Origin of the sequence: Rhodococcus erythropolis NBRC 15567, assembly GCF_001552595.1 — a bacterium.
In the GTDB taxonomy this organism is placed as follows: Bacteria; Actinomycetota; Actinomycetes; order Mycobacteriales; family Mycobacteriaceae; genus Rhodococcus_F; species Rhodococcus_F erythropolis.
This window is the reverse complement of the sequence record NZ_BCRM01000039.1, coordinates 1-43,627: the sequence shown is the minus strand read 5'-3', so window position 1 is coordinate 43,627 and position 43,627 is coordinate 1. Positions and strand designations below refer to the sequence as shown.

The window sequence follows — 43,627 nt, the reverse complement described above, 5'->3', positions numbered from 1 at the left end:
GGAGTCGTCGCCTTGCAGTCGGGTGGTGATGGTTTCGGCGGCTGCTGCGGGGTGTCCTTCGATCGGATCGGTTTGCGCGATGTCGAACACGGACAGGATCGGGAACCGTGCTGCGCGGCGGGTGGTTTCCTCGCCGGTCTCGGTGTCGGTTTCGGTGATCTTCTTGGTCGAGTAGCCGAAAATCTTGATCGACTTTTCGCCCTTGCGGACCTGTCGTCCGAGTTCTTGCCACTTGCGGAATCCGGCGACCTGGCTAGCGTCGGGGGCCTGCGAGAAAATCAACATGACGTTGTTGAAGCTGTACGCGTGGAACGCTGCTGCGGCGGTCAGGTAGGCGGCCCATGCGTCGGTGTCGGTGAGCTGGGCGACCTTCGCGGTGATGCTCTCGTGCAGTGCGGCGGCCTGCTCGCGTCGTGCCGCGCTCTTGTCTGCCGTGGTCTTCGCACCCATAACTTTCAACCTCCGCTGATCCGGTGGCGCCCCCTGCTCGGTGGCCGCCAATTTTTTTGCCCTGCTGGCAAAGGAGAATCGCGTCGGCATGAGGGGGCCGGAGTGCCACCCCTGGGCCGGGAAAATTTCTCTGCGAGCGTGCGAGTGCGGGTTGAGAAAATTTCTCGGAGCCCTCGGGTCGGCATCGCCGCCAGGGGTTGCGTGTAGGTCACCGCCGACGAGAATCGGAAGGCCAGAAGGACAAACAGATCAACGCTTTTCGCTGGTGCGGAGCGCAGCGGAGCTCATTTCGGGGGACACCGGTAGGTGGTCGGCCGCCGGGCAGGCGCCAACACACCGCCGGCGACGGGCCAGGCGTTCGCACCTCCCGCTCGGGTGGCTGGCGGGGTGATTGTGCGGGAGCGACGGAGGCCGGCCACGTGTGGTGTCGCGGTAGCTCTGCTCTCGAGATGAGTTCATTGAAGAGAAACCGTCTATTTAAACCCGCCCTTATTCTAAGAGGGTATATATTTTTGGCCTTTGTTAGTTAATATGCAGTGCCGCCCCCAGCTCGGAGTACCGGCGCATTATTATCGGGGCTGTACGGGCAGCTGAGCGCCGATTCTTGTCGAGTGCATCAAATCGGTCTCGCGACCCCGGAAAGCTCGCAAATTGTCGCTGCGACCTGGTAGGATGTAATCCGTTGCTTCGAAATCTCGGGGCGACAAAGAATCCCGAAAGAATGGACGGCGGCTAGTTTTGTGCGCAAATCCTGAACCGAAGGGAACAATCGTGAACTAACAGAAAGGCTCTATCATGGTTAATGAAAGTACGGTAAATGAAGAAGATGGATCTAGTCGAGAGAATGCGTCTGGACAAAGGACTCGACCTCGTTGGTGGTCGGATGAGTCTTTGGCAACGCGGGTGTGGCGCGGCGATCGGTCCATGCGGGTGATCGGCAAGGCAGCGGATGCCGTTTGGGGTCTGATCAGCGTGGTTTTCCTGCTGATTCGCGTCGTGGGCTGGCTGGGGTATGGGGTTCCTTTTGGGGATCCTGCTGCGCTGGAGGTTGTGAAGTCGGCGGTGTGGATCCCTGGATTCAGGGGTTTGGTGCGTCGGGTGTTGATTGTGGCGTTGGCGTTGCCGCTGATTTTGGTGGGCTGGTTGGTTCGTTGGGTGCGATGAGCGTGAAGGCGCTGTTCGTAGGCCCTTAATCGCAAATGGAGATGAGGATGGTCCGACCCTGAGTCGGGCCATTTCTCGGTCCGGGGGTTGTCCGTCGGGGTCGAGGCGTGGTCGCGTTTCGGCTGGTTCGGACGTGCGTTTCGGATCTTCGTCGGCGGCGGTTGGTGGTTGAACGCTGTTAATTTGGGTGTGTCCGCAGGTTGATGCGAGGTGGGGGAAAAGTTGATGGATGGTTGGAGTCCGGATTTTCGGCCGCGGGCGTGGGAGCGGGACAAGAAGCAGTTCGCGGCATGGACGGGCGGTGCTGCGGTTCGTTCTCCGTGGAAGCGTCGCAGGTTCAGGATATGGCGCGAAGAGCAGCTGTCTAGCAAGTTGCGTTTGGCTCACAAGGCTGAGCAGAAGCGCCGGGCGGATCTGATGGCGAATCCGAGTCCTGAGCTTGTTGCGGCGTATGCGGAGTTGCGGGCTGCGGAGGCGGCGTCCGGTGCGCGGATCGGTTGCGCGCGTGGTGGCGATATGACTGACCCGGAAACGGTTCGGGTTCTTGCTCGTTTGGTGAACGAGCGCGCCGAAAAGTTTCAGTAGGAGCAATTCACGGCCACATTTATTGTGGTCAATCTGCTTTTGTCCGGAAGTTTTCAGTCTCTGCCGAGGTCGTGTTCGCGTTTCGGTGTCTGGGTCCGCGAGGTTTCCGGCCCGCTCGTCCCTGATTCTCGTGAACCTGTCGGTGGCTGTGACGGGTAGTCGAGTAGGCGTCCGCGCATGAGGTCGCTGAGTTCGTTCGGGTTGTACGGTTCGCGGTTTCCGCTGCGGAGATGGTCGATCATCGCCTTGTGATGCTCGGCCACCTCGAGGTGAATGACGTTGCCTTGGGTTTTGGCGAGCGTGGGTGGTTCGGTGCCGTTGCGGTGTACGCCGGGGGCGAGGACGTCGCGGAGCGGTGTGTGGGTTGCTTCCATGGCGACGTAGCGGGCTGCTTGCACTGCGGAGGCGTGGACTTTCTGCCAGTCGATGGTCCAACCGGAGGATTTGAGGAGTTCGTCGAAGAAGACTCGTTGTGTGCGGGAATTGCCGTCCCGAAACGGGTGCAGGACGGTGGTTTCGCCCCAGTGATAGGCGAGGCGGTCGACGGCGCGGTCTTTCGGGAGTCCTTGGGGGAAGTTGTCTTTGGCGATTCCGCGGAAGATGAACGCTGCCTGGTTTTCGATGTGTTCGGGTCGGCAGTGTGGGAGGTTCATGCCGACGGCGCCGGTGTCGCGGGTGCGGAGGGTGCCTGCCCAGTCGTAGACGTCTTGCAAGATGAATTGGTGGATCTTTTTCAGGTGGTCGAAGTCGAAATTACCTGCGATGGGCTGTAATTCGAGCTGCAGGATGCGCTGATACGCCGCTTCGGTTTCGTCCTCGAGGAGTGCTTGCGGGTCGGTGTGCCCGAGTTTGTTGATCCGGACCCCGGTTTCGGGGTCGACGTACGGGTCTTTCAACTGCGGGCAGCTCGGCGACGGCGGTTTTCGGCGAGGACGAGTGCGACTGCTTCGTCGCCGGTGATTTCTCCGCGTAGTTGCCGGCGGCCGACTTCGATGCCGTATTCGCTGGGTTCCATGCCGGCCATGCGGTGGCCGGCAGTGGCGGCGGCGATGGCTCGGTCGATCTGGGCTTCGGTCATGTGCGACTGTGCGTTGCGTGCAGTGGTCACCGGTGCTCCTTCGTCGACTCGGTCGAGCGTGGCGGTGCGCAGGGGAGCTGCACACCGTTGTCTATTCTACCTGATCATTGCCTGTTTCCTGCGGTCAACAGCCGTTGTGGGGCGGTGTTCAGAACAGAGTGTTTTGGGTTTGCGCGGCGGCGTCGTCGGTGCGTTTCTCGTAGGCGGCTGCGAGGGTTTGCGCTGTGGTGGGGCTGCATCCCATTTCGGTACCGATTTCGTCCCAGTCGGCTCCGTGGTGGTGCAGCTGCCAGGCGTCGTGTTCGTCATCGTTCATGTTCTGGGTTCCTGTCTGCTCGAGGGCGACCTTCGGAGTTTGGCCGCTTTCAGGAAGCTGTAGGTCGAAAGGGCGAGTAATCCGACTCCGGCGATGAGGGTTCGGCTGGTTCCGATGGTGAAGTCCAGGGCTGCGACTGCGAGGGCGAGGACACCGAAGATGCTGTGTTTCACCACCCCCGGCCTGCTGATTCGCTGATTTGGCTTGTCTGGAGTGTTCATGCTCGGCCTTCGCGGATGGCGGCGAGGCGTTGGGAGGCTGCGCGGCGTTCGCGGCCGATGCTGAGCAGGTGCTCGAACAGTTGGTCTTCGGGGAGTTCTTCGGCGGCTTGGGCGAGGGATCGTGCTGCTTCGCGGAATCCGCGCCGGTAGGCCTGGGTGAGGACTGCTGCGATGTTGTGCTCGAGTTCAGCGGACGGGACGCCGATGGTGGTGATGTCGGTGAGCGCTTTGGTGAGCTGTTTCCCGAGGTGCCCGCTGGTGCGGCCTTCCTGCTGCAAGGTAGTGAAGACGTGGGCACTGTTGTGAGGTTTGCCGGCAGTGACTAACTCCTCGATGGCGGTGAACAGTGCCGCGTTCACGGGCCGGTAGAAGTCTGCGCTGGTCAAGGCTGCGACGGCACGTTTCGCGCTCTCGGCCGGCGCCCAGAGCAGCGAGCACAGGAGTTGAGCCTCGACGTCGAGGGCGGTGCTGTACTCGTCGATCTCACTGTCGTTGTCGGTGAGGTCGTCGAAGTCGGGGGCGGTGGCCAGTGAGAGTGTCACGTCGGGGTCCTTGCTGTCGCCGGTGGGCATGGGAGGTCAGGGTCGCTGTGAGGTGAGTTGCCGGTGGCTGCGCAGGATCACGGCGGCCGCGCGGAGGTTGCGGGCAGCCTCGGCGAGATGAGTTGCGATGTCCTGGTCATGGGCGGAAACATCTCCGGCGGTGTCCGTGCCGGGGGCGGTGTAGAGGGTGTGCAGTTCTTCGCGTGCATCGCTGATTCCGGCGAGGGAGTCGTCGAGGGCGGCGAGCATGGTGCGGAGTTTGCGGTCGACGGATTCGCTGTCGCGGCGGAGCTCGGCGTCGAGTGCGCGGTCGACGAAGTCTGCATCGGGAGTGAAGGTGAATGCTGCTGCGGTCATGGTGTCCTCGTTTCGCTGGTGAAAGGGCGTGGTCAGGCGGCCGTGGTGAGCTTCTTGATTTCGTCTGGGCGGAATCCGCTCCAGTGGTTTTCTCCTGCGACGACGACGGGGGCTTGCAGGTATCCCAGGCTCATGACGTAATCGCGGGCCTGTGCGTCTTCGGTGATGTCGATGACGGCGTATTCGATTCCCGCTTTGTCGAGTGCGCGGTACGTGGCATTGCATTGCACACATGCGGGCTTGGTATATACGGTGATCGCCATTGTCATTCCCCCTCTTCGATGATTCTTTATTGATTTCAGTCTATCGAACAATGCAATATAAACCAATACTTTCGCGGGTATTTCTTCGATTAGTTTCCGCTTTAGTTAATGACATCTTCAATCATTTTCCGCATTCTTTCGCTAATACCAAACCCTGATGTACACAGCTACCTGCATGCGCCCTACCTGCACTTTCTCCCCATCCCCCGGTATGTGCCGATATTCTGGTCTCGTCGGGAGTGGGTCAAGGTGAGCGTAGGAAAAAATATCTTAGCGCCTTTGTTCGAGCGTGCGAGTGGCGCGTGTGGATATTATTTCTGGAGCGGCCTTGATGCGCGAGTGTCGGGATAGAAGAATGTTCACACCGGGGCGGGTCGATTTCTTTTCCTTGCGCTTTTATCGTGGGTCGTGGCTGGCGGCCGGGTGATTTCTCGAGTGTCTGTGGTGGTGTCCGCCCTTCCGCCCTTCCGGTCCGCCAGTGGCTCTGACCGCCGGCCGGAGGTGGAAGGTGCGGGGCGGAAGGGCGGACGATCCCCAACCCTTTCGGGCCGGGGATCGCCGCTTCATCGGGTCAGTCGATCGCGACCTCGTCGAATGTGAGCTGTCCGGTGATGATTTCCTCAACGGCGGCGAGGGTGTAGCCCTGTCCCATCAGGAAACTGAGGTACTGGTCGGCATTCTTGGGCTTGGATCGCCATGCGTCTTTGACCATGCGGGACTCTTGCGCGGCGATCACCAACGCGAGAAGCAGCACCTGAGCGCGAGCCTCGGACACCTTCGCCACTTGCTCGGCCAACTCTCGGCCGGGGTAGTAGCCCTTGAATCCGAGCAGTTCACCGAGTGATTCCGCTGCCTTGTATTCCGAGATCAGTCCGGGATCGCGGGCGAGGGTGGCCGCGACGTAGGCCGCTGCCGTTTTCGGCGGGGTCTTGCGGGCGAGCAAGGTCGTGCGCAGAAACTCGCGGCGGACGGTGGTCGCGGCCTCGGCCTGCTTGTTCAACTCGCGGACTCGTCGCCGTTCCTGCTTGTCCTTCGCTTCCTGCTCGCGCACTGCCCGAGCTGCCTCGGCGGGGTCGTTTCCGCTGGCACCTGCGGCGGCGGGAACGGCGTCGATGATCGGTCGCGGCTCGAGTCCAGCGCCTTCCTGGTCGATGCACCAGTAGTCCGGTAGGTACTCGGGCCGGTAGTCGACGGTGTTGGCGTGCCGTAGCCCTTCCTCGGGTACGGCGGAATCGTCGTCCTCGGTGTCCCAATCGACATCGTCGTAATCGACGCGCTCGCCGGTGGCTTTGTCGAAAAACGCATCGTTCAATCCCAGAAACACTGCCCAGAACTGCGGGGCTGCGTCGACCAGCTCTTGGGTGACCTCGTCGCCGTCTGTGGTGACCAGCTCGGCCGGGGACACCTCGTCACGGAAACTGCGCCGATCGAAGGGAAAGATCGTAAATCCCTTCTCCGCGAACGGAGCTGCGGCGAGGGCGTATGCCTCCCGTTCTTCGCGCAACCCGCGTAGTCGCTCCGCTACGTGGTCGAAGTCGTAAGACCTGGTGGTAAGGAGCTTTTCGACGGCTTCGGCGTCTCCGGCTTCCTCGAACTCGGCCACTACTGCGGCGTGTGCGAGGTCGAGCTGTCCGGCGTCGAGGGCTGCGCGGGCTGCCTCGGCTTTCCCTACCGCTGCCTGGGCTTTCACGTCTTTCTTGTCCATCGCGAGGGTCTTGGACACCTTCGTGATGGATGCGCCGAATTCGAGCATCTGCGCAACTCCTCGGGTGTGCTGCGCTGCGGTCAGCCCTTCGCGGTGCCGGTTGGCGGTGATCTGCTTGCCGATCCGGTCGACGGCGCGGGCCTTGTCACTGCCTGCGGTGTCGGGGTAGATCACGACGGGAATGCTGGTCAGTCCGGTTTCGCGGGCGGCGAGGGTGCGGCGCTGGCCGTCGCGGACGACGATCGTTCCGTCTGCGGTTCGTACGGCGCTGATCGCTTCGAGTACTCCGTTTTCGCGGATGGATTCGACGAAGTCGGGGGTCTGCGCCAGATCGACGCTGTCGCGGACGTTCTCGCCGATGTCGAGGGTGTCGGGGTGCAGCTGCGCGACCTCGAGTGCTGCGGCGGGGGCGGTGTGTGTTGCGGTCACGGTGTTGCCTCTCGTAGACTTCGGGACACGACACCGGGCAGGTAACAGCTGCCCGGTGTTGTGTTGTTTCCGTAGGGTTTTCGATCTCAAGCGGTGGCCGGTTCCAAGATCACTTGATCGGCCGTGGGGTGACGGTCTCGGCAGCTATCGGCCTCGATGTGTGCGTCCATCAGGGCGGAGGCGTGGCCGTGGTAGTCGAGCGCGATGAGCAGCTCCACGAACACGTCGATTTCCGGACAGCAGTTGTGCTCGACGACGCTGCCGAGATACTCGGCTGTCTCGAACAACTTCGCCCAGGCATCTGCTTTCTCGCAGATGTTGTGCAGGTCGTAGCCGTACATCGTTTTCTCCTTCGGTCGGGCGGTTGTGGTCGGTCATGCTGCGCGTCCTTGCGTGTGACGGATGGGCGGGTGGTTAGTTGGTGGGGGTGGCGGCGGCGTCGATGTCCTCCTCGGTGTGTCCGGCGTCGCGGGCTGCGGCGCGGGCGGCTGCGAAGGCGTCGACCAGGGCGGTGACGTCGATGAACCCTTCGCGGCTGCGGTCGAACATCGCTGCATCAAGGGCTGCGGTCGCCTCGACAACGGCGACGAGCGCGGGTGCGAGGGTGTCGGTTTCGGTGCTCACGTGGTTTTCCTTTGTTTTGGGGTGGGCGGGTTGGCTGTCGTCTACTCGGCGTTGACGCACTGTGCGGCGTCGTTGTGCATGCGAGGGCAGGAGTAGTCCCCGCACCCGCAAGTCAGTCCGGCGTAGTGGTTGGTTGCTGCGTTGTAGTCGTCGCTCATCGGTGACCTTTCGTTCGTGGCTGGGGACGAATCCCGTGCCCCGCCAATTTTTTTCGCCTTCTGGCATAGGAGAGTTGGACCGGCATTAGGGGGCCGGAGTGCAACTGGTGAGCGGAAGAGTTTTTCTGCGAGCCTGCGAGTGCGGGTTGAAAAAGTCTTTCGAGCCGAAGGCCGAAGCGAAGCGGAGTCAGCGGTTGCGCGCAGGTCACCGCCGGTCAAAATCGGAAGGCCAGAAGGAGAAACAAATAGAACGCTTTTCCAGACGGAGCGAAGCGGAGTTCTCTTCGGGGGACACCGAAGGTGGCCAGGCCGCCGGGCAGGCGGATGCAGTTTGGCGGCTCAGTGCCATCTCCGGCGAATGCGGCAAGATACGTGCATGACCAATCAGAGTGGGGAAGCCCCTATCCAAATCAGCGGCAATCCCACTGACTTGATTCAACTGATGGAGTGGTTTCGACACGACAACGCATTGCGCGGGCGGATCCAGCTTCAGGCACCGCCCGCACAAGACGGACAAATGGGTGGCCTCGCCGATGTCTTGTTGGTGGCCGTTGGCTCTGGGGGCATCGGCACCGCCCTCGTCGCTTCCCTCAAAGCTTGGTTCGCTAACCGGAACTCAGATGTCAACCTCAAAGTCACGCTTCCCACCGGCGCCGAGATTTCGGTTGAGGGTAAACGCGTGAAGCAGGACAAGATTTTCTCCAATATGCAAACGATGATCGACTCCCTGGACACGACAGCATGAGCCGCCGGCCGGACCTTGACCGGTCTCGTGCGGTCCTGATCGGTGTCAGCCAATACGGGGCGGATGAAGAACCCACTGCTAGCTCCGAGACCTTGTCATCCCTCAACTCGGTTTCTGCCAACCTCACGGATGTGCAGCACCTGCTGACGGAACCGGATCTGGGCACCTTCGCTGTTGAACACTGCCAACTCGTCGAGAATCCGAAAGGGCCCCGCGAGATTGGTCGCGTTCTCGAAGCAGCCGGCCGCGAAGCCGAGGACGTCTTGTTGGTGTACTACAGCGGCCACGGTCTCGTTAACAGCCGCGGGCGGTTGTATCTGGGGCTACCTGGAACGAACCCTAGTCAGCTGCCCTGGACAGCGTTGTCATTCGAACTAGTACGCGAAGCTCTCCAGGACAGCCAGGCAGCGGTACGAATACTGGTCCTGGACTGCTGTTTTTCAGGTCGAGCCTTCGAGTCTATGAGTGGTGACACCGGACTCCAGCCCGCTTTACTTGATGTCGAAGGCACCTACACGCTTGCCTCCTCTGCTGCCAATCAACCGTCCTTTGCGCCGCGGGGAGAGCCGAACACTGCGTTTACAGGGGCACTCCTTGCCGCAGCCCGCCAGTCACCCGGCCAAACCCTCGAGGAGCTATACGGCGCAACGCGCAGACGTTTGAAAGCGCAGGGTCGACCGGAACCTCACCGCCGAAGTGTTGATGCAGCTGGCGACATAGTGCTCTTCGGTACCCCACGGCCCCCTGCTCCGGTATCCGTGATCGGGCCGCCTGAGCGCACTTTTGAGTTCGATGAAGCACGAAGGGTTGTACCCTCCGCCACCTCGAACCCGCTTGGGCCGGGATTCTGGAACGTCACAATCCACAACGGCAGCGCCACCCCAATCACTGAGCTGGACGTACAGGTATATCCCGTTGGGGACGCCGGGATCCGAACCGAGGACGAATGCGTCCCAGCAAAGGGCCAACCTGCTTTGGTGCGAGCATTCAACGAGCGCCCTCGTGCAGAGCTTCGAAAGAGGCTCGGATCACTCAATAGCGCAATGGTCGAAAATGCCGCTTTGAGCAAGGCAATTTCTGTTGCGCTGCAACACGTTGCGAGAATGCCTGATTCTTTTCCGGTATCTCTTCCTGCCGGCGAGAACTCGACAGTTCTCTATTTTGCGCCTGAGGCGTGGGCAGTTCGAGCGGACCTCATATTCACTGACGCGGCCGGAAACAGGTGGTCGAAATCCGATATTGAGCATCCACAGCCAGCCGGAGAGGGCCAACCGATTCAAACCTGATCTACAGCTTCGGTGATCGCGTCGGCGGTCACCAGCAAGTCGATCTCAACGACGTTGGTTCCGCCGGCATCGGTGACTCGCACGGTTACCCCGGCCAACCATTGACCATCGTGCATCCTCGCCCAAAATTTCAAAATACCGTCGAGGTATCCGGACATGTAGAGCGCGGACGTTTTCACCCGCATGCTCACATGATCGGCGCGTGAGGCTCCCCCACGTCCGAGCGGGAGCGCACGGCCGATGTCGACTTTCACTGCCCGCGGCGGGTCGAATGTCCTGATCACGGGGTGATCGGGCCATCGTTCGGACCAATGGTCGGTGTTGATCACTGCGCTGCCCTCAAAGGCGGCGTCGATGCGATGACGGTGTCGTCGACGGTTGCCCAGCGGAGTTGTCCGCTCTCGTCGCGGATCTCCATACGTCCGGTGCGTTGCTGGAATCCTTTGCCGGCGGCCGCGACATCGAGCTGAACGCCTGTCACTCGCCCTCTCCCCGCTGATAATCCTGAGTATCCGGAAACTCGGGACGAGATGCGCAGATCCGGACCGTCCCATTGCCCCTCGGCGACTATGAGCAGCGAACCCTTACTCCGCGCACGGGCGGTCACTGCCCGCCCGCGTGAGGGCGTCACAGCGCCACCGGACAGACCCAGGACAACGGCGTCGAAACCCTCCAGCAGAATTGCGGCGCAGTCGATTCCGGCGTCCTTTGGCTGAGGGACGAGGGCGATCTTCGCTAAATCTCCGCCTTGCTCGTGGAAGGCGAGGAGTCCGAGTCCGGGCATTCCGATCACGGCGACGTGGCCGCCGGCGGCGGTGATGGTGGCGAGTAGTCCGATCAGGACTGACGCTGCGCCGTCGACGCTGACGACGGTTCCTCGTGCAAGCCCCCCGCGTGGGAGTAGATCGCCGATCGGAGTAGGGACGGGAAGCATCCGGAGGGCGGATTGCGCGGTGGCCACGATGGGGGTCGGCTCGCGCTCGTCGACGGGGCGGAGCATGACGGATGGGGTGGCTGGTTCGGTGCCGTCGGATCGTGCGGGTATCGACGCCATTTTGCGGCGGAGTTGTTCGAGCCTTTCCGCTTTGCTGAGGACTTCTGCACCGGGCGTGACCTGGTCGGACAGTTCAGTCATGACGACCTGCCCTCCTGCCGGTTCACTACCTTCACTTACGATAGTCGAACAGACGTTCGATGTCATATGTCCCCACTCGGGTGACGGTCGCCGAATGTGTCGGCTCCGCGGCGTACCGTTTTGTTTGGTGATTTCGTCAGGGAAACGCTGAGACTCCACCCGCTGGCGGATGGGTTTCCTGTCGAAAGGTTGAAGGGCATGGCGCTGAGCAGACTTGCGCAAGAATTTGCGGACGAGATCAAGCAACACGATTGGTCAGATGCGCCGTACAGACGCGATCGGGCAGGGCACGACCGATCAACCGATACGAACCGCAGCACAGGCGCCCTCACTGACCGCGGCCCCGATTATGTGCGGTGGAATGCTGTCGTGGTGACGGCTCAGGTTTTGATGTATTCGGATCCGAATCTCGACCTGGTGGAGTTCGCGATCGCTTGTGGGCTCCCTGCGGATATGACCGGCACAAGTGAGGACGCGGACGGATTCCTCACTCAGGGCATTCGGAGGGACACTTCTGGTCAGGTCACCCGGCCTGGAACGTACGAGTGAGGGTTTGATGAGTGAGATTGAAGAGCCGGACGCGATTCAGGGGTGGAGCCCGGCGCCGGACGAGGGCCAGGCCGGCACGGTGCTGACTTCGGATGGTCGGTGGGCGTATCGGTACAAGGACGGTGCGGATCTGATCCTGATGAAGATGCCGGAGCGTCCTGCCCCGGCGTAGGAGTGCAGCAGTGAGGCCCGCACCGAATCCGGTGCGGGCCTTGCCTGTTGGTTAGCCCAACTGTGTATTCATCTTGTTCGCAAGCCATTCCGCGTCTGACTGGACCATCGGTCCGCGTAGGCAGTAGCGGCCGCGGCCGTCTTGGACGTAGTGCGTGAAGCACTCGTTCTCGTATCCGCCGTGTTCTTCGGTGCGGGGTATTACGACAAAGCGTGTGGGAGTGGCTGTTTCGGTCATGGTGATGCCTTCCTGCGAGTCGGTAGAGTCGCTCCCCTGTCACCATGTCGAGGGTGGGCGGTCAACCCCGTAGAGCGGAGCGTGGGTTGACGGGTCGGGTCCCCGGCATGGTGTTCTGGGGCGACTTGTACGACGACTTTCTTGACCACTCGGGGCCGCGGAGCGGCAACGGCGCCGGAGGTGTCGTTCGGTTCTTGGTGTGTGGCCGGCGGTGGTTGTGTGCGGCGGTGGGCACCTCCCGCTCGGTGCGCTGGCGGGGTGATTGTGCGGGAGCGACGGGACTCGACACGGGTGGTGTCGCGGTAGCTCTGATTTTTGGTCGGTGAATGAGTATCAGGTCGCCACGTGTGACCGATCTGGACGGGTTGCGTTCAGGTCAGGACTTCGGCTTGCGCTTCGGTCTGGGTCAGTGCGGCGACCTGATGCTCGTCGCGAGTTCGAGGATAGTTCAGGTGTCCGACAGTGTCGGGTAACTCGGCAGGCCTCGGATGGTTACGATTTGGGACGCTCAGCGAGCACTTTCGGTACCGAGCTGAGGCTTGTGATTGCCGCGCCGGCGGCGGGATCAATAGCACGGGCCAGTGCTAACGCTTCGTCGTGGCGGGCCGCGTGGTTGGCGTTCAGAGTTTGTTCGTGGTGACCTACTCGATTGCGGAGGCGGCGGAGGTTTTCCGCGGTGTTTCCTACGTAGTATCCGACATCGATTTTGCGATCATTTGTGTTGCCCCGGGCTCCTGGGGGCCATTCGGTGTCGATGTGGGGAAAGGCGTTGATAGTCGCGTTCAGCCATAGGTTTTCTCGCCCTGACCGGCCAGTTTTCTTGACTTTTCGGTGTGTGAGTTGATTGGACTTCGTCAGCAATAGGGATGTCAGGTTCCCGAAGGTCAGTTGTGCGACCAGGTCGTCGTGTGTGACGGAGGCACCGGACCTGGGGTGTGTTGGAGCTCTTTGTGCTGCCGCGCGACTGGCGCAGCTCTTGGCGTCTTCTGCCATTTTGGTCTTGAATGAGTCCAGTGGTCTGGCTGCATTGGTGAGCCATTCTCGGCTGCCGCCGCCCGGAAAGGTGTTGGATACGTTCCAGTCGGCGAGGGCGTTGTCGAGGGAATGCCTCAGCATCATTTCGACGTAGCCAAGCACTTCGTACCAGGCCGCGTGCAATTCCCCTTGCCATGCGTACAGTGCGGCAACATTTGCGTCTGTTGGGTCTCCGCATTCGGCTCTGTACACAGCCAATCTGGGGTTGCTCAGGTGCGGGAGGATTCGTGCTGGCATGGAATTAACCTACATAGCGGCCTTCGTCCAGGATTCGCAGTATGCGGCGCCGGGGCTGGCGCCGGACGGAATCATATTTGCGGGTCTTGGACAAGGCGCAATTCCAAGTGATATTGTCATGGAGCACAGCGTCAGACAGGATCTGTTCGCTAATAGACACCGACGAAACCCTCTGCCAATTCAGCAGAGGGTTTCGTCATTTCTGGGTGTCGTGGCCCCTGAAGGGTGTCGGCCGGAATTCGCAGGACCCTCGGGGTTGCCCGCAATCACATTCGGCGCTTTCCCCTTAGTGGTCCGCCCGTCGAGGTGCTCCACTGGTTAGTCCGGCTGCGAACCGTCATACCCTGCCTGGCCCTCCAGGACTGCGATCTCCGAGGCCAGCTGCGTCTTTGCTTCCTCGGCAGCTTTTTGGTCGGCCTTCCGCTGCTCCAAGTACTTCTTGCCCGCAACTGCACCGCTGGCCACGAGCACGGCACTCACGCTGACGAATGCGGCACCCGTGCCGAAGCCTTTCGCGAAGATGGCAGGCTCGGCCTTCGATACAGCCTCTTTCTGAATTATCTTGATGAAACTCTGAACGCCGCCCACTTGCTTGGCTGCGGTCGCGAAGTCCTGATAAGGACCCAGGTTGCCCATCTCTTGCCCTTCGTCGGTGGTGTCATTCTGGTAGCGCCGGCCCATCTTCCCCTAGTTCGGCTGGCCGAGTAGCGCGATCCAGATGAGTTCTCGGGAAACCGCTTGAGCGGCTTCCTGCGGGTTCGGGTGTGCGTTCTGACCATCGTCATCTCGGACGACGCAAACGCTCACCCAGCACGTGTCACGTCACTTGCCTCTGCGCCAGTCGATCATTTCGTTGATGTGTGCATCAATGGCGCGCACTACGTGGTGTACCTGGTCCTCTACGTCTTCGAGCGCGGTCTCCGTTGTAGCGAACTTCTCGAAGGCCTTGACATAGTCAGCGCTATGGCCGAGCTTGCGGGCCGATCCCTTCCACTGCCGCACAGTGCGATAACTGATCTTTTTCGCGAGCGTTTGCCCCGCGAGAATCTCATCGAGCGCACGGGCTCTTAACTCCTCGTCGATGACGACTCCGCAGTTGCTACCCCGCGTTTGGACATAGCTGAGGTCTAGATCCAGTTCTTCGAGCCGATCTATCAGATGTTCCGAGAGCGTCTTTGCCAGCTTCTCTGCCGTATCGATCGGTGAGAGAGCCAGTAGTCTGTCAGCGTATCGCCCCAGTTCGGAGGGGTGGTGCTTCTGCTCGGGAAAGAGCGCGTCGAGCTCGGGGGTAGGCGCGCTCATCGCAATCGGCACGCCAGACGACGAACTTCGTTGCATCAGGTCGCAGACGACATACGTGTAGATTTTCGCTGCTGCCTCGACGGTCGCCGGCCGTACCTTGTCGTCATGGTAGATCTCGTTGCGGTACAGGTGCATCCGCCTGAGAACAGCGGCGTGAGACGGGCTGAACACATCGTTGAGTTGAAGATAGGCAACCTTGGGGGCGAACTCACTCTCGATCTTCTTCAGGTCTCCGTCTGACACCAGCTTTCGCTCGAGCTCGGCCTTCACGTCTACAAGTTTTCGAGGCGGTGCATCGTCGTCATCGAATGGCGTCGGCTGCTCTTCGGTCTCGCCTCGCTCCAAAGCGGCACACACCGCCTCGTAGTAGCCCTGGCCCAGGTGATTCAGAGAGAGTTTGCTGTCGCACTCACGCTTCAGTAGCAGTTCGGCGGTGTTGTCGAGAAGCATCAGGCTGATCCGCCAGCGAGACACGCCCCCCTGATGAAGTAGTCGGTTCGATTCCGAAACCTGCACCACGAGACGCTCAACGCTGTCCATATTCGTCCGATCGTCAGCCTGCCGAGATCGCAGTATGCCCAGTGGGATGCGGCGACGCCACCGCCTCGGGGACGAATCCGACTCGTGAACCGTACCCTACAGTCTCATATTCTGGTCGACTGGCGAAATCGGACTTGCGAGATGGACCTTTCGGTATTTGGCTCTGAGCGCCTTCCTGTGGTCTTAAGTGTGCGTTTTGACCCTCGTCATACCGGACGGTGAAGATCGGGCGTCTGGGTGCGACTGACGTGGCGAAATTTCGTACCGAAACGTCCAATTTGGGTGTCCGTTGGATTTGTCCGTTATGGCATAGGCTCTAGTGGACAATTCGTGTTCGGCAGTGGGGGTGGCGTGAAAATCGGGTATGCGCGGTGCAGTACGGTCCGGCAGGACACGGCGGTTCAGGTTGATCTTCTGGTGAAGGCCGGGGTGGATCGTGACATGGTCTATGTCGATCATGGTGTCAGTGGCCGGCAGGCTCGTCGGCCGGGTTTGGATAATGCGATCAACGCGGCTCGGGCCGGCGACGTGTTTTGTGTGACGAAGCTCGATCGGTTGTCTCGGTCGGCGAAGGATTTGCATGAGACGGTGGAGCGGATCGCGGAGAAGGGTGTGTCGCTGTCGATTGATGGTCAGGTGTACGACCCGGCTGATCCGATGGGGAAGATGTTCATTGGCATTCTTGCGTTGATGGCGGAGTTCGAGTCGGATCTGATTCGTTCGCGCACGCGTGATGCTGTTGCCGCCGCGACGGCTGCTGGGAAGATGAAAGGTAGGCCGCACAAGCTTTCGCCCGAGGAGCGTGCGTACCTACTGCAAATTTATGAGACGGGCCAGTTCAAGATCGAAACACTATGTAAGAACACGGGTTTGAAGCGTTCGTCGTTGTATACCAATATCCAGCTTGCGCGGATCGAGCGGGAAGCTAGCGGCCGGACCCCTCGGGTCGAGAACTGAGCTCGAAAGTGGGATCCGGCCGCTAAGTCAATGGTGCAGATGTTGTCGGTCTAGTTGTCCCTCAAGCAATTTCGACCAGTTGATATTGAGGTCGACACCCGTATTTTAGATCAGGCGGGCGTGAAGGCATTGCGCAACTGCGCTGTTACCACGCCTTCGAGACAGGTTGCGAGGTCGATGTCTTCTCGCAGGGTTGCTGATGCGTTGGCTGCTCCGACGGTGCCAGCGCACAGGTTCCATGCGAGTCGGTGCGCGGTGGGGGTGTCGGTGAGTTCTCCGTCGGTGATGGAGTTTTCGACGATGTCACTGATCGCGTCAACCCAGTGCGCGAAGGCTGCGCCGTTGACGACGGTGGGTTCGAGGGTGAGTTTCATTCCTGCGCAAAGGTTGGCGTTCTCGGCAACCAGGGCCATTGGGATGATCGCAAGGGCAGCCGCAATGGCAGGTACGAGTGGACTGTTACCGAAGCCCACCACAGGTCATACCCCGGATCTTCAACTGGTTGTCGGCACGTGTCTCTACAGTCAACTCGGGTAACAGTCCGGATCGAGTGTCAGGAGCAGGGCCGATGACGTTCGTCAACGATGCTCCATCCCCGCTGCCCGGCATGCCCGACAGCGCTCCCGCGCTGCGGGCGTTCCAGATGACGTTGATCGGGCAGCCCCAGCCTGTACGCATTCCGGAGCGTCTGTGGCGTTCTTGGCTCGACAATCCTGCCGTCGTTTCTCGTTTCGAGTCCAAGCGATTCCGACGCCGCCGGGAGCAGTGCTGGCCGTGGATCGGCGGTGTGTCTTCGACCGGGCATGGTTCCTTCCGGGCGGCGAGTCTGCCTGGGCCGTCCCGCCGCGGGACCGTGCCGGCGCATTTGTTCGCCTACCAACTCGAAGACGGTGTCATCTCGAGGTTGGGCTGGTCCAACACCGACGACGCGGTGCTGTGCCACCAATGCGACTTCGCCGGCTGCACCAACCCGGCACACATGCAGTTGGGAACCAATCGCAGCAACCGCAGCGAATACGAGCTCCGGCGACGCAACATCGCCAGCCCACTCGCCGACGTTCGAGGACCCGCGGGTCGCACTCGCGCCATTGCCACCGCGATCCGTACCGGGATCGAACAAAACGTAGGAGTCGACGTCATCGAAGAGCGCATCGCTGCGGCCGAGGCTGCAGGACGTCCGCTCTCGCTCTGGTAGCGAATATTGCCATTCGATACTGACGATGCACGTTCAATGTGGGTGTATTTCGTTGCGGTGCAGCGACTTTCATCCACAAAATGACATAATATAGGTTATCGGCGAACGTATGGGCGGCAATCTATTGACCGCAACACATCCGGCACATTCAACTTTGGCGATCGAACGCGAAGCGCCGGCGACGGCATTCGGTCGCTGCCCCGGAACCCGATCCGTTAGAACATCGGTACGTTCGCTCGTGGCGCGAGTTTTCCAATCTGTAACTTTCGATATCTGTGACCCGGCGGGACAGAAAGGTATACATATCTCATGTGCCCGGCTAACGACAAGGAGACCGATGAACATGCTGGACCTTTTCTCGTTCGTGATGCCTCGATGACTGCCTCCGGCGTCGCCGCGCCTACACACCGAGGTCTTCCCACCACATCCGGCAGGAAAAGCCCCGCTACCACCACTCGCACCACCACGACATACGGCTCGGATACGCGATGACCATTCTGCCTGCAGCGGCGGAGCCCCGATGAGCAGTCCTCGCCGCATCGCGCGGCTCTACTCTGCCGCGAACAGTCACGAGGTGCCGCCGGCACACCAACTGAACGCACGCGCCCGGCGCACCCGAACGGCCCCGCCCCCGGACGTCATGGCCGCCGTAGAATTTCTACTCGCAGAGCCCGATGCCTACCTCTACCGGCGTCGCTACCTCGACCTCATCACCCACACCCTTGGCCCGGACGGCACCGCCGTCACCGACTACACCGCCGCCGAAAAATACCTCCTCACCGCCGACAGATGCAGAAGAGCAATACAACGTACGACCGACCTTTACGCAGTGCCGACAAGAAAACCCGGAAACGACGCGTCCAGGTAGGCGCAATTCGCGCCCCCACCAGGCAGCGAATTGAACAAGCCAACGGCGAGCCCACAAATCTGGAAATGATCTATTCCCTGACCGTCACCTGCTCCTGACGCTCGATCCCGGACTGTTACCCAGGACCACGAACCCCAAGCCACGGCGCCGAACCTCATCCAATGCACTCTCCGGAGTATGTGCGCTAGGGCACACCCCGCCGATATAGGCCGCCCAGACGACCACAGCAGGGGCAGCACTCGATGCTGGTTGTCGATCCATCCCCGCAGCTCACCGTCCCCGTACATTGCTGCCTGTGGATAGAGGGAGACTCCGGACCGCGTACTCAGCGCGATCAATGCTGCGAGGGAAACCGATCAGCTGCGGAGAGAACGTGCGGCAGGCACATCGGTAGGACTGTTGACGGCAGGAAAGCGGCGTACCAGTTGCTCAACCAGAGCGTGCACCCGATGAAGGTCCTTGCGCAGAGCCGCCGCATCGGTGCGCGCAGCCGACGCCAACACCGGTGCGACCGGACGCGCACCCCGCACCAGCCGCAGCGCGGATTCGATGCGCTCCGACAACTCGTCGATCTCCGAATTCAACAGAGCCAGAAACACTCTCGCCTGCGCAACATCGGACTCTTCTGCCGCGGACACAGCCATTATGAAGCGACCAGCGAGGAAAGTTTCTCACCCGCCATGCGCTCGACGAGCAGAGGAACAAAATCACGCACCTTGTGACCGTCGAAATGAGCATGAGCAGACGCAACAGCGTCCGCAACGACATCAGCCGATATCGACGGATACTTCACCGACAACCGCGTCACCGCATGAGCGATCAGTCGTTCTTCCTCTTCGGTTTTCATCGGTAAATACTGCGCCCCACCTGCCCATAGTTCAACAGGAGACGACTATCGACTACGCGCAACGATCAGCACCTAGTCACGCTGCGCTGCCACGAGCCGAAACCGACCGCCGAGGTCGCCCCACACCGGCGACGGGTGCGCGGAACCGGGATGCGATCCTCACGCAATCTCTCACCCTGAAACCATGAGCACCGTCCCGTCGTCGTGACCGAACACGGCCGCAACGCCGCGTTCTGCGACCTGATGGCGCGCACCGGCCTCCGGTTGGGGGTGTACAGCCGGAGATATTTACCCGGTTCGATCACGTCTCCGACTGCCGCCACGGACGGCACAGCGCTCTGCCGATCGCGGATCGGCTAGAGGGACACGTCAGGGACTGTCCATCTGAGGGCCTTGTTGGTCTTCGTGTGTAGTGGGCGCGGTCGCCGCCGAGGCGTTGTGTCGGGGGGTCAGGAAGTGGTCGATGTCGACGATGAGGAACAGTGCGGTGGCGGTAGTGACCACGTGGGCGTGGTTGTTTTCGATGGTGGCTCGCAGGTGTAGTTTGCGGCCTGCGCGGGAGTGGATGTGAGAGCGGAGGGTGTAGGGGGTGTCGAGCAGGACCGGGGCGAGGTAGTCGATAGCGAGGTGGCGGGTGACGGCGAGCTCTCCCACGGTGTAGAGCAGAAACCCGAACAAGTCGTCGAGGACGGTGGCGACCGCGCCCCCGTGGGCAATCGCTGGGGCGCCGACATGGCGGGAATCGAAGCTGTGGTGGGCGTAGACGCCGTGTGCGTCGCGTCGGACGCGCAACTGGTGGCCGTGAGGGTTAGCCGGTCCGCAACCAAGGCAGTGGGGGTGGTGAGGCGGCAGGTCGACGTGTTCGGGCGGCGCCACAGCGAAGGTACGGATCCAGTCCTCGGCCTCGAAAGGTTCGGGGCCGGCGGTCTCGGGTGTGTTGGTGTTGGGTGTGTGCTCGGTCATGGACGCCTTCCGTAGGTGTCCTCACCATTAGCAATGAGGATGTCGCAGTGGGCTTTGTGGGCAAGCTCGGCCGGCGAGGTGAATAGCAGCCGGGCCAGTGGTGACCGGTGGGGGTTCGCGGTGACGATGAGGTCGTCGGCGGTCGGGCCGGCTAGGTGAAACAGTGCGCGGACGGTGGGCTCGGGCAGGATGCGAGTTTCGATGTCGACGGCGCCGTGGGCGATCGCATGTTGGTGCGCGGTGCGCAGGATGGCGTCGGTGGGTGTGGTAGCTCGCAGCCGGTCGACGTCAGTACCGAGTGCGCGTTCGTCGATGTCGTGACGGGCGCAGATGATCAGGAGTCGGGCGTGGGTGACGTGAGCCAGCTCGGCGGCGTGGTCGACCACGCGGTAGGAGTAGTCGGATCCGTCGGTGTCGACGAGGATCGTGCGATAGGCCGTCATGATGGGGCCTCTTTCACGAGAAGGGGGTGTTCGAGCGGGGAGGGGTGTTCGTGTGAGTGCGTGACGCGCGGGAGCGGCGGGTGGTGGGGCCGGGAGAGAGGACTGCCAGCACGATCGCCCCGGCGGCGGTGAGGGCGGCCAGCGTGAGCGCGGCCTGGCTGCTGCCGTGCACGAACGCTGCCTTGGCGAACTCGGCCAGCGGTTGGGCCGCCGGTCCGGCCTGGTCAGCGACCTGCAGAGCAGCGGCCAGGGAATCGGCGACCGGGCCGCGGGCGGGCTCGGGAAGCTGGGGCAGAGCGGGCTGGATGTGGTGGGTATAGCCTGCGGCGAGCACGCTGCCAGCCACGGCGATCCCGATCGCGGCGCCGATCTCGCGGGCAGCGTCGTTGACCGCGGCGGCGACCCCCTGTTTGGCCGCAGGGGTGTCGGCGACGATGGCGTAGGTCGCCGGGGCGGTGCACAATCCCAGACCCGCGCTCATGATCAGCAGCGGCCACAGCAGGCCGGGATAGTCCGCGGCCACGGTCAACCGGCTTACCAGCACCAGTCCGGCAGCGATGGCAAGCAGTCCTGAGACGGTCATCACTTTCAACCCGACGAGGCTCGACAACCACGGTGCGATTACCGAGATCACGACCAGCGGCACCACCATCGGCGCCAACGCCAGTGCCGAGGCCAGCGGCCCATAGCCGAGGATCAGCTGCAGGTACTGCACCAACAGCAGGAACACTCCGAAGGTAACCAGGAACTGGATGGTCACCGACAGCGAGCCGGCCCCGAAACCGCGGCGGGCGAACAACCGCACGTCCAGCAGTGGCGCAGAAGACCGCAGCTCTACGATCACAAACACCACCGCTGCCAGGAGACCGACCCCGGCGATAGCGGCGACGAGCTGGTCGGCCCAGCCCCGCGCGGGAACCTCGATCGCGGCGAACACGATCGCCGCGATCGCGACGGCCACCACCGCCGCACCCACCCAGTCCACCGGGGGATGCTCGCTCTCTCGGGACTCGGCGATAGTGCACGCCAACCCCGCCAGCACCACCCCCGCCACGGTCAACCCGACGAACACCGAAGGCCATGACCACCGCTCGAGCAGTACCCCGGCGCCGAGGATGCCCAGGACCGCCCCGGATCCAGCAACCCCGGCCCACACACCTACAGCGCGACCGCGATGCGCCGGTGGAAATCCCGCGGTCAGTATCGACAGCGTCGAGGGCATGACCAGCGCCGCGCCCACCCCGGCCAGCGCGCGCGCTGCGATCAGCCACACCGGGTCGGCCAGCAGCAGCGGCAGCGCCGACGCGACCGAGAACACCGCCAGCCCCGTGACCAGCACACCGCGACGCCCGTAACGGTCACCGATTGCTCCGGCAGGCAGCACAAGACACGCCAGCACCAGCGTGTAACCGTCGACGATCCAGGTCAACTGGGCTTGCGTCGCCCCGGTCTCGACCGCGATCTGCGGCAACGCCGAGTACAACGCCGCCATGGCCGCGACCACCAGCGCCACCGCCAGGCACGACACCGTCAGCATCCACCACTCGGCCCTGGTCCACCGGTCGATCTCAACAGCGCCCGTCCCAGGTGTGTCCACCGGCGCCTCCCAACTCAAAGACCAACAGTCTCGGTACGAGACCATTCGTATCATAGTGGTGGGGGCTCGGGATAGAGTCGACACATACGCCCAGGGCTGAACGAGACGAATCGGAGGAGCGCGCTCCCATGACCGCCCCGGACCACGCCACGACCGACTCACTCACCGCAGTCGACGAGCAGGCCGATCCGCGGCTAGCACGCTCACGCAACCGGTTACTCGACGCGGCCGCGCCCAACTTCGGGGGTGTCTTGACGTGCCCAAGCAGGCGTTCTCGAACAAAGGTGGTCGGCTGGCGCTCCGGCCCGCGGCCACAACTGCCGCAGCACCTGCCTTCAATCCGGAAAATCTAGGTTCCCATGCGGAGCTGTCACTTCCGAGAAAGATGATCATGCCCGAGCACATGCCCATGCCCACACAGCAGGCATAACCCCTCGCTTTGGCTGCAAAGTGCCCACGTCGACGCGGATTCCACCACTGATCACGCCGTTGCGGTGACCCCGAGACTCAGGAAGATCCTGTCGGACCGAAATCTTGGTCGGCCCCTGGAGTACCACTGATCTCATGCACTGGGAACGGCCCCACACTGATTTACCGCATCCGCCAGCCCCCTCAACCCGCCGGAGACCGGGCGGCTCAGCGTCATGGATGCCGGAACTCGTTCGGAGAGCGGCCGGTCCATCGCTTGAAGGCGTGTGAGAAGTTGGTGAGGTCACTGTATCCGAGCTCCGTGGCGACCTCAGTCACCGACATTGATCGGTCGAGTAACCGCAGCATCGCACGCTCGCGCAGGAATGACTGGCGCAACTCGCGGAAAGTGGTCCCCTCTTCGGAGAGGCGCCGCTTGAGTGTGCTGACGGATATCGACAACTCGCGTGCGACCCAGTGGATACTCCCCTGTGCGGGCTCCTTCTCCAGCAGCCGTCTCGTCTTCTCCGAAAACGACGTGGTCCTGCCCCGCTGGTCGAGAGTTCGCTGCAGATCGCCGATGGCGAGTCGGTATGTGAGGGGATCGGAGAACCGGCAAACCTCGTTAAGCGTGTCCGCGGGAACATGAAGGAAGGACATCGGAGCGCCGAAAAACAGGCGCCCGGCTATTAAGTCCTCATGATTGGACAGGAGGGGCGGCACCGGCCAACTCAAGTGGAGTGTGACGGTGGGCATGTCGCCGGCGAGCATGTCAAGCAGTCGCAGTAGCGCCGACCCGCAGTAGGCGACGACCAGGCAGTCCAGGGCCGGATCGCTTGTGTGTGCGGTGAACCCGATGGTGAGGCCGTGGTCACTTGGATGGAACTGTGGACTGAGAGCTGTCGAGATCAACGGCAGATAGGTGAGCAACTCCACGATCTCGGCTACCGAGCCTGCGCTGACCAGCGGAGAACTCAACGGGCCGAAGGACGTCAACTGGGCCTGTTCAGCGAACGCAAAGCCGAGCAGTGTTGCCTGGTCGACGTCGAGTTCGGGGTAGACCTCCCGAAACCACCGTATGGGGGCCTGAACGTCGCGCTGAATCAGCGTCGCCTCGTCGGTTCCTTCGCGAGACATGATGTTGCGAAGCCGCGCGACGGCGTCTGGGTCGAATGCTTGGCGCTCGAGCAATTGCACGAACAGGAGCGGGGGCACACCCTCGTCATCGAGGATCATTGGTTCACCAGATCCCTTTGAGCCGAATTCACAAGTTTCTGACTCCGCAGAACATAGCCGTAGCGGTCATCCCCGACGACACTTTGATCAAGTTCCCAAGGCGAGGACAACGTATCAGGAGTTGGTTATGGCAGTTGTCACCTTTGTCTCACACGACGGCAAGAAGCACGAGGTCCCTTTCCAAGAAGGACAGTCGCTGATGCAGGTCGCGACCAACAATGCAGTGCCCGGCATCGACGGCGACTGCGGAGGCGAGGCCGCGTGCGGCACCTGCCATGTGATCGTCGATCCGCAGTGGTCCGAGGAGGTGGGCCTCTCCGGCTCCGACGAGGAGGAGATGCTCGCGATGAACCCTGAGCGTCAACCGACCTCTCGACTGTCCTGCCAGATTCCGGTCTCCGAGGCGTGGGACGGCCTGACCGTCCTAATGCCTGAGTTTCAGATGTGACGACGAGAGAGACGATAAGACGCAATGAAGTTTTCTGAGGCAATCGCCGCTAAGGTTCAGTCGACTATCCCGATGGAGCGGCAGATCCAGGGCGCACAACTGTACGACAAGACGCGGCGATGGGTGACCGGAGCGAACGGAGAGAGGCTTTTCATCGAGAGCCCCATCCCTCCTGTGGAGGACGTCGAACTCGCCGACATCGACCTCAGCAACCCTTTCCTCTATCGCCAGGGGCGCTGGCAGTCGTACTTCGAGCGCGTACGCAACGAGGCTCCGGTCCACTACCAGCCTAACAGTCCGTTCGGGCCGTTCTGGTCCGTCACAAGGCATGCCGACATCATGGCCGTCGACAAGAACCACGAGGTCTTCTCCGCCGAGCCGTTGATCGTCATCGGGGTTCCACCTCGTTTTCTTGATATCGAGATGTTCATAGCGATGGATCCGCCACGACACGACGCGCAGCGGGCCGCTGTCCAAGGCGTGGTCGCACCGAAGAACCTGCGTGAGATGGAGGGTCTGATTCGATCGCGCGTCCAGGAGGTGCTGGACAACCTGCCCGTGGATCAGCCGTTCGACTGGGTCCAGAACGTCTCGGTCGAGTTGACCGCTCGGATGCTTGCGACCCTCCTGGACTTTCCCTACGAGCAGCGCCGCAAGCTCGCTTACTGGTCTGATCTCGCATCCTCGATGGAGCAAGCCAACGGCGGCCCCTCGGACAATGACGAGGTGTTCCGCGGCATGCGCGACATGGCGCGAGGTCTCAGCACTCTCTGGCGCGACAAGGCTGCCCGGACAGCTGCCGGGGAGGAACCCGGATTCGACTTGATCACCCTGTTGCAGAGCAACGAAGACACCAAGGATCTGATCGACCGACCGATGGAGTTCCTGGGCAACCTTGTGTTGCTGATCGTCGGAGGCAACGACACGACGCGGAACTCGATGAGCGGCGGTGTTCTCGCGTTGAACCGGTTCCCTGACCAGTTCGAGAAGCTGAAGGCGAACCCTGACCTGATCCCCAATATGGTCTCGGAGATCATTCGGTGGCAAACACCGTTGGCCTACATGCGCCGGATCGCCAAGGCCGACACCGTGCTGAACGGGCAGTTCATCCGCAAGGGCGACAAGGTAGTGATGTGGTACGCCTCAGGCAACCGTGATGAGCGGATGTTCGATCGGCCCGACGACTTCATCATCGACCGGGCCAACGCTCGCAACCACATCTCCTTCGGCTTCGGTGTCCACCGCTGCATGGGCAACCGACTGGCGGAATTACAGCTGCGGATTCTCTGGGAAGAGTTGCTTTCTCGCTTCGAAAAGATCGAGGTCGTCGGCGAGCCCGAGTATGTGCAGTCCAACTTTGTCAGGGGCATCAGCAAGATGATGGTCCGTCTCACCCCGAAATCCGACTTATGACCTTACATCGGGCCCTCGTCGTCGGGGCCAGCCATGCCGGAGCCCAACTCGCGGCCAGTCTTCGACAGGAAGGGTGGACCGGCGAGATCGTTCTCATCGGCGATGAGTCGACGTTGCCCTACCAACGCCCTCCTCTGTCGAAGGCGTACCTGGCCGGGAAGAGCACACTCGACGAGCTTGCGATCCGCAATGCCGATTTCTATAGCAAGCAGGGAATCCAAGTCCTGAATGCGACGGTGGAGGCGATCGACCGCTCGGGTGGTCATCTCTCACTGAGTACCGGCGGCGCACTAGCTTACGACCAGCTTGCGCTGTGCACTGGCGCCCGCCCTCGGCGACTCCCCACCCCGGGAGCCAACTTGGCCGGAGTCCACTACTTACGCACAGCCGCAGACGTCGAGATGATCCGAGTGGCCGCCCACGCAGGACGTCGGGCAGTGATCATCGGCGGCGGTTACATCGGACTGGAGACGGCTGCCTCGTTGCGTGCACTGGGGCTGGAGGTCACCGTGCTCGAGGCGACTGGGCGCGTCCTTGAGCGGGTCACTGCCCCCGAAGTATCAGCGTTCTTCGACCGTATTCACCGGCAGGAGGGCGTGAAAATCCGGACGGGTGTGCTGGTCGAGGTTCTGTCCGGCGAGGACAGGGTCCGTGAAGTAGTTCTGTCCGGTGGCGAGTCAATTCCCGCTGACCTCGTCATTGTCGGCATCGGCGTTGAGCCGAACACCGATCTTGCCGCCGCCGCAGGTCTGGTCATTGATAACGGCGTCGTGATCGACGACCAGGCCCGGACCAGCGACCCCGACATCGTGGCCGCCGGGGATTGCGCAAGCCACAGCATGGCTCGCTACAGCCGCCCTCTACGCCTGGAGTCTGTGCCGAGCGCGCACGAGCAAGCCAAGGTCGCTGCCGCGACGGTGTGTGGGAAGTCCAAGAAGATAGCGGCGCTTCCATGGTTCTGGTCGGATCAATATGATCTCAAGCTCCAGATCGCCGGTCTGAACACCGGTTACGACGAAGTCATCCTCAGCGGAGACCCGACCCGAGACCGCGACTTCACCTGCTTCTACCTCCGTGAGGGAGAGCTTATTGGCGCCGACTGCATCAACCGCCCCCGTGACTTCATGTTCAGCAAGCGGGTAATCACGCAGCAACTCCCCATCGACCGAACTGAACTGGCGCTTGCCAGCTCCGCCTGAGATGACGGGTCTTCGGGCGATGGGTACGAAATGGTGAGTGCGGGCTGCGTTTCGGAAAGGAACACAAGTGACGAACATTATCCATCTCCCGCTGGCGAAGGGTCGTGAGCGACTCTCGTCGGTCCTCATGGTGCCACTGCCGAGTCGGGTCGACGCGGCCCTGCTCGGGGCCAGTGACCGGTGGCCTGTCCGAGAGCTCGCCCCGCCCCCGGCGGGGTCAGGCCTCAAACCGGTCTTAGGGACCGCTGGCATGCCTCTGCTCGGTCACACCCTGGACTACATCCGGTTCGGATCTAACTTCTCCCGGGCCAGGTACCAGCGGCTAGGACCTGTGTCGTGGATGGGCGCCTTCGGCACGAAAATAGTGGCGGTTGCCGGACCGGATGCCATACAGGAGGTGCTGACCACCAAGGCGAAGTCGTTCTCCCAGGACGGGTGGACCTATCTCATCGATGCCTTTTTTCATCGGGGCCTGATGTTGATGAGCTTCGACGAACACAGGATGCATCGGCGGATCATGCAGGAGGCGTTCACCCGCGACCGACTCGCCGGCTACGTCGACCAGCTCGGCCCGACGCTGGAGGCCAGCATCCCAGGGTGGACAGCGGGACAATCCACCACGCGCATCTACCCGCTGCTGAAGGCACTAACTCTCGACGTCGCCACGAAGGTCTTCATGGCAGGTCGGGGGGGTAGCGAGGATACCGATGCCATCAACGACGCCTTCGTGGCCACCGTGCGTGCGGCCAGCTCGATCATCCGTTTCCCGTTACCGGGGACTCGTTGGCGAGCGGGAGTCCGTGGGCGCGCGCTCTTGGAGGACTACTTCACCCGGCACCTGCCGGCGGCTCGAAGTGGCCAAGGAGGCGACCTCTTTGCGGGGCTGTGCCATGCGCGCACGGCCGACGGTGAGGCGTTCACCGATGAGGACGTCGTTAGCCACATGATCTTCTTGATGATGGCGGCCCACGACACATCGACCATCACCACCACCGCTGCCGCCTACTTCCTCGCCAAGCACCCGGCCTGGCAGGAACGGGCGCGGGCCGAGTCCGACCGACTCGGTGGACGCCGCCCGGACATCGACGACCTGGACTCACTGGAGACTCTCGACCTGGTGATCAAGGAGACACTCCGTCTGGTGGCGCCCGTGCCCATCGTGATGCGCAAGACGGTCGAAGACGTGGATATCGCCGGCCACCACATCCCGGCGGACACCCTGGTGGCCGTGGCTCCGTCGGTGAACCACTTCGACGAGTCGTGCTGGACCGACCCCGACACCTTTGACCCTGACCGCTTCAGCGAACCGCGGCGTGAGGACCAGAATCACCGCCTCGGGTGGATCCCCTTCGGAGGAGGGGTACACAAGTGCATCGGTCTGCACTTCGGCACCCTCGAAGTCAAGGCGATTCTGCACCACATGCTACGCACCTACACCTGGACGGTCCCCGATCAGTATGAAGCGAGGTGGGACAACACCTCACTCCCCATTCCGGTCGACGGGTTGCCGATAACTCTGGAGCGCAGATGAATAAGGCACCGCTGGCGCACTCGTGGGCGACCGACTTCCTCGACATCGAGCACGAGTCCGTCCGGGCGTTCACCGCCGCCGCGGTTGGGGATGCGGGCACCGACCGGGACAAGGCGAAGCGCCTCTTCGCCGCCGTCCGCGACCAGATCCGGTACGACCCCTACACGGTGTCGGACGATCCCGCCCATTATCGAGCAAGCTTCGTCCTCGAGACCGGGCGCGCCTATTGCGTCCCGAAGGCGGTGCTCTTGACCGCGGTGTGCCGTGCGGCAGGGATTCCGGCGCTACTGGGGTTTGCCGACGTCCGAAATCATTTGCAGACCGAAGCGTTGCGAGCGCTCATGGGCGGCACGGACCTGTTCGTCTATCACGGCTACAGCCATCTCTACGTCAACGGCCGGTGGATGAAGGCGACCCCGGCGTTCAACACCGAGTTGTGTGCCCGTTTCGGGGTGCCGCCGGTGGATTTCGACGGCGAGCACGACGCCCTCCTGCACGCCTTCGCCGCCGACGGAGCCCTGCACATGGAGTATGTCCGCGAGCGCGGCGTCTTCGACGACCTGCCTTTGAACACGATCTTGACCGAGCTTCGGCATACCTATGGACAGCGAATCTTTGAGCGCACCCACGTGATCGCTGACGCTTTCACCGACACACCCGACAGATGCACCCAGCCCGACGGGATCGCCCGCGGGCTCCACTCACTCCCGGAGGCCCGATGAGCACGGCGACCACAGCGGATGCCCTGGACGTACGCAACCCCGCCGACGGCCGGCTGGTCGCAACCGTCCCCATCGATACCCGCGAGACCGTGAACAGCATCGCGGCCGATCTCCGCCGCGCTCAGCTCGGGTGGGCTCAGGCAAGCCCGCGGCAACGCTCCCGATGGTTGCATCGCTGGCGAGACTGGATCCTGGCTCACACCGACGAACTCACCGATCTGCTGCAAGCCGAAACAGGCAAGGTGCGCCCCGACGCCCTGGTTGAGACGACAGCATCGTGCGAGTTCATCACCTACTACGCAAACCATGCCGAGAAGTTTCTCGCTGACGAGCAAGTCCGATCCGCAGGTCTGCTAAGTCTGCCGAAACGGCTGTCCAAGACCTACCACCCGTACCCGGTTGTCGGGCTCATCACACCGTGGAACTTCCCGATCACCCTCTTCCTCATGGATGCAGCTCCTGCGCTGGCTGCCGGATGCGCAGTCCTGGCGAAGTCCTCGGAAGAGACGCCACTGACCTGTGCACGAGTCGTCGAGGGCTGGCACGAGATCGGCGCCCCACCAGTTTTGGCGCATGTTGTGGGTGCTAGCGAAGCAGGTGCTGCGGTCGTGGACGCCGCTGACTTCGTTCAGTTCACGGGCTCGACAGCCACCGGGAGGACAATCGCGATCCGCTGTGCCGAGCAATTGAAGCCTGTGAGCTTGGAGTTAGGTGGTAAAGATCCGGCGATCGTGCTGGAGGATGCCGACCTTGCTCGTGCTGTGGAGGGGATCGCGTGGGGCGGTCTGTTCAACGCGGGGCAGGTCTGCATCTCAGTCGAGCGGGTGTATGTGGTCTCTGAGATCTACGACGAGTTCGTGGCCCGGCTGGCTCAACGAGTACGGTCACTTACCCAAGGTGCCGCGGCAGGTGACGACGTAGGTGCGATGGTCACGGCGAGACAGGTCGAGATAGCCGATCGCCACGTCAGCCAGGCAGTGGCGGCAGGTGCGCAGGTACTGGCCGGCGGAACCCTAAGCGCGGTCGGGAACTACTACGCTCCAACCGTTGTGGTCGGCGTCGACCACACAATGGCCTGCATGACCGAGGAGACCTTCGGCCCCACGATCCCTGTGATGCGTGTCGCGGACGAGGACGAGGCCATCCACCTGGCTAACGACTCGGCGTTCGGCTTGTCTGCCACAGTGTGGACCCGCGACCATGCTCGTGCGCGGCGTATCGCACAACGTCTGGACGCGGGTGCAGTCAACATCAACGACGTCTTCAGCAACCTCTTCGCCACCACACTGCCGCACAGTGGATGGAAGGCCTCAGGTATCGGTGCGCGACTAGGCGGCGCCTACGGACTTCACAAATACTGCCGGGTCCAGTCCGTGACCGAGCCGCGGATCCCTGTCCTGACACGAGAACTCACGTGGTACCCGTACACCTCCCGACGTACGGCCATCGCCGAAAAAGTATTGCGTGCAGCAGCCGGTCGCGGTCTACGACAACGCCTCGGCCTGAACAAGGAGCACAGCAAGTGACGACACACAATCCCCATACCGCCGCGAAAACAGTGGCGATCACCGGGGGAGCCCGCGGCATCGGCTACCAGACCGCGAAGGAGCTGATCCGACGAGGTCACCGCGTGGCCATCGGCGACATCGACGAGGCACGTGCTAAGGAGACCGCCGCCGAACTGGGGGTTAAGGTTGTCACCCGCCTCGATGTCACCGACCCTGACTCGTTCAAAGACTTTCTCGACCTAGTCGAGGGAGACCTCGGCCCCCTCGACGTGCTGATCAACAACGCGGGCATCATGCCCACCGGGCACACCCACGAGGAAGACGACGCGGTGACCCGGCGGCAGGTCGAGATCAACGTCCTGGGAGTCATCTTTGGGACCAAACTCGCCCTTCAACGGATGCTCCCTCGTCGTACTGGACACATCATCAACACCGCATCACTGGCCGGCGAGCTCGCCGTCCCCGGTCTGGCGACCTACTGCGGCACCAAATTCGCGGTCATCGGATTCACGGAGGCGGCGCGACTGGAATACCGCAAGTCAGGCGTGCGGCTGTCCACAGTGCGGCCCACGTTCACCAACACCGAACTCGTTGCTGGGACAGCAGGAGCCAAGGGACTGCGCAATGCAGAGCCCGAGGAAATCGCTCGAGTGACAGGCGAACTGATCGAGAAACCGCGGCCCTTCGTGCGCGTCACTCGCCTCGCAGGGAGCATGGTCGCAGCGATGAAGTTCGTCCCCGAACGGCTCGCCACCAGGCTCGGATCGGCCCTGGACACAGACTCTGTATTCCTCGACGACGTGGACATGGGGGCACGTCAGGCCTACCTGGACAGAATTCGGAACAACTGACCTGGTCTTCGAACCCACCACCCAAAAAAGGAAGATACATGCCCCGCAAGATCCTGATCAAGGACTACCCCCATCAGATCGGGGGGCACTGTGGTTCTGGCGCAATGCGGGATCTTCTGCACTGGCATGGACTGGGGTGGGAAGGGCCACCCGATGAAGGTCTGGTGTTCGCACTCGGCGGCTCGCTGGGGCTAGCGTACCTCCGATCGAATGACCTGGTTCCACCATTGTATTTGGTGGGACGAGGGGCCGACTTCGAAATCGATCTACCCCGCCGGCTAGGCGGACAGGTCCACGTTCTCACCACCGACGATCCCAGTGAGGGATGGTCTTGGGTTCTCGACGAGATCGACGCAGGCAGACCCAGCCTGGTGTGGGGCGACATAGCCGAGCTACCGTACCTGCAGGTCCAGTTGCAGATGAGTCGCCACGACATCGTGGTGATCGGTTACGACGAAGCTAAGGGGATTGCCTTCGTCGTAGACAATGATCGCGCCGAGGTGCAGGAAGTCCCGCTCGATTCGCTGGCTCGGGCGCGTTCCTCGACGTCCTTCCCTCAACCGACGCGCCACTGTACATACCGCATCACCTGGCCGAGCGCGCTGCCAGACATGGCAACAGTGGCGGCAGAGGCATTTCGCCAATCCGCGGCCAACATGCGCCACCCGTCACAGCCGGGGATCGTTGATCTCACGACCATGGAGGCCGGGGCCGAGGGGCTAGCTGCAGTCGAGCAGTTGGCGGCCGACCTTCGAGCCTGGGCAGACCTTCCGACAAGAGATCTTGAGATCTTCCTGTTCAGTCTGGGCGCTTTCATCGAGAAGGCGGGCACCGGCGGCGGCCTATTCCGCCGGTTGCTCGCCGATGGCTGCGCGGATGTCGCACGCCTGACCGGTGATCTAGCCACCGCCGACCTCGCCGTCGCCGCCAGCCGTTGTGCGCAGGCATGGACCGAAACTGCACGTGCCGGGACCCAACGCGACATTGATGCGCGCGCTCGCTTAGCGGCGGTGGTCACGGCGGCTAGCCGACTACCAGAACTCGAGTCGAACCTGGTCGAGTCCCTGGAATTGGCTTCAACCTCACTTACGGCTGCAGGTCTCTGACAGCCCGCTGTTAACCAGGACGCCCGGTGAATTGATCTGCGGATCGCTGTTCGTTCGCAGGCACTATCGAATGAAGGAATGGTATGCAGAGCACGATGATGAACTTTCCCTTGACAACTGCGGCGATTCTGCGCCACGGTTCGAGTGTGCATAGCTCGGCAACCGTACGGACCTTGCAGTCCGACGGGAGCGTTAAGGTCGGCACTTTCGCCGAAGTCGGACGGAGAGCCGCACAGTTGGCCAACGCATTGCGCGGTTGCGGGATCACAGGCGATGAGCGTGTTGCGACCTTTATGTGGAACAACCAGGAGCATGTTGAGGCCTACTGTGCGGTGCCCTCGATGGGCGCAGTGCTGCACACCCTGAACCTACGTCTCACCCCTGATCAACTTGTCTACATCGGCAACCACGCCGAGGATCAGGTCGTAATTCTCGATGGAAGCCTGCTGCCCTTGCTGGCCCCTGTACTGCTGCAGCTCACCAGCGTGCACACCGTCGTCGTGACCGGCGAAGTGGACCTTACCCCGCTGCACCGTGACGGGGTCAGGGTCGTGGGGTACGAGGAGTTCCTCGCCTCTCAGTCCGATACGTTCGACTGGCCTGATCTCGATGAGCAGTCCGCAGCCGCTATGTGTTATACCTCGGGTACCACCGGCAACCCCAAAGGGGTCGCCTACAGCCACCGGTCGACGTACTTGCATTCGATGGCGGCCTGCGCCGCCGACGGACTGCGAGTCAGCTGCGATGATCGGATCCTTGCCATCGTGCCGATGTTCCACGCCAACGCTTGGGGACTAGTCTATGCCGCCCTTATGTCGGGCGCCGACCTACTCATGCCTGACAGGTTCCTGCAGGCTGAGCCGCTGGTGCGGCTCATCGACGCACAGAGGCCGACCGTCGCGGGCGCAGTTCCGACGATCTGGAATGACGTCTTAAACTTCTTGGAGGCAAACTCCAGCTATGACATCTCCTCTCTCGGTCTGGTCGCCTGCGGTGGTTCCGCAGTACCCCTTCACCTGATGGAGGCCTTCGAGGAGAGGTACGGCGTGCAGGTCGTCCAGGCATGGGGAATGACCGAAACCTCGCCGCTGGCCGCCATCGCACGCCCACCGGTATCGCTCGATGTGCAGGAGCGCTGGCGCCTGCGCGCCACCCAAGGCCGCCCGGTTGCAGGGGTGGAGCTGAGGATTGTCGACGACGAGGGCAATAAGCTCCCGCACGACGGCGAAGCGGTCGGTGAGTTGCAAGCACGCGGGCCCTGGATTACCGGCTCGTACGTCGGCGAGGAGCATGACAGTGAGAAGTTTCAGGAAGGGTGGTTACGCACCGGCGACGTCGGGCGGATCGATGCACGCAATTTCGTGACGCTGACCGACCGCGCCAAGGACGTGATCAAGTCCGGCGGGGAGTGGATCTCCTCGGTCGAGCTCGAACTGCTGCTTGCCGGTCATCCAGACGTGCTCGAGGCATCTGTGATCGGAGTGCCGGACGAGAAGTGGCAAGAACGCCCCCTCGCGGTGATCGTTCCACGTGAGGGCCGCGAGCCCGCACCTGCTAATCTGCGCGACTTCCTCGACGGCAAGGTCGCCAAGTGGTGGCTGCCCGAGCGTTGGTGCTTCATCTCCGAGGTGCCCAAGACCTCAGTCGGCAAGTTCGACAAGAAGCGCCTACGCTCCCTGCACGCCGAAGGAGAGCTAGCTGTCATCGAAATCTAGGAAATTTTTTTCCAACCGGAGTTCTGAATAGGACGAGGCAGATGGAACGCGGGGCGGGAAGTTTTTCACGACACCGGCGTCCATCGCAGACTACGGCACTGGTGAAGGAGATGGGGTCGTGATCTCCCGTTGGGCGGGACACCTCGCCTGACCAACGTGGAGTTGAGCGAAGGGCTGCCACCGCACTCTCCGGAGTGCGCTCAGGTGTATTTGCATAACGGTCACACTCGAGACCGGCATTAAGCGCGGTTTCATCGACAGGAAGGTCGGACCATGGGCAAAGCTTCGGATGCGGTCGGGGGTCGGTCGACCCAGACATGGATGACTGGGTGCGCTCATTCCGGCCGCTGGAAGAATCTAGCTCGCCTGAGTTGCCACCCCACCACCCCAACTGTCTTGGGTGCGGGCCGACGAACCCGCACGGGCATTACCTGTCGGTACGGCGTTGCCGAGACGGCGTCGTTGCTCACCACCTCTTCGAACCAACGTCACGTAGGGGTGCCCAGGATAGCACACGGCGGCGCGGTGGCGACCGTAATCGACGATCTTTTCGGTTTCCTGCTCTACACGGTCGGAGAACTCGGCGTGACGCGCCGTCTCGAACTCGACTACCTCGCGCCGGTTCTGCTTGCCACGCCTTACACCCTGCACGCCGATACACGGTCTCGCGATGGCCGGAAATTGAATCTCGCGGCCAGGATCGAGGATATAGAGGGTCGATCGGTCACCACGGCGACCGCCCTGTTCATCCTGGTCGACGTCGAACATTTCCTGCAGTCACAGGCGAATACTAAGAGGCAAGCATGAATGTACCGACCGAGAGGGAACTGCTCCTGGACGCCTTACTCACCGATCACGGCGCAGCCGGACCTTACGAAGCGTTCCGACGGCTGCGAGAGACGCGCCCCGTCTTGGTTACGCGATCGGGGGTGCTGGTATTGAGTCGCTACGACGATTGCGCGGCGGCGCTCCGCGACCGCAGACTCGGCAAGGCCGACGAGTCGCTGGGCTTCGGCTTGTCCGAGATCCCTGACGAGCTGCAACGTCGGGCCATGCATCGATTCCGGCGCACCATGCTGTTCCGTAACCCCCCTGACCATCACCGGCTGCGTCGACTGGTGGCCGACGTGTTCACCCCTCGACACATTGACGAGTTGCGCAGCCGCATCATCACACAGATCCATCACCTACTTAACGTCATGGAGGTACAGGTCTTCGTCGACATCATCACCGATCTGGCGCTCCCGCTGCCTGTGAATGTGATAGGCGAACTTCTGGGAGTTCCCGCGGCCGATCGGGCAGTTGCCGCGCCATTGGTGCGTGCCCTGCTCGCCTCACTGGAACCCGGAGCCAATGTTGAGGCTCTGACCGCCGCCTGTGAAGCCGAGAACCAACTTGCCATGTATTTCGCTGACCTGTTGTCGGTCAAACGCGCCCGCCCCGCCGATGACCTACTCAGCCGACTCGCCGTCGCGCACGGCGACGACATCCTGGATGACGACGAATGCGTCGGCACCGCGATTCTGTTGTTCGCCGCAGGGTTCGAAACCACCACAAACCTCATCGGCAACGGTGTCGCCGCGCTGCTCGCTCACCCCGACCAAATGCGCGAACTGGGTGCCAGGCCCGACTTGGCGAGCAATACCGTCGAAGAATTGTTGCGTTACGACTCCCCCGTCCAGACCAACGGGCGCACGGTGCTCGAGCCGACACGGCTGGCAGGAGTCGATCTACATCCCGGTCAGATCGTATTGACCTTGCTCGGGGCGGCCAACAGAGATCCGGACCGATTTTGTGACCCGGATAAGCTCGACATCACCCGAACCGGAGTCCCACCGTTGTCGTTCGGCGCCGGCATTCACTTCTGTCTCGGCGCGCCGCTGGCCCGGCTCGAAGGATCCCTACTGTTCCCGATCCTGGTGGCTCGTTTTCCCGGTCTCCAGCTCGTCGAACAGCCTCGCTGGCGTACCGGGCTGTCCTTCCGCGGGCTATCGAGTTTAAAGGTGGCAACCAGATGAGCCCTCCCCTACCCCCACCAGAAGGGCTCGAAGTCTCGGGAGTTGAACCCGACCGAACCACCTCGCGGTAAACGGCGCATCGCACTGTGCTGCAGCCGCCCGCGCCGGATCGCCCCAGGCGTGCGGAGGCACCGAACGACCGAAGAGTTGCCGGACGGAACAGTCGGACGCCTCTCGGTGGACGCTGCATCGATGCCGTGTCGTTACTCGGCAACAGACCCTGATCCTGCCCCACGCCGACAACAATTCAGCCCGCCGACGGAAGCCCTCGATGTTTCGCGGTCACCATTTTCGGCTCGACGGCCGCGTCGTGTGCGCTATCGGGCCGGGAGGTGCGTTGAGTGAGAAGACTCCCGCTCGTGGTAATCATGGCGGGGGCGAGCGCGCCGACCGGTCGGACGAACGAACGACCGACCGGATGCTGCGGTGCAGGCCGAGCGCGCGAAGACGCGACAGACTCGGCACGGTTTCACGACAGAGAGGTCCGACCATGAAAAGAATTCCGGACGAGGTCAGCGGGTCGGCCGGCCCCGCTATCGAGAACTGGGCGCGCTCGTTCTGGAGCACGACTTCCGAGTCGCCTGATCTACCGCCCCACCACCCCGACTGTCTTGGTTGTGGGCCGGAGAACCCGCACGGCCACGCCCTGTCGGTCCAGCGTGACGAGAACGGCGTGGTAGCTCACCATGTGTTCGACCAGCGTCATGTCGGGGCACCCGGGATAGCACACGGAGGCGCGGTGGCGACCGTTCTCGACGATCTGTTCGGCTTCCTGCTCTACACAGTGGGTGAGCTCGCCGTGACGCGGCGTCTCGAGCTCGACTACCTAGCGCCGGTTCTGCTCGGCACTCCATACGTATTGCGTGCTGCCGTTCGGTCTCGTGATGGGCGCAAACTGGATCTCACGGCCACGATGGACGATGCGCAGGGCAGCTCCGTAGCCACCGCTACTGCCCTGTTCGTGGTAGTCGAGGTCGAACACTTCATGCAGTCCCAAGCCCGAGCCCAACTCCGGGCCACAGACACGAATCACACCGAAGAATAGACACCCTGGCCGACCTTCACCGACGTCCATCACCCGCGGTGGCTGTCGTACGGCTGCGTCTACCTGGCGCAAAGACGGCGAGGACGAGTGCCCCAGCGGCGGTCAGCGCCGCCAACGACAGCGTCGCCTGACCACTTCCGTGTACGAATGCGGCTCTGGCGAACTCGGCCAGCGGCTGACCAGCTGGTCCTGCGCGGTCGGCGACCTGCAACGCGGCGGCCAGAGAATCGGCCACCGGACCACGGGCAGGCTCGGGTAGCTGGGGCAGAGCCGGCTGAATGTGCTGAACGTAACCGGCCGCGAGCACGCTACCGGCTACCGCAATCCCAATCGCGGCACCGATTTCGCGAGCTGCGTCGTTGACCGCGGCAGCCACCCCGTGCTTGGCCTCAGGAGTGTCCGAGACGATGGCGAAAGTCGCAGGGGCGGTACACAACCCCAAACCCGCGCTCATGATGAGCAAGGGCCACAGCAGGTCAGGGTAAGTCGCCGCGACGGTCAGTCTGCTCACCATCACCAGTCCCGCCGCGATGGTGAGCAGACCTACAGTGGTCATCACCCGCAGCCCAACAATGTTCGACAGCCAGGGTGCAATCACCGAGATCACGATGAGCGGCACGACCATAGGGGTCAACGCCAACGCGGCGGTGAGCGGTCCATAACCGAGAATCAACTGCAGATACTGCACCAACAACAAGAACACCCCGAAGGTCACCAGAAATTGGATACAGACAGACAGCGCGCCGGCACCGAAACCACGGCGGGCGAACAACCGGACATCGAGTAGGGGTGCCGAGGAACGTAGTTCTACGACGACGAACACCACAACCGCAAACAAGCCCACCGCAGTGCTGATGGCGACGAGCGAATCCGACCAGCCACGGGCCGGAACCTCGATCACAGCGAAGACGATCGCCCCGACCGCGACAACTACGGTCACCGCGCCCACCCAATCGACCGGTGGATGCTCCTGCTGGCGGGACTCCGCGATACTGCATGCCAACCCGGCCAGAACCGCTCCGGCGACGGTCAACCCGACGAACACCGAGGTCCACGACCACTGCTCGAGCAGCACTCCAGCCCCGAGGATGCCCAGGACCGCCCCGGATCCAGCAACCCCGGCCCACACACCTACAGCGCGACCGCGATGCGCCGGTGGAAATCCCGCGGTCAGTATCGACAGCGTCGAGGGCATGACCAGCGCCGCACCCGCCCCAGCCAACGCGCGAGCAGCGATCAGCCACGCCGGGTCGGCGAGAAACAAGGGCAATGCCGACGCGAAAGCGAACAACGCCAACCCCGCCACGAGCACCCCCCGGCGACCGTACCGGTCACCGATCGCACCGGCAGGCAGAACGAAGCACGCCAATACCAGCGTATAACCGTCGACTATCCAGGTCAGTTGAGCTTGCGTCGCCCTTGTCGCGACCGCGATCTGTGGCAACGCTGAATACAATGCCGCCATTGCGGCCACCACCAACGCGACTGCCATGCACGACACAATCAACATCCACCACTGGGCACCGCTCCATCGAGCGACGCTGGCAGAGTCGGATCTACGTTCGTTCAACGGCCAGCCTCCCAGTTTGAGACTGATCGTCTCGGTGCGAGACTATTAGTATCATAACTTTGCGGGTGTGACAGAATGGTCATGCTAGGACATGTTTTGTCAGTCAAAATGGAGCGGAGCCCGTTCATGGTCGACCCTCTCGTTGCGGCCGAGGGCCCGGCCGACCCCCGGCTGGCGCGCTCACGTAACCGGTTACTCGAAGCGGCGGGCCAGCTGCTAGCCACCGGCGGTGTCGAGGCGGTCACCGTGGAGGCGGTCACCCGCATGTCGAAGGTTGCACGTGCCACTCTGTACCGACACTTCGGAAGTACCACTGACCTGCTCGCTGCAACCTTCGAGCGACTACTACCCCCAGTCGACACCGATATCGATACCGGTCCGCTACGCGAACGTCTGATTTCGGTGCTCACCACCCAGGCCGACCTCATCGACCAAGCTCCGGTGCAGATGACCACGCTGGCCTGGCTGGCAATGGGACCCGTCAACAGCGGCGACGCCAGCCGGCGCGATCTCGATCCTGGCGCGGTGGTCTCGCTTCGGGCCCGTGTCATAGAGCAATACCGCAGGTCCCTGGATCAGATCCTGACGGCCCCTGACGCCCGCACTGTGCTCGGCGAGATCGACACCACCTTCGCCCTCATTCAGCTCCTCGGACCGATAGTGTTCGCTCGCCTCACAGGACTGCGCCACATCCACGCCGACGACTGCATCCAAATCGTCGACAACTTTCTCGCCGCCCATGCCGCAAGTGTCCGATCGAGCACTTCGCGCGACAACAGCCGTCCACGGCCGGCCGCGACGCTAGACCCGCAGCTCACCGACGGCCAGTAAAACTTGATGCGAAATTTCACCATCAATGTGCTATCCAGTCAGGGATCGCAGCGCTCACTGGATAAGGCCGGACGTGTGCTCAAGAACTCGGAGCTGCACTGCAGTGCACTTCTGACATCGTGCAGCCGTCTTCTGAAACTGACATTCACCTGGGGAAATTTCAGCGCCTTCCGTCCATTTTGTTGTCCGTTGAAAAAATCCGGTATGGCATAGTTTCTAACGGACAGTTTGTGTGCGGGACATCGTGAACGGTGACGATCGGGAGTGGAATGAAGATCGGCTACGCACGGGTCAGTACGGCGGCTCAAGATTCGTCGATTCAGGTCGAGCTTCTCGCCAAGGAGGGAGTCGACCGAGACCGGGTCTACGTCGATCACGGAATCAGTGGCCGGCAGACTCGACGGCCCGGGCTCGACAATGCGATCAACGCGGCCCGCGAAGGCGACGTCTTTTGCGTGACCAAACTCGACCGGCTCTCCCGGTCCGCGAAGGATCTCCACGAAACGGTGGGGCGACTGGCGGACAAGGGTGTTGCGTTGTCGATCGACGGGAAGATCTACGACCCGTCGGATCCGATGGGCAAAATGTTCATCGGAGTGCTCGGGCTGATGGCCGAATTCGAGTCAGACCTGATCCGAAGTCGGACCAGGGACGCAGTGGCAGCGGCTGCCGCGGCCGGCAAGATGAAAGGCCGTCAACATAAGCTCACGCCGGAAGAGCGTGCGTACCTGTTGCAGGTGTACGAAACCGGACAGTTCAAAATCGAAACTCTTTGCAAGAACACGGGTTTGAAGCGTTCGGCACTGTATTCGAATATTCAGCTTGCCCGAATTGAGCGCAATGACCACGATCGTAGGGCTTCGGAAACTGCTTGACATCGGCCTTGTCCGCACTCCACCCAAATACGTTCACAATTAGGTAGATTGGGTGACGGTTCTATTTTTCCGCAAGGTGGGGGTTCAGCTATGTCATTCGGAGATAAGGGTTTACCGCGTTTTATTGATCCGGACTACAGGGAGGCCTCGGTCACCGACGGACAGTCCTTGGTACTCAACCCGTTGCAAATTCACGCCAATGTTGACGAGATACTTGAGCGGCATTTGCTCGATCCGACAGTCGTTTTCGGTTTGCAGGACTTCTTTGGTGACGCCGAAACTGCTTTTGTGTTCGCACAACTCGGCCTCGCCGAGGATCTGTCGCAGCACATCGCCAAGACGGCTTCCAAGTTGATACGTCAGTCTTTTCCCAATCTGTATGGGCAGGTGGACTGGGCGTTTTTGACCAACCTGGATCCGGGGCTGCCAGACGGCCAGATCGCGGAGGCAGAGTTGCTACTCGCTCGTCAGATCATGCGAGATGCCTTCGACCCCAATCGATCTGTTGCCGAGAGTTATGGGGTAGCAGATCTGCCCTATCAGGGGCAGACGGGGCTTTGGTTGGTTGAGTGCGCCTTCTTCGCCCTCATTGGCCAGGGGCTCAGGGAAGGGCCGGGAAAGTAGCCCGGTTCGGTAGCGAAGATGCCCCGGCCTCCACTGGCCGGGGCATCTCGCTTCAGTCCCATAGCTCCGGACGGATGAAGGGTTGATCCGATCGTTGCCTGAGTTGCTCTCGATTGGCCCGCATCGGATTCTGTCGAACGAGATTTTGTCATGCAGGCATGAGTGCGTTGCGCAGCTGCGCTGTTACCGCGTCTTCGATGCGGGTTGCGAGGTCGATGTCCTCTCGCAAGGTTGCGGATGCGTGGGCGGCTCCGAGGGTGCCGGCACACAGGTTCCATGCGAGTCGGGGTGTGGTGGGGGTGTCGGTGAGTTCGCCTGCGGTGATGGCGGTTTCGATGATGTCGCTGATGGCGTCGACCCAGTGTGCGAAGGCTGCGCCGTTGTTGATGGTGGGTTCGAGGGTGAGTTTCATTCCGGCCCGCAGGTTGGTGTCTTCGCCGATGTGCTGTGCGAGCGAGATAAAGATCGCTGCCAGCTTTTGGCTTGCCGTGCTGCTCGCCCCTGCCGCCAGTGCTTCGCTGATGGTTTCGGCGAGGGCGTGATTCCAGTCCGAGATGAGGTGTTCGGCGATCGCTTCTTTGGATGGGAAGTGGTAGTACATTGCGCCTTTGGCGAATTTTCCGGTACCGCTGATGGTGTTGATGCTGGTGTGGCCGTATCCGTCGGTGTCGAAGTGACGGGCCGCGACGGCGATGATCGCTTCGCGTGTCCGCACTGCGCGGTCCTGCATTGCTGAGTTTTTACTGCCGGGGATACGCCCGATCCGAGGGCTGGTTCTTGTGGCGGCAGCGTTTTCCGGAGTGGCCGCCGATTCATTGGGGCTGTTCACAGGAATGCTCCTTCGACCATGCGGACGGCGGCCGGGTCGGTTCCGCGCCACATCAGCAGCAGATCGTCGACTCGTTTGGTGATGGTGTGGTTCTCGTCGAGGCTAGCTGCAACCTGCACTGCGCCGACGAATCCGGCGCAGAGAGTGTCTGCGAGCCTGGACATGCTTTCCGCGCAGTCGAGGGCGCCGGAACGGATCGCGTCGACGACGATCGGTGTGATCGCGTCGGTCCACGATTCGTAGGTCGCACACGCATCACTGAGCGACTTGTCGACGGACAGGGTGAGTCCAGCTCGGGTGATCGCTTCTGTTTGGGTGCGGCGGGCGAGTTCGCGGTAGATCATGATCACTTGCCGATCGGCGGGTTGACCTGTCGCTGCGGCCTTCCCCACTGTCTCGGAGACTGCGGCGGACCAGCGGCAGAGCATCTCGCTCGCGATGGATTCCTTCTTCGAGAAGTGGAAGTACATCGCACCTTTGGTGGTCTCAGAGATCGCCAAGATGTCATTGATGCTGGTGCCCGCATACCCGGTTCGACTGAAGAGGGTGGCGGACACCTCGAGGATCGCTTCTCGGGTGATTTTCGCTCGTGGCTGCATAGGTGGTCGGCCGGTTTTGCCGTGGTCGATGCCTTCGGAGCGGTCGGTATGATTGTTCATGGTCACAGGTGCTTTCTGTGGTCATCGGCCCTGACGGTGTTACAGCACCGCCAGGGCCACCCCTTTATTGGTGGGTGTGGGTCAAACGGTGGCGAGTTCGCTGCGCATCGGGTTCTCGGCGGCTCGCAGGTCGGGCAATGGTGGACTGTCGAAGCCTGCTTCTCGAGCTGCGGCATCGAACTTCTCGTACCGGCGCCATGCGGTCGATGTCGCGACAGGCGGCTTCGATTCCAGAGCGATGGTTTCCCACGTGAGGTTCGGGTTTGTCAGCTTGCGGACCGCTGTGTCTTTGACGTTCTTCGCGAGATTCGACCGGGCGATGAAAGCCATGAGGTCGTCTATGTCGGCATCCGTGTCGGCCTGTGCTTCTTCGACGGCGCGGCGGTCTGGGAACTCCGTAGCGGCGTCTTGGGGATCGAGGATCTCGTCGAGGTCGTTCATCGTTTCGTCCACGAAAACCGGCTCCGCAAAGTCCGCAAAAGCGTCCTCGTTGCCGGCCTTCGCATCCACCGCTTTGGCGTCTACGTCTAGATCGTCGTCCTCCTGCTCCGCAATATTGTGGGCGATCTTCTCGCGGGGCTGAGGGACGCGGATCGGTCCCCGGCCTACGGTGAGGTCAGATGCAATACTCGTTGCATCCTCACTGTCGGTGGCACTTTCGACGATCGCACGGTAAGCGGCGTACGCCATTCCGACTGCCTTCACCAGAATTGTGATTCCGTGCGTGAAAGCCAAGACCAGGGCCGGCGGAATGATCGCTATGGCCGCTGCAATAGCGGGCGCGAGTGGAATGAACCCAAGGTCTCCCCCACCATCGATCGACTCCTGCGCGGCGATTGCTGCGTGATAGGCGTGGTAGGCGTTTCCGAGAATGCTGATCACGACGACGCTGACGGCGAGTGCGATGTAGAAGCCCCTGTCGCGCTTGTTCATGTTGAGCTTGCTGATGATGACGATGGCGATGGTGGCGCCGAGGATGGCGCTGTCGACGATCGCTGGGAAGATCCAGGTCAGGTGTTCGGGGATCAGTGCTTGCCGC

At 62.1% G+C, this 43,627-nt stretch carries 53 protein-coding genes and 1 pseudogene; 26 read left to right on the top strand and 28 right to left on the bottom strand.

The window, feature by feature from the left end:
* Positions 1-450 (bottom strand): ArdC family protein (locus tag RE4_RS29045; RefSeq protein ID WP_155716997.1); only part of this gene is annotated, 450 nt, incomplete at its 3' end.
* Positions 451-1,374: 924 nt separating this feature from the next.
* On the opposite strand from RE4_RS29045, the gene RE4_RS29040 reads away from it, so the two are divergent.
* Together RE4_RS29040 and RE4_RS29035 are read left to right on the top strand one after the other, a co-directional pair.
* Entirely contained in the window at positions 1,375-1,614 is a 240-nt protein-coding gene (locus tag RE4_RS29040) for a hypothetical protein (protein WP_019750019.1), read from the top strand.
* Positions 1,615-1,839: 225 nt separating this feature from the next.
* Complete coding sequence (locus RE4_RS29035; protein WP_037134948.1) at positions 1,840-2,199, top strand: hypothetical protein; 360 nt, start codon at positions 1,840-1,842, stop codon at positions 2,197-2,199.
* Positions 2,200-2,252: 53 nt separating this feature from the next.
* Here RE4_RS29035 and RE4_RS29030 read toward each other — a convergent pair whose 3' ends face one another.
* The 10 genes from RE4_RS29030 to RE4_RS28990 form a co-directional block, all read right to left on the bottom strand.
* Complete coding sequence (locus tag RE4_RS29030; RefSeq protein WP_042449143.1) at positions 2,253-3,095, bottom strand: Fic/DOC family protein; 843 nt, start codon at positions 3,093-3,095, stop codon at positions 2,253-2,255.
* A complete protein-coding gene (locus tag RE4_RS29025; RefSeq protein ID WP_007734780.1) occupies positions 3,092-3,307 on the bottom strand; it encodes an antitoxin VbhA family protein in 216 nt (71 codons plus the stop codon). Before RE4_RS29025 ends, RE4_RS29030 begins: the two co-directional genes overlap by 4 nt.
* A 118-nt stretch (positions 3,308-3,425) precedes the next feature.
* Positions 3,426-3,593, bottom strand: coding sequence for a hypothetical protein (locus tag RE4_RS31390; RefSeq protein WP_167343370.1), 168 nt, complete (start codon positions 3,591-3,593; stop codon positions 3,426-3,428).
* Positions 3,590-3,814 carry a hypothetical protein gene (locus RE4_RS29020; RefSeq protein WP_042449146.1) on the bottom strand — a complete coding sequence of 75 codons (225 nt, stop codon included), beginning with the start codon at positions 3,812-3,814 and terminating at the stop codon, positions 3,590-3,592. Before RE4_RS29020 ends, RE4_RS31390 begins: the two co-directional genes overlap by 4 nt.
* On the bottom strand, positions 3,811-4,386 hold the full coding sequence (locus RE4_RS29015) for a DnaB-like helicase N-terminal domain-containing protein (RefSeq protein ID WP_024488173.1): 576 nt from the start codon (positions 4,384-4,386) through the stop codon (positions 3,811-3,813). Before RE4_RS29015 ends, RE4_RS29020 begins: the two co-directional genes overlap by 4 nt.
* 6 nt (positions 4,387-4,392) lie before the next feature.
* Complete coding sequence (locus tag RE4_RS29010) at positions 4,393-4,713, bottom strand: hypothetical protein (RefSeq protein ID WP_019750104.1); 321 nt, start codon at positions 4,711-4,713, stop codon at positions 4,393-4,395.
* A gap of 32 nt (positions 4,714-4,745) precedes the next feature.
* Complete coding sequence (gene nrdH / locus RE4_RS29005; protein WP_019750103.1) at positions 4,746-4,976, bottom strand: glutaredoxin-like protein NrdH; 231 nt, start codon at positions 4,974-4,976, stop codon at positions 4,746-4,748.
* 571 nt (positions 4,977-5,547) lie between these two features.
* Positions 5,548-7,110 carry a ParB/RepB/Spo0J family partition protein gene (locus tag RE4_RS29000; RefSeq protein WP_019750102.1) on the bottom strand — a complete coding sequence of 521 codons (1,563 nt, stop codon included), beginning with the start codon at positions 7,108-7,110 and terminating at the stop codon, positions 5,548-5,550.
* 86 nt (positions 7,111-7,196) lie between these two features.
* Entirely contained in the window at positions 7,197-7,451 is a 255-nt protein-coding gene (locus RE4_RS28995) for a hypothetical protein (RefSeq protein ID WP_019750101.1), read from the bottom strand.
* 73 nt (positions 7,452-7,524) lie between these two features.
* Positions 7,525-7,734 (bottom strand): hypothetical protein, encoded by a 210-nt coding sequence (locus tag RE4_RS28990; RefSeq protein ID WP_007734790.1) that lies wholly within the window; start codon positions 7,732-7,734, stop codon positions 7,525-7,527.
* A gap of 534 nt (positions 7,735-8,268) precedes the next feature.
* Between RE4_RS28990 and RE4_RS28985 the strand changes: the two genes are divergently transcribed.
* Together RE4_RS28985 and RE4_RS28980 are read left to right on the top strand one after the other, a co-directional pair.
* Positions 8,269-8,637, top strand: coding sequence for an effector-associated constant component EACC1 (locus RE4_RS28985; protein ID WP_127160090.1), 369 nt, complete (start codon positions 8,269-8,271; stop codon positions 8,635-8,637).
* A complete protein-coding gene (locus tag RE4_RS28980) occupies positions 8,634-9,923 on the top strand; it encodes a caspase family protein (protein WP_019750098.1) in 1,290 nt (429 codons plus the stop codon). Before RE4_RS28985 ends, RE4_RS28980 begins: the two co-directional genes overlap by 4 nt.
* Here RE4_RS28980 and RE4_RS28975 read toward each other — a convergent pair.
* Complete coding sequence (locus RE4_RS28975) at positions 9,914-10,252, bottom strand: hypothetical protein (protein WP_019750097.1); 339 nt, start codon at positions 10,250-10,252, stop codon at positions 9,914-9,916. The genes RE4_RS28980 and RE4_RS28975 overlap by 10 nt on opposite strands.
* Positions 10,249-11,058, bottom strand: coding sequence for a DnaE2-dependent mutagenesis accessory factor ImuA' (gene imuA' / locus RE4_RS28970; RefSeq protein WP_029538937.1), 810 nt, complete (start codon positions 11,056-11,058; stop codon positions 10,249-10,251). Before imuA' ends, RE4_RS28975 begins: the two co-directional genes overlap by 4 nt.
* Before the next feature lie 372 nt (positions 11,059-11,430).
* Between imuA' and RE4_RS31150 the strand changes: the two genes are divergently transcribed.
* Together RE4_RS31150 and RE4_RS31385 are read left to right on the top strand one after the other, a co-directional pair.
* Entirely contained in the window at positions 11,431-11,607 is a 177-nt protein-coding gene (locus tag RE4_RS31150) for a hypothetical protein (RefSeq protein WP_155250641.1), read from the top strand.
* A gap of 7 nt (positions 11,608-11,614) precedes the next feature.
* On the top strand, positions 11,615-11,779 hold the full coding sequence (locus RE4_RS31385) for a hypothetical protein (protein WP_167343369.1): 165 nt from the start codon (positions 11,615-11,617) through the stop codon (positions 11,777-11,779).
* 51 nt (positions 11,780-11,830) lie between these two features.
* On the opposite strand, the gene RE4_RS28960 is transcribed toward RE4_RS31385, so the two are convergent.
* Positions 11,831-12,016, bottom strand: a complete 186-nt coding sequence (locus RE4_RS28960) for a hypothetical protein (protein WP_020971566.1) — start codon at positions 12,014-12,016, stop codon at positions 11,831-11,833.
* Positions 12,017-12,342: 326 nt separating this feature from the next.
* On the opposite strand from RE4_RS28960, the gene RE4_RS31145 reads away from it, so the two are divergent.
* The gene (locus tag RE4_RS31145) at positions 12,343-12,489 is read left to right on the top strand and encodes a hypothetical protein (RefSeq protein WP_155404353.1); all 147 of its coding nucleotides are present in this window, start codon (positions 12,343-12,345) and stop codon (positions 12,487-12,489) included.
* Positions 12,490-12,508: 19 nt separating this feature from the next.
* Here RE4_RS31145 and RE4_RS28955 read toward each other — a convergent pair whose 3' ends face one another.
* From RE4_RS28955 to RE4_RS28945, 3 genes are all read right to left on the bottom strand, one after another.
* Entirely contained in the window at positions 12,509-13,288 is a 780-nt protein-coding gene (locus RE4_RS28955; protein ID WP_024488132.1) for a hypothetical protein, read from the bottom strand.
* Between the two features lie 318 nt (positions 13,289-13,606).
* Positions 13,607-13,969, bottom strand: coding sequence for a hypothetical protein (locus tag RE4_RS28950; RefSeq protein WP_024488131.1), 363 nt, complete (start codon positions 13,967-13,969; stop codon positions 13,607-13,609).
* A gap of 141 nt (positions 13,970-14,110) precedes the next feature.
* Entirely contained in the window at positions 14,111-15,130 is a 1,020-nt protein-coding gene (locus tag RE4_RS28945; protein WP_024488130.1) for a hypothetical protein, read from the bottom strand.
* Between the two features lie 351 nt (positions 15,131-15,481).
* Between RE4_RS28945 and RE4_RS28940 the strand changes: the two genes are divergently transcribed.
* Positions 15,482-16,087, top strand: a complete 606-nt coding sequence (locus RE4_RS28940) for a recombinase family protein (protein ID WP_024488354.1) — start codon at positions 15,482-15,484, stop codon at positions 16,085-16,087.
* 110 nt (positions 16,088-16,197) lie between these two features.
* On the opposite strand, the gene RE4_RS28935 is transcribed toward RE4_RS28940, so the two are convergent.
* Positions 16,198-16,461 carry a hypothetical protein gene (locus tag RE4_RS28935; RefSeq protein WP_230544130.1) on the bottom strand — a complete coding sequence of 88 codons (264 nt, stop codon included), beginning with the start codon at positions 16,459-16,461 and terminating at the stop codon, positions 16,198-16,200.
* Positions 16,462-16,655: 194 nt separating this feature from the next.
* Between RE4_RS28935 and RE4_RS28930 the strand changes: the two genes are divergently transcribed.
* Both RE4_RS28930 and RE4_RS28925 read left to right on the top strand, forming a co-directional pair.
* The gene (locus RE4_RS28930; RefSeq protein ID WP_019750086.1) at positions 16,656-17,282 is read left to right on the top strand and encodes a hypothetical protein; all 627 of its coding nucleotides are present in this window, start codon (positions 16,656-16,658) and stop codon (positions 17,280-17,282) included.
* Positions 17,283-17,802: 520 nt separating this feature from the next.
* Positions 17,803-18,150 (top strand): hypothetical protein, encoded by a 348-nt coding sequence (locus RE4_RS28925; protein ID WP_223304650.1) that lies wholly within the window; start codon positions 17,803-17,805, stop codon positions 18,148-18,150.
* 356 nt (positions 18,151-18,506) lie between these two features.
* Here the strand turns inward: RE4_RS28925 and RE4_RS28920 are convergent, their stop codons facing one another.
* The 5 genes from RE4_RS28920 to RE4_RS28900 form a co-directional block, all read right to left on the bottom strand.
* The gene (locus tag RE4_RS28920; protein WP_019750075.1) at positions 18,507-18,794 is read right to left on the bottom strand and encodes a hypothetical protein; all 288 of its coding nucleotides are present in this window, start codon (positions 18,792-18,794) and stop codon (positions 18,507-18,509) included.
* Positions 18,794-18,997 (bottom strand): three-helix bundle dimerization domain-containing protein, encoded by a 204-nt coding sequence (locus RE4_RS28915; protein ID WP_019750074.1) that lies wholly within the window; start codon positions 18,995-18,997, stop codon positions 18,794-18,796. The genes RE4_RS28920 and RE4_RS28915 overlap by 1 nt, the downstream gene beginning before the upstream one ends.
* Before the next feature lie 369 nt (positions 18,998-19,366).
* The gene (locus RE4_RS28910) at positions 19,367-19,960 is read right to left on the bottom strand and encodes a PaaI family thioesterase (RefSeq protein ID WP_019750071.1); all 594 of its coding nucleotides are present in this window, start codon (positions 19,958-19,960) and stop codon (positions 19,367-19,369) included.
* Positions 19,957-20,403, bottom strand: coding sequence for a universal stress protein (locus RE4_RS28905; protein ID WP_019750070.1), 447 nt, complete (start codon positions 20,401-20,403; stop codon positions 19,957-19,959). Before RE4_RS28905 ends, RE4_RS28910 begins: the two co-directional genes overlap by 4 nt.
* Before the next feature lie 13 nt (positions 20,404-20,416).
* Positions 20,417-21,940, bottom strand: a complete 1,524-nt coding sequence (locus RE4_RS28900) for an MFS transporter (protein WP_044480709.1) — start codon at positions 21,938-21,940, stop codon at positions 20,417-20,419.
* Between the two features lie 188 nt (positions 21,941-22,128).
* Between RE4_RS28900 and RE4_RS31720 the strand changes: the two genes are divergently transcribed.
* Entirely contained in the window at positions 22,129-22,353 is a 225-nt protein-coding gene (locus RE4_RS31720) for a hypothetical protein (protein ID WP_230544131.1), read from the top strand.
* Between the two features lie 289 nt (positions 22,354-22,642).
* On the opposite strand, the gene RE4_RS28895 is transcribed toward RE4_RS31720, so the two are convergent.
* Entirely contained in the window at positions 22,643-23,644 is a 1,002-nt protein-coding gene (locus tag RE4_RS28895; protein ID WP_003942428.1) for an AraC family transcriptional regulator, read from the bottom strand.
* 127 nt (positions 23,645-23,771) lie between these two features.
* On the opposite strand from RE4_RS28895, the gene RE4_RS28890 reads away from it, so the two are divergent.
* The 12 genes and pseudogenes from RE4_RS28890 (at position 23,772) to RE4_RS28835 (ending at position 37,200) form a co-directional block, all read left to right on the top strand.
* Positions 23,772-24,092 carry a 2Fe-2S iron-sulfur cluster-binding protein gene (locus tag RE4_RS28890; RefSeq protein WP_003942421.1) on the top strand — a complete coding sequence of 107 codons (321 nt, stop codon included), beginning with the start codon at positions 23,772-23,774 and terminating at the stop codon, positions 24,090-24,092.
* A 24-nt stretch (positions 24,093-24,116) separates the two neighbouring features.
* Positions 24,117-25,505 (top strand): cytochrome P450, encoded by a 1,389-nt coding sequence (locus RE4_RS28885; RefSeq protein ID WP_024487888.1) that lies wholly within the window; start codon positions 24,117-24,119, stop codon positions 25,503-25,505.
* Positions 25,502-26,704, top strand: a complete 1,203-nt coding sequence (locus tag RE4_RS28880; RefSeq protein WP_024487889.1) for an NAD(P)/FAD-dependent oxidoreductase — start codon at positions 25,502-25,504, stop codon at positions 26,702-26,704. Before RE4_RS28885 ends, RE4_RS28880 begins: the two co-directional genes overlap by 4 nt.
* 67 nt (positions 26,705-26,771) lie before the next feature.
* Complete coding sequence (locus RE4_RS28875; protein ID WP_019750067.1) at positions 26,772-28,235, top strand: cytochrome P450; 1,464 nt, start codon at positions 26,772-26,774, stop codon at positions 28,233-28,235.
* Complete coding sequence (locus RE4_RS28870; protein ID WP_003942420.1) at positions 28,232-28,957, top strand: transglutaminase-like domain-containing protein; 726 nt, start codon at positions 28,232-28,234, stop codon at positions 28,955-28,957. Before RE4_RS28875 ends, RE4_RS28870 begins: the two co-directional genes overlap by 4 nt.
* Positions 28,954-30,483 carry an aldehyde dehydrogenase family protein gene (locus RE4_RS28865; protein WP_003942430.1) on the top strand — a complete coding sequence of 510 codons (1,530 nt, stop codon included), beginning with the start codon at positions 28,954-28,956 and terminating at the stop codon, positions 30,481-30,483. Before RE4_RS28870 ends, RE4_RS28865 begins: the two co-directional genes overlap by 4 nt.
* A complete protein-coding gene (locus RE4_RS28860) occupies positions 30,480-31,316 on the top strand; it encodes an SDR family oxidoreductase (RefSeq protein WP_003942425.1) in 837 nt (278 codons plus the stop codon). Before RE4_RS28865 ends, RE4_RS28860 begins: the two co-directional genes overlap by 4 nt.
* Before the next feature lie 38 nt (positions 31,317-31,354).
* Complete coding sequence (locus tag RE4_RS28855) at positions 31,355-32,422, top strand: BtrH N-terminal domain-containing protein (protein WP_003942427.1); 1,068 nt, start codon at positions 31,355-31,357, stop codon at positions 32,420-32,422.
* A gap of 83 nt (positions 32,423-32,505) precedes the next feature.
* On the top strand, positions 32,506-34,137 hold the full coding sequence (locus RE4_RS28850) for a fatty acid--CoA ligase (RefSeq protein ID WP_024487890.1): 1,632 nt from the start codon (positions 32,506-32,508) through the stop codon (positions 34,135-34,137).
* 317 nt (positions 34,138-34,454) lie between these two features.
* Positions 34,455-34,944 (top strand): annotated as a pseudogene (locus RE4_RS28845) (PaaI family thioesterase).
* Complete coding sequence (locus RE4_RS28840; RefSeq protein WP_019750065.1) at positions 34,941-36,155, top strand: cytochrome P450; 1,215 nt, start codon at positions 34,941-34,943, stop codon at positions 36,153-36,155. The pseudogene RE4_RS28845 and the gene RE4_RS28840 overlap by 4 nt, the downstream one beginning before the upstream one ends.
* 490 nt (positions 36,156-36,645) lie before the next feature.
* The gene (locus RE4_RS28835; protein ID WP_024487891.1) at positions 36,646-37,200 is read left to right on the top strand and encodes a PaaI family thioesterase; all 555 of its coding nucleotides are present in this window, start codon (positions 36,646-36,648) and stop codon (positions 37,198-37,200) included.
* A 16-nt stretch (positions 37,201-37,216) separates the two neighbouring features.
* Here RE4_RS28835 and RE4_RS28830 read toward each other — a convergent pair whose 3' ends face one another.
* The gene (locus RE4_RS28830) at positions 37,217-38,692 is read right to left on the bottom strand and encodes an MFS transporter (RefSeq protein ID WP_370671306.1); all 1,476 of its coding nucleotides are present in this window, start codon (positions 38,690-38,692) and stop codon (positions 37,217-37,219) included.
* Positions 38,693-38,896: 204 nt separating this feature from the next.
* Between RE4_RS28830 and RE4_RS28825 the strand changes: the two genes are divergently transcribed.
* From RE4_RS28825 to RE4_RS28815, 3 genes are all read left to right on the top strand, one after another.
* On the top strand, positions 38,897-39,601 hold the full coding sequence (locus RE4_RS28825) for a TetR/AcrR family transcriptional regulator (protein ID WP_019749804.1): 705 nt from the start codon (positions 38,897-38,899) through the stop codon (positions 39,599-39,601).
* A 251-nt stretch (positions 39,602-39,852) separates the two neighbouring features.
* Positions 39,853-40,476 carry a recombinase family protein gene (locus tag RE4_RS28820; RefSeq protein WP_230544132.1) on the top strand — a complete coding sequence of 208 codons (624 nt, stop codon included), beginning with the start codon at positions 39,853-39,855 and terminating at the stop codon, positions 40,474-40,476.
* A 90-nt stretch (positions 40,477-40,566) separates the two neighbouring features.
* Complete coding sequence (locus RE4_RS28815) at positions 40,567-41,100, top strand: hypothetical protein (protein ID WP_019749802.1); 534 nt, start codon at positions 40,567-40,569, stop codon at positions 41,098-41,100.
* Between the two features lie 148 nt (positions 41,101-41,248).
* Here RE4_RS28815 and RE4_RS28810 read toward each other — a convergent pair whose 3' ends face one another.
* The 3 genes from RE4_RS28810 to RE4_RS31420 form a co-directional block, all read right to left on the bottom strand.
* Positions 41,249-41,929, bottom strand: a complete 681-nt coding sequence (locus RE4_RS28810) for a TetR family transcriptional regulator (protein WP_024487894.1) — start codon at positions 41,927-41,929, stop codon at positions 41,249-41,251.
* Complete coding sequence (locus tag RE4_RS28805; RefSeq protein WP_024487895.1) at positions 41,926-42,588, bottom strand: TetR family transcriptional regulator; 663 nt, start codon at positions 42,586-42,588, stop codon at positions 41,926-41,928. The genes RE4_RS28810 and RE4_RS28805 overlap by 4 nt, the downstream gene beginning before the upstream one ends.
* A gap of 81 nt (positions 42,589-42,669) precedes the next feature.
* Positions 42,670-43,627 (bottom strand): DUF2637 domain-containing protein (locus RE4_RS31420; protein ID WP_060939828.1); only part of this gene is annotated, 958 nt, incomplete at its 5' end.

Coding starts and splice junctions, on each gene's coding strand:
- RE4_RS29040 (WP_019750019.1), top strand. CDS start 1,375: ATGCGGGTGATCGGCAAGGCAGCGGATGCCGTTTGGGGTCTGATCAGC.
- RE4_RS29035 (WP_037134948.1), top strand. CDS start 1,840: ATGGATGGTTGGAGTCCGGATTTTCGGCCGCGGGCGTGGGAGCGGGAC.
- RE4_RS31390 (WP_167343370.1), bottom strand. CDS start 3,593: ATGAACGATGACGAACACGACGCCTGGCAGCTGCACCACCACGGAGCC.
- RE4_RS29020 (WP_042449146.1), bottom strand. CDS start 3,814: ATGAACACTCCAGACAAGCCAAATCAGCGAATCAGCAGGCCGGGGGTG.
- RE4_RS29015 (WP_024488173.1), bottom strand. CDS start 4,386: ATGCCCACCGGCGACAGCAAGGACCCCGACGTGACACTCTCACTGGCC.
- RE4_RS29010 (WP_019750104.1), bottom strand. CDS start 4,713: ATGACCGCAGCAGCATTCACCTTCACTCCCGATGCAGACTTCGTCGAC.
- nrdH (WP_019750103.1), bottom strand. CDS start 4,976: ATGGCGATCACCGTATATACCAAGCCCGCATGTGTGCAATGCAATGCC.
- RE4_RS28995 (WP_019750101.1), bottom strand. CDS start 7,451: ATGTACGGCTACGACCTGCACAACATCTGCGAGAAAGCAGATGCCTGG.
- RE4_RS28985 (WP_127160090.1), top strand. CDS start 8,269: ATGACCAATCAGAGTGGGGAAGCCCCTATCCAAATCAGCGGCAATCCC.
- RE4_RS28980 (WP_019750098.1), top strand. CDS start 8,634: ATGAGCCGCCGGCCGGACCTTGACCGGTCTCGTGCGGTCCTGATCGGT.
- imuA' (WP_029538937.1), bottom strand. CDS start 11,058: ATGACTGAACTGTCCGACCAGGTCACGCCCGGTGCAGAAGTCCTCAGC.
- RE4_RS31385 (WP_167343369.1), top strand. CDS start 11,615: ATGAGTGAGATTGAAGAGCCGGACGCGATTCAGGGGTGGAGCCCGGCG.
- RE4_RS28960 (WP_020971566.1), bottom strand. CDS start 12,016: ATGACCGAAACAGCCACTCCCACACGCTTTGTCGTAATACCCCGCACC.
- RE4_RS31145 (WP_155404353.1), top strand. CDS start 12,343: ATGAGTATCAGGTCGCCACGTGTGACCGATCTGGACGGGTTGCGTTCA.
- RE4_RS28955 (WP_024488132.1), bottom strand. CDS start 13,288: ATGCCAGCACGAATCCTCCCGCACCTGAGCAACCCCAGATTGGCTGTG.
- RE4_RS28950 (WP_024488131.1), bottom strand. CDS start 13,969: ATGGGCCGGCGCTACCAGAATGACACCACCGACGAAGGGCAAGAGATG.
- RE4_RS28945 (WP_024488130.1), bottom strand. CDS start 15,130: ATGGACAGCGTTGAGCGTCTCGTGGTGCAGGTTTCGGAATCGAACCGA.
- RE4_RS28935 (WP_230544130.1), bottom strand. CDS start 16,461: ATGAAACTCACCCTCGAACCCACCGTCGTCAACGGCGCAGCCTTCGCG.
- RE4_RS28930 (WP_019750086.1), top strand. CDS start 16,656: ATGACGTTCGTCAACGATGCTCCATCCCCGCTGCCCGGCATGCCCGAC.
- RE4_RS28925 (WP_223304650.1), top strand. CDS start 17,803: ATGAGCAGTCCTCGCCGCATCGCGCGGCTCTACTCTGCCGCGAACAGT.
- RE4_RS28920 (WP_019750075.1), bottom strand. CDS start 18,794: ATGGCTGTGTCCGCGGCAGAAGAGTCCGATGTTGCGCAGGCGAGAGTG.
- RE4_RS28915 (WP_019750074.1), bottom strand. CDS start 18,997: ATGAAAACCGAAGAGGAAGAACGACTGATCGCTCATGCGGTGACGCGG.
- RE4_RS28910 (WP_019750071.1), bottom strand. CDS start 19,960: ATGACCGAGCACACACCCAACACCAACACACCCGAGACCGCCGGCCCC.
- RE4_RS28905 (WP_019750070.1), bottom strand. CDS start 20,403: ATGACGGCCTATCGCACGATCCTCGTCGACACCGACGGATCCGACTAC.
- RE4_RS28900 (WP_044480709.1), bottom strand. CDS start 21,940: ATGCTGACGGTGTCGTGCCTGGCGGTGGCGCTGGTGGTCGCGGCCATG.
- RE4_RS31720 (WP_230544131.1), top strand. CDS start 22,129: ATGACCGCCCCGGACCACGCCACGACCGACTCACTCACCGCAGTCGAC.
- RE4_RS28895 (WP_003942428.1), bottom strand. CDS start 23,644: ATGATCCTCGATGACGAGGGTGTGCCCCCGCTCCTGTTCGTGCAATTG.
- RE4_RS28890 (WP_003942421.1), top strand. CDS start 23,772: ATGGCAGTTGTCACCTTTGTCTCACACGACGGCAAGAAGCACGAGGTC.
- RE4_RS28885 (WP_024487888.1), top strand. CDS start 24,117: ATGAAGTTTTCTGAGGCAATCGCCGCTAAGGTTCAGTCGACTATCCCG.
- RE4_RS28880 (WP_024487889.1), top strand. CDS start 25,502: ATGACCTTACATCGGGCCCTCGTCGTCGGGGCCAGCCATGCCGGAGCC.
- RE4_RS28870 (WP_003942420.1), top strand. CDS start 28,232: ATGAATAAGGCACCGCTGGCGCACTCGTGGGCGACCGACTTCCTCGAC.
- RE4_RS28865 (WP_003942430.1), top strand. CDS start 28,954: ATGAGCACGGCGACCACAGCGGATGCCCTGGACGTACGCAACCCCGCC.
- RE4_RS28855 (WP_003942427.1), top strand. CDS start 31,355: ATGCCCCGCAAGATCCTGATCAAGGACTACCCCCATCAGATCGGGGGG.
- RE4_RS28850 (WP_024487890.1), top strand. CDS start 32,506: ATGCAGAGCACGATGATGAACTTTCCCTTGACAACTGCGGCGATTCTG.
- RE4_RS28840 (WP_019750065.1), top strand. CDS start 34,941: ATGAATGTACCGACCGAGAGGGAACTGCTCCTGGACGCCTTACTCACC.
- RE4_RS28835 (WP_024487891.1), top strand. CDS start 36,646: ATGAAAAGAATTCCGGACGAGGTCAGCGGGTCGGCCGGCCCCGCTATC.
- RE4_RS28830 (WP_370671306.1), bottom strand. CDS start 38,692: ATGGCAGTCGCGTTGGTGGTGGCCGCAATGGCGGCATTGTATTCAGCG.
- RE4_RS28825 (WP_019749804.1), top strand. CDS start 38,897: ATGGTCGACCCTCTCGTTGCGGCCGAGGGCCCGGCCGACCCCCGGCTG.
- RE4_RS28815 (WP_019749802.1), top strand. CDS start 40,567: ATGTCATTCGGAGATAAGGGTTTACCGCGTTTTATTGATCCGGACTAC.
- RE4_RS28805 (WP_024487895.1), bottom strand. CDS start 42,588: ATGAACAATCATACCGACCGCTCCGAAGGCATCGACCACGGCAAAACC.